The organism is Nocardia sp. NPDC059240, assembly GCF_042753865.1.
Lineage (GTDB): Bacteria > Actinomycetota > Actinomycetes > Mycobacteriales > Mycobacteriaceae > Nocardia.
In genome coordinates this window covers 733,208-789,136 of record NZ_JBHZAC010000002.1, presented here as the reverse complement: position 1 = coordinate 789,136, position 55,929 = coordinate 733,208, and the positions used below count along the sequence as shown (strand labels likewise).

General features: G+C 67.8%; 57 protein-coding genes and 1 pseudogene (2 of these 58 only partly in view). 39 read left to right on the top strand and 19 right to left on the bottom strand.

Annotation, left to right across the window (positions count from 1 at the left end):
• From ACFXHA_RS09305 to ACFXHA_RS09255, 11 genes are all read left to right on the top strand, one after another.
• Window positions 1–522: the 3' portion of a type III pantothenate kinase gene (locus tag ACFXHA_RS09305; protein ID WP_379354644.1), read on the top strand. It extends 312 nt beyond the left edge of the window; the window shows 522 of its 834 coding nt (coding positions 313–834); the start codon falls outside the window, past its left edge; it ends in the stop codon at window positions 520–522.
• Between the two features lie 175 nt (window positions 523–697).
• Entirely contained in the window at window positions 698–1,306 is a 609-nt protein-coding gene (locus tag ACFXHA_RS09300) for a cysteine dioxygenase (protein WP_379354642.1), read from the top strand.
• Window positions 1,303–1,734, top strand: coding sequence for a rhodanese-like domain-containing protein (locus tag ACFXHA_RS09295; RefSeq protein ID WP_379354640.1), 432 nt, complete (start codon window positions 1,303–1,305; stop codon window positions 1,732–1,734). Before ACFXHA_RS09300 ends, ACFXHA_RS09295 begins: the two co-directional genes overlap by 4 nt.
• A gap of 159 nt (window positions 1,735–1,893) precedes the next feature.
• Window positions 1,894–3,360, top strand: coding sequence for a lysine--tRNA ligase (gene lysS / locus ACFXHA_RS09290; protein WP_379355035.1), 1,467 nt, complete (start codon window positions 1,894–1,896; stop codon window positions 3,358–3,360).
• Between the two features lie 116 nt (window positions 3,361–3,476).
• Complete coding sequence (locus ACFXHA_RS09285) at window positions 3,477–3,839, top strand: Lsr2 family protein (RefSeq protein ID WP_379354638.1); 363 nt, start codon at window positions 3,477–3,479, stop codon at window positions 3,837–3,839.
• A gap of 261 nt (window positions 3,840–4,100) precedes the next feature.
• A complete protein-coding gene (locus tag ACFXHA_RS09280; protein WP_379354636.1) occupies window positions 4,101–4,724 on the top strand; it encodes an FHA domain-containing protein in 624 nt (207 codons plus the stop codon).
• A 190-nt stretch (window positions 4,725–4,914) separates the two neighbouring features.
• The gene (locus ACFXHA_RS09275; RefSeq protein WP_379354634.1) at window positions 4,915–5,553 is read left to right on the top strand and encodes a DUF1772 domain-containing protein; all 639 of its coding nucleotides are present in this window, start codon (window positions 4,915–4,917) and stop codon (window positions 5,551–5,553) included.
• 195 nt (window positions 5,554–5,748) lie between these two features.
• Window positions 5,749–6,693 (top strand): esterase/lipase family protein, encoded by a 945-nt coding sequence (locus tag ACFXHA_RS09270; RefSeq protein WP_379354632.1) that lies wholly within the window; start codon window positions 5,749–5,751, stop codon window positions 6,691–6,693.
• A 272-nt stretch (window positions 6,694–6,965) separates the two neighbouring features.
• Window positions 6,966–9,527, top strand: a complete 2,562-nt coding sequence (locus tag ACFXHA_RS09265; RefSeq protein WP_379354631.1) for an ATP-dependent Clp protease ATP-binding subunit — start codon at window positions 6,966–6,968, stop codon at window positions 9,525–9,527.
• Between the two features lie 133 nt (window positions 9,528–9,660).
• The gene (locus ACFXHA_RS09260) at window positions 9,661–10,437 is read left to right on the top strand and encodes a phytanoyl-CoA dioxygenase family protein (protein ID WP_379354629.1); all 777 of its coding nucleotides are present in this window, start codon (window positions 9,661–9,663) and stop codon (window positions 10,435–10,437) included.
• A 76-nt stretch (window positions 10,438–10,513) separates the two neighbouring features.
• Window positions 10,514–11,161: a VWA domain-containing protein gene (locus tag ACFXHA_RS09255; protein ID WP_379354627.1), complete on the top strand. Its 648-nt coding sequence runs from the start codon at window positions 10,514–10,516 to the stop codon at window positions 11,159–11,161.
• A 21-nt stretch (window positions 11,162–11,182) separates the two neighbouring features.
• On the opposite strand, the gene ACFXHA_RS09250 is transcribed toward ACFXHA_RS09255, so the two are convergent.
• Entirely contained in the window at window positions 11,183–11,845 is a 663-nt protein-coding gene (locus tag ACFXHA_RS09250; protein ID WP_379354625.1) for a response regulator, read from the bottom strand.
• A 27-nt stretch (window positions 11,846–11,872) separates the two neighbouring features.
• A complete protein-coding gene (locus tag ACFXHA_RS09245) occupies window positions 11,873–13,099 on the bottom strand; it encodes a sensor histidine kinase (RefSeq protein ID WP_379354623.1) in 1,227 nt (408 codons plus the stop codon).
• A 125-nt stretch (window positions 13,100–13,224) separates the two neighbouring features.
• On the opposite strand from ACFXHA_RS09245, the gene ACFXHA_RS09240 reads away from it, so the two are divergent.
• Window positions 13,225–14,121: an ABC transporter ATP-binding protein gene (locus ACFXHA_RS09240; RefSeq protein ID WP_379354621.1), complete on the top strand. Its 897-nt coding sequence runs from the start codon at window positions 13,225–13,227 to the stop codon at window positions 14,119–14,121.
• The gene (locus ACFXHA_RS09235; protein ID WP_379354619.1) at window positions 14,118–14,966 is read left to right on the top strand and encodes an ABC transporter permease; all 849 of its coding nucleotides are present in this window, start codon (window positions 14,118–14,120) and stop codon (window positions 14,964–14,966) included. The genes ACFXHA_RS09240 and ACFXHA_RS09235 overlap by 4 nt, the downstream gene beginning before the upstream one ends.
• A 1-nt stretch (window position 14,967) precedes the next feature.
• Here the strand turns inward: ACFXHA_RS09235 and ACFXHA_RS09230 are convergent, their stop codons facing one another.
• The gene (locus tag ACFXHA_RS09230; protein WP_379354617.1) at window positions 14,968–15,573 is read right to left on the bottom strand and encodes a TetR/AcrR family transcriptional regulator; all 606 of its coding nucleotides are present in this window, start codon (window positions 15,571–15,573) and stop codon (window positions 14,968–14,970) included.
• A 105-nt stretch (window positions 15,574–15,678) separates the two neighbouring features.
• On the opposite strand from ACFXHA_RS09230, the gene ACFXHA_RS09225 reads away from it, so the two are divergent.
• The 5 genes from ACFXHA_RS09225 (at window position 15,679) to ACFXHA_RS09205 (ending at window position 19,047) form a co-directional block, all read left to right on the top strand.
• Window positions 15,679–16,326: an FMN-dependent NADH-azoreductase gene (locus tag ACFXHA_RS09225; RefSeq protein WP_379354615.1), complete on the top strand. Its 648-nt coding sequence runs from the start codon at window positions 15,679–15,681 to the stop codon at window positions 16,324–16,326.
• A 1-nt stretch (window position 16,327) separates the two neighbouring features.
• Window positions 16,328–16,648 carry a DMT family transporter gene (locus ACFXHA_RS09220; RefSeq protein ID WP_379354613.1) on the top strand — a complete coding sequence of 107 codons (321 nt, stop codon included), beginning with the start codon at window positions 16,328–16,330 and terminating at the stop codon, window positions 16,646–16,648.
• 30 nt (window positions 16,649–16,678) lie between these two features.
• Complete coding sequence (locus tag ACFXHA_RS09215; RefSeq protein WP_379354611.1) at window positions 16,679–17,128, top strand: SRPBCC domain-containing protein; 450 nt, start codon at window positions 16,679–16,681, stop codon at window positions 17,126–17,128.
• 90 nt (window positions 17,129–17,218) lie between these two features.
• Window positions 17,219–17,662, top strand: coding sequence for an OsmC family peroxiredoxin (locus tag ACFXHA_RS09210; RefSeq protein WP_379354609.1), 444 nt, complete (start codon window positions 17,219–17,221; stop codon window positions 17,660–17,662).
• Window positions 17,663–17,781: 119 nt separating this feature from the next.
• Window positions 17,782–19,047 carry a DUF418 domain-containing protein gene (locus ACFXHA_RS09205; RefSeq protein WP_379354607.1) on the top strand — a complete coding sequence of 422 codons (1,266 nt, stop codon included), beginning with the start codon at window positions 17,782–17,784 and terminating at the stop codon, window positions 19,045–19,047.
• Here the strand turns inward: ACFXHA_RS09205 and ACFXHA_RS09200 are convergent, their stop codons facing one another.
• Entirely contained in the window at window positions 19,048–19,359 is a 312-nt protein-coding gene (locus tag ACFXHA_RS09200; protein ID WP_379354605.1) for an antibiotic biosynthesis monooxygenase family protein, read from the bottom strand. It abuts the gene before it with no gap.
• A gap of 76 nt (window positions 19,360–19,435) precedes the next feature.
• Here ACFXHA_RS09200 and ACFXHA_RS09195 point away from each other — a divergent pair, with 76 nt between their 5' ends.
• From ACFXHA_RS09195 to ACFXHA_RS09185, 3 genes are all read left to right on the top strand, one after another.
• A complete protein-coding gene (locus ACFXHA_RS09195; protein WP_379354603.1) occupies window positions 19,436–20,179 on the top strand; it encodes an alpha/beta fold hydrolase in 744 nt (247 codons plus the stop codon).
• Between the two features lie 78 nt (window positions 20,180–20,257).
• Window positions 20,258–21,430, top strand: a complete 1,173-nt coding sequence (locus ACFXHA_RS09190; protein ID WP_379354601.1) for an acyl-CoA dehydrogenase family protein — start codon at window positions 20,258–20,260, stop codon at window positions 21,428–21,430.
• Between the two features lie 59 nt (window positions 21,431–21,489).
• Window positions 21,490–22,302 (top strand): enoyl-CoA hydratase/isomerase family protein, encoded by an 813-nt coding sequence (locus ACFXHA_RS09185; RefSeq protein WP_379354599.1) that lies wholly within the window; start codon window positions 21,490–21,492, stop codon window positions 22,300–22,302.
• A gap of 37 nt (window positions 22,303–22,339) precedes the next feature.
• Here the strand turns inward: ACFXHA_RS09185 and ACFXHA_RS09180 are convergent, their stop codons facing one another.
• The 6 genes from ACFXHA_RS09180 to carD form a co-directional block, all read right to left on the bottom strand.
• Window positions 22,340–22,618 carry a DUF4190 domain-containing protein gene (locus ACFXHA_RS09180; RefSeq protein ID WP_379354597.1) on the bottom strand — a complete coding sequence of 93 codons (279 nt, stop codon included), beginning with the start codon at window positions 22,616–22,618 and terminating at the stop codon, window positions 22,340–22,342.
• A 136-nt stretch (window positions 22,619–22,754) separates the two neighbouring features.
• Window positions 22,755–23,738, bottom strand: a complete 984-nt coding sequence (rlmB, locus tag ACFXHA_RS09175; protein ID WP_379354595.1) for a 23S rRNA (guanosine(2251)-2'-O)-methyltransferase RlmB — start codon at window positions 23,736–23,738, stop codon at window positions 22,755–22,757.
• A 307-nt stretch (window positions 23,739–24,045) separates the two neighbouring features.
• Window positions 24,046–25,446: a cysteine--tRNA ligase gene (gene cysS, locus ACFXHA_RS09170; protein WP_379354593.1), complete on the bottom strand. Its 1,401-nt coding sequence runs from the start codon at window positions 25,444–25,446 to the stop codon at window positions 24,046–24,048.
• 69 nt (window positions 25,447–25,515) lie between these two features.
• A complete protein-coding gene (gene ispF / locus ACFXHA_RS09165; protein WP_379355033.1) occupies window positions 25,516–25,983 on the bottom strand; it encodes a 2-C-methyl-D-erythritol 2,4-cyclodiphosphate synthase in 468 nt (155 codons plus the stop codon).
• Window positions 25,984–25,997: 14 nt separating this feature from the next.
• The gene (gene ispD / locus ACFXHA_RS09160; RefSeq protein WP_379355031.1) at window positions 25,998–26,735 is read right to left on the bottom strand and encodes a 2-C-methyl-D-erythritol 4-phosphate cytidylyltransferase; all 738 of its coding nucleotides are present in this window, start codon (window positions 26,733–26,735) and stop codon (window positions 25,998–26,000) included.
• 26 nt (window positions 26,736–26,761) lie between these two features.
• Entirely contained in the window at window positions 26,762–27,250 is a 489-nt protein-coding gene (gene carD, locus ACFXHA_RS09155) for an RNA polymerase-binding transcription factor CarD (protein ID WP_025346809.1), read from the bottom strand.
• Window positions 27,251–27,700: 450 nt separating this feature from the next.
• Between carD and ACFXHA_RS09150 the strand changes: the two genes are divergently transcribed.
• Complete coding sequence (locus ACFXHA_RS09150; protein WP_379354591.1) at window positions 27,701–28,348, top strand: hypothetical protein; 648 nt, start codon at window positions 27,701–27,703, stop codon at window positions 28,346–28,348.
• Window positions 28,349–28,506: 158 nt separating this feature from the next.
• Window positions 28,507–29,907 (top strand): DNA repair protein RadA, encoded by a 1,401-nt coding sequence (radA, locus tag ACFXHA_RS09145; RefSeq protein WP_379354589.1) that lies wholly within the window; start codon window positions 28,507–28,509, stop codon window positions 29,905–29,907.
• Window positions 29,908–30,045: 138 nt separating this feature from the next.
• On the opposite strand, the gene ACFXHA_RS09140 is transcribed toward radA, so the two are convergent.
• Together ACFXHA_RS09140 and ACFXHA_RS09135 are read right to left on the bottom strand one after the other, a co-directional pair.
• Window positions 30,046–30,705: a hypothetical protein gene (locus ACFXHA_RS09140; protein WP_379354587.1), complete on the bottom strand. Its 660-nt coding sequence runs from the start codon at window positions 30,703–30,705 to the stop codon at window positions 30,046–30,048.
• Window positions 30,706–30,892: 187 nt separating this feature from the next.
• Entirely contained in the window at window positions 30,893–31,516 is a 624-nt protein-coding gene (locus ACFXHA_RS09135) for a carbonic anhydrase (RefSeq protein WP_379354585.1), read from the bottom strand.
• A 121-nt stretch (window positions 31,517–31,637) separates the two neighbouring features.
• On the opposite strand from ACFXHA_RS09135, the gene ACFXHA_RS09130 reads away from it, so the two are divergent.
• Complete coding sequence (locus ACFXHA_RS09130) at window positions 31,638–32,561, top strand: A/G-specific adenine glycosylase (protein ID WP_379355029.1); 924 nt, start codon at window positions 31,638–31,640, stop codon at window positions 32,559–32,561.
• Window positions 32,562–32,670: 109 nt separating this feature from the next.
• Here ACFXHA_RS09130 and ACFXHA_RS09125 read toward each other — a convergent pair whose 3' ends face one another.
• From ACFXHA_RS09125 to kstR, 5 genes are all read right to left on the bottom strand, one after another.
• Entirely contained in the window at window positions 32,671–33,546 is an 876-nt protein-coding gene (locus ACFXHA_RS09125) for a metal ABC transporter permease (protein ID WP_379354583.1), read from the bottom strand.
• Window positions 33,546–34,427, bottom strand: a complete 882-nt coding sequence (locus tag ACFXHA_RS09120) for a metal ABC transporter ATP-binding protein (RefSeq protein WP_379355027.1) — start codon at window positions 34,425–34,427, stop codon at window positions 33,546–33,548. Before ACFXHA_RS09120 ends, ACFXHA_RS09125 begins: the two co-directional genes overlap by 1 nt.
• Before the next feature lie 152 nt (window positions 34,428–34,579).
• The gene (locus ACFXHA_RS09115) at window positions 34,580–35,518 is read right to left on the bottom strand and encodes a metal ABC transporter solute-binding protein, Zn/Mn family (protein WP_379354581.1); all 939 of its coding nucleotides are present in this window, start codon (window positions 35,516–35,518) and stop codon (window positions 34,580–34,582) included.
• Between the two features lie 166 nt (window positions 35,519–35,684).
• A complete protein-coding gene (gene otsB / locus ACFXHA_RS09110; RefSeq protein WP_379354579.1) occupies window positions 35,685–38,255 on the bottom strand; it encodes a trehalose-phosphatase in 2,571 nt (856 codons plus the stop codon).
• Between the two features lie 259 nt (window positions 38,256–38,514).
• Window positions 38,515–39,177: a cholesterol catabolism transcriptional regulator KstR gene (gene kstR, locus ACFXHA_RS09105; protein WP_379354577.1), complete on the bottom strand. Its 663-nt coding sequence runs from the start codon at window positions 39,175–39,177 to the stop codon at window positions 38,515–38,517.
• Between the two features lie 124 nt (window positions 39,178–39,301).
• Between kstR and ACFXHA_RS09100 the strand changes: the two genes are divergently transcribed.
• The 7 genes from ACFXHA_RS09100 to ACFXHA_RS09070 all read left to right on the top strand — a co-directional run bounded on the left by ACFXHA_RS09100 (window position 39,302) and on the right by ACFXHA_RS09070 (window position 47,230).
• Window positions 39,302–41,497 carry an acyl-CoA dehydrogenase family protein gene (locus tag ACFXHA_RS09100; RefSeq protein WP_379354575.1) on the top strand — a complete coding sequence of 732 codons (2,196 nt, stop codon included), beginning with the start codon at window positions 39,302–39,304 and terminating at the stop codon, window positions 41,495–41,497.
• Window positions 41,498–41,523: 26 nt separating this feature from the next.
• Window positions 41,524–42,582 (top strand): acyl-CoA dehydrogenase family protein, encoded by a 1,059-nt coding sequence (locus ACFXHA_RS09095; protein WP_379354573.1) that lies wholly within the window; start codon window positions 41,524–41,526, stop codon window positions 42,580–42,582.
• Window positions 42,567–43,736 carry an acyl-CoA dehydrogenase family protein gene (locus tag ACFXHA_RS09090; protein WP_379354571.1) on the top strand — a complete coding sequence of 390 codons (1,170 nt, stop codon included), beginning with the start codon at window positions 42,567–42,569 and terminating at the stop codon, window positions 43,734–43,736. Before ACFXHA_RS09095 ends, ACFXHA_RS09090 begins: the two co-directional genes overlap by 16 nt.
• Before the next feature lie 12 nt (window positions 43,737–43,748).
• Window positions 43,749–44,714, top strand: coding sequence for a bifunctional MaoC family dehydratase N-terminal/OB-fold nucleic acid binding domain-containing protein (locus ACFXHA_RS09085; protein ID WP_379354569.1), 966 nt, complete (start codon window positions 43,749–43,751; stop codon window positions 44,712–44,714).
• Window positions 44,711–45,121, top strand: coding sequence for a MaoC family dehydratase (locus ACFXHA_RS09080; protein ID WP_379354567.1), 411 nt, complete (start codon window positions 44,711–44,713; stop codon window positions 45,119–45,121). Before ACFXHA_RS09085 ends, ACFXHA_RS09080 begins: the two co-directional genes overlap by 4 nt.
• Window positions 45,121–46,314, top strand: coding sequence for a lipid-transfer protein (locus ACFXHA_RS09075; protein ID WP_379354565.1), 1,194 nt, complete (start codon window positions 45,121–45,123; stop codon window positions 46,312–46,314). Before ACFXHA_RS09080 ends, ACFXHA_RS09075 begins: the two co-directional genes overlap by 1 nt.
• A gap of 64 nt (window positions 46,315–46,378) precedes the next feature.
• Complete coding sequence (locus tag ACFXHA_RS09070; protein WP_379354563.1) at window positions 46,379–47,230, top strand: helix-turn-helix domain-containing protein; 852 nt, start codon at window positions 46,379–46,381, stop codon at window positions 47,228–47,230.
• 53 nt (window positions 47,231–47,283) lie between these two features.
• Here the strand turns inward: ACFXHA_RS09070 and ACFXHA_RS09065 are convergent.
• Window positions 47,284–48,147: pseudogene (locus ACFXHA_RS09065) on the bottom strand (LLM class flavin-dependent oxidoreductase); the annotation flags it as partial.
• 122 nt (window positions 48,148–48,269) lie between these two features.
• Here ACFXHA_RS09065 and ACFXHA_RS09060 point away from each other — a divergent pair.
• Entirely contained in the window at window positions 48,270–48,590 is a 321-nt protein-coding gene (locus ACFXHA_RS09060) for a hypothetical protein (RefSeq protein ID WP_379354561.1), read from the top strand.
• On the opposite strand, the gene ACFXHA_RS09055 is transcribed toward ACFXHA_RS09060, so the two are convergent.
• Window positions 48,580–49,170, bottom strand: coding sequence for a TetR/AcrR family transcriptional regulator (locus ACFXHA_RS09055; RefSeq protein WP_379354559.1), 591 nt, complete (start codon window positions 49,168–49,170; stop codon window positions 48,580–48,582). The two genes, ACFXHA_RS09060 and ACFXHA_RS09055, sit on opposite strands and share 11 nt — an antisense overlap.
• Window positions 49,171–49,248: 78 nt before the next feature.
• On the opposite strand from ACFXHA_RS09055, the gene zapE reads away from it, so the two are divergent.
• The 7 genes from zapE to ACFXHA_RS09020 form a co-directional block, all read left to right on the top strand.
• Complete coding sequence (gene zapE, locus ACFXHA_RS09050) at window positions 49,249–50,217, top strand: cell division protein ZapE (protein WP_379354557.1); 969 nt, start codon at window positions 49,249–49,251, stop codon at window positions 50,215–50,217.
• Between the two features lie 227 nt (window positions 50,218–50,444).
• Window positions 50,445–51,587: a glycosyltransferase family 4 protein gene (locus tag ACFXHA_RS09045; RefSeq protein WP_379354555.1), complete on the top strand. Its 1,143-nt coding sequence runs from the start codon at window positions 50,445–50,447 to the stop codon at window positions 51,585–51,587.
• Complete coding sequence (locus ACFXHA_RS09040; RefSeq protein ID WP_379354553.1) at window positions 51,587–53,062, top strand: UDP-glucose dehydrogenase family protein; 1,476 nt, start codon at window positions 51,587–51,589, stop codon at window positions 53,060–53,062. The genes ACFXHA_RS09045 and ACFXHA_RS09040 overlap by 1 nt, the downstream gene beginning before the upstream one ends.
• Before the next feature lie 341 nt (window positions 53,063–53,403).
• A complete protein-coding gene (locus tag ACFXHA_RS09035; RefSeq protein ID WP_379354551.1) occupies window positions 53,404–54,324 on the top strand; it encodes a DUF4129 domain-containing protein in 921 nt (306 codons plus the stop codon).
• Entirely contained in the window at window positions 54,321–54,824 is a 504-nt protein-coding gene (locus ACFXHA_RS09030) for a hypothetical protein (RefSeq protein ID WP_379354549.1), read from the top strand. The genes ACFXHA_RS09035 and ACFXHA_RS09030 overlap by 4 nt, the downstream gene beginning before the upstream one ends.
• A gap of 20 nt (window positions 54,825–54,844) precedes the next feature.
• The gene (locus ACFXHA_RS09025) at window positions 54,845–55,807 is read left to right on the top strand and encodes an AAA family ATPase (protein WP_379354547.1); all 963 of its coding nucleotides are present in this window, start codon (window positions 54,845–54,847) and stop codon (window positions 55,805–55,807) included.
• A gap of 7 nt (window positions 55,808–55,814) precedes the next feature.
• Window positions 55,815–55,929 carry the 5' end (the start) of a DUF58 domain-containing protein gene (locus ACFXHA_RS09020; protein WP_379354545.1) on the top strand. It continues 1,160 nt past the right edge of the window, so 115 of the gene's 1,275 nt are visible here — the first part of the coding sequence; the start codon lies at window positions 55,815–55,817; its stop codon lies beyond the right edge, outside the window.

The following is a 55,929-nucleotide window of genomic DNA, read 5'->3' as shown; positions in this document are numbered from 1 at the left end:
CCCAAAGAAGTCGGTGCGGATCGCATCGTGAATTGTCTTGCGGCATATCACCGTTTCCAGTCGCCGGCCATCGTGGTGGATTTCGGCACGGCGATCTGTGTGGATCTGGTTTCGGGTAAGGGCGAATTCCTGGGCGGCAGTATCGCGCCCGGTATGGAGATTTCCACCGAGGCGTTGATCGCGCGCAGTGCGCTGCGGCGCGCGGAGTTGACCCGGCCGCGTTCGGTGGTGGGCAAGAACAGCATGGAGTGCCTGCAGTCGGGTGCGATCTTCGGTTTCGCGGGCCTGGTGGACGGGCTGATCGACCGTATTCGCGATATCGAGGCCTTCTCCGGTGACGATGTGGCGGTGGTGGCGACGGGTGCCACCGCGCCGCTGATCGTGCCGGAGTCCGAGACCATCGAGCATTACGAGCCGCATCTGACCCTGGACGGTCTGCGGCTGGTGTACGAGCGCAATCAGCAGCGCCGCGCCGCGCGTCCCGGAACCGACGCCCGACCCGGTACAGACCGGCCGGAATAAAAGTGACGCAGTCGTCGCCGGGACCCCCTGTTGATTCCCGGCGTTCCGCTGTTAGACTCGCCGACGTGTCTTTCCGCGTGACCACCCAGGAGTGTTGTCGAGGCTAATCTGCCTCGACGGTCGTCGAGGCTTCGTATAGCCCCCGACCAAATTCACACTTCTTGGAGTTTCGCTCATGCGGTCCTCTGCATTTTCCCTACCTGTCGATACCCGTGGTGCTTCGCGGCTGCTGCCCGAGGTCACCGAGCGGGCCACCGCCTCCGCCCTGCCCACCCGGCTGCGCCCTGCTGACCTGCTGCGTCTCACCGACGAGGGGGCACAGGACGTGCTCGAGGGCCGCTACGACCACCTGCTGCCCGAGGACGGCCTCTGGCCCACCGAAAACCGCTGGGCGGCAAGGCTTATCGCCGACGACGAGGTGGACCTCTGGCTGATCAGCTGGGCCGAGGGTAAATACACCGAACTGCACGATCACGCCGGCTCGCTGGGCGCGTTGACCGTATTGTCGGGCGCCCTTTCCGAATACCGCTGGAATGGCCGGGATTTGCGCCGCCGCACCCTCACCGCGGGCGATCAGGCCTCTTTCCCGCTCGGCTGGGTGCACGACGTGGTGCGCGCCCCCGCCGAGGAAGCCGGTATCACCGGCCCGCTCAATCCGACCCTGAGCGTGCACGCCTATTCACCGCCGCTGACGGCCATGTCCTATTACGAGGTCACCGGCCACGGCACCCTGCGGCGCACCCGTTCCGTCCTCACCGACCAGCCCGAAGGCGAACTCGAATGACCCACTTGACGATCGACGGCATGCTCGCCCACGCGCGTCAGCAGCTGCGTCGCCTGCTCCCGATCGAAATTCCGGCGGCCATCGCGCGCGGTGCGATTCTGGTGGATATTCGCCCGCAGGCCCAGCGCCTGCGTGAGGGCACGCTGCCGGGCGCGCTGGTCATCGAGCGAAATGTGCTGGAATGGCGTTTGGATCCCTCCAGCACCGCCCGTTTGGCCCTGGCCGACCACCACGACATCGAATGGATCATCGTCTGCTCGGAGGGCTACACCTCCAGCCTGGCCGCCGCCTCCCTGCAACAGCTGGGCCTGCGTCGCGCGACCGATCTCGAAGGCGGATATCAGGCTTTGAAAGCGGCCGGTCTGCTGACCGTCGCCGCCACCGCCCCCCACTTCGAGCGCGAGGTCGCAACCCTGGCTTGGCTCTAGGGATTGTTGCCGGGAGGCGGCGGATAAAAGGAATTCCACCGCAAGCTAGTCTTGAGACTCGTGAGCACCTCCACTCCCTCTTCTCCCGCAAGCAACCCCGTTCCTGCTGCGCAAAAGCGTGCCGCGGCCGCTGTCGTGGAGCATGACGTCCCCGAGCAGATGCGGATTCGCCAGGAGAAGCGTGAGCGGTTGCTGGCGGAGGGCCGCGAGGCTTATCCGGTGGTGGTGAACCGCACCCACACGCTCGCCGAAATTCGCGCGGCGTATCCGGAGCTCGAGGCCGATACCCAGACCGGTCAGCTGGTCGGGATTGCCGCCCGTGTCATTTTCGTCCGTAATACCGGCAAGCTGTGTTTCGCCACTCTCCAGGACGGCGACGGCACCAAGCTGCAGGCGATGATCAGCCTCAACGGTGTCGGCGCGGACGCGCTGGCGGCCTGGAAGGCCGATGTCGACCTCGGTGATTTCGTGTTCGTGCACGGCGAGGTGATCGCTTCGCGCTCCGGCGAATTGAGCGTCATGGCCGACGCGTGGGAGATGGCGGCCAAGTCGCTGCGCCCGCTGCCGGTGGCGCACAAGGAGATGAACGAGGAGTCCCGGGTCCGGCAGCGCTATGTCGACCTGATCGTGCGCCCGGAGGCCCGTGAGATGGCGCGCACCCGCGTCGCCGCCGTGCGCGCGCTGCGAAACGCGTTGGAGCGCAGGGGATTCCTCGAGGTCGAGACCCCGATGCTGCAGACCATTCACGGCGGCGCGGCCGCGCGTCCGTTCGCCACCCACTCCAATGCGCTCGATATGGAGTTGTTCCTGCGTATCGCGCCGGAGCTGTTCCTGAAGCGTTGCGTGGTGGGCGGCATCGAGAAGGTTTTCGAGATCAACCGGAACTTCCGCAACGAGGGCGCCGACTCGACCCATTCGCCCGAGTTCGCAATGCTGGAAACCTACGAGGCGTACGGCACCTACGACGATTCCGCGACCATGATGCGGGAATTGATCCAGGAAGTCGCGCAGGAGGTGTACGGCACGCAGGTGGTGACACTCGCGGACGGCACCGAATACGATCTGTCGGGCGAGTGGACGACCGTCGAGATGTACCCGTCGCTGTCGGAGTCGATCGGTGTGGAGGTCACGCCGGAAACGACGGTCGAGGAATTGCTGGCACTCGCCGATCGGGTCGGTCTGGAAATTCCGCAGGGTAAGGGCTATGGCCACGGCAAACTGGTCGAGGAACTGTGGGAGCACGTCTACGGTGACAAGCTCTACGCCCCGACTTTCGTGCGCGACTTCCCGGTCGAGACTTCGCCGCTGACGCGTCAGCATCGGAGCAAGCCCGGGGTTACCGAGAAGTGGGACCTGTACGTGCGCGGCTTCGAACTGGCCACCGGCTATTCGGAACTCGTGGATCCGGTCATCCAACGTGAACGTTTCGTGGATCAAGCGCGTTTGGCCGCGGCCGGTGACGACGAGGCCATGCGTCTGGACGAGGACTTCCTCGCCGCGATGGAGCACGGTATGCCCCCCACAACCGGAACCGGTATGGGTATCGATCGTTTGCTGATGGCCCTGACTGGCCACGGAATCCGGGAAACGATACTCTTTCCAATTGTGCGTCCAGCCGCCCGATAGTTCTCCGGATTGCATTTCCGGGGCAGTTTCTGGGACTATCGGAATTAGCGGTATTCTGGCGTCGGGTAATCGGCCTGACTATACGGGTCGCACGATTTTGAGAGGACGTTCATCTCATGGCAAAGAAGGTCACCGTTAGCCTGATCGACGATGTCGACGGTGAGTCCATCGCGGAGGAGACCATCGAGTTCGCTATCGATGGCGTCTCCTACGAGATCGACTTGTCGACGGAGAATGCGGCCAAGCTGCGGGAGGGTCTGGACGGTTGGGTTTCTGCCGCTCGGCGCGTCAGCGGCCGCCGTCGCACCAAGGTGGCCGGTGCTCCGGCCGCGGGCCCGAAGAACCGGGTGTCGATCGATCGCGAACAAAGCGCGGCCATTCGTGAATGGGCTCGCCGGAATGGACACAAGGTGTCCGCTCGTGGCCGTATCTCGGCCGACATCACCGAGGCTTACAACAAGGCCGCCTCTAAGAACTAGTTGTCCGACTAGTCGCCGATTCGACTGCCGTCCGGGTGTTCGTGCGAACCCGGGCGGCAGTGGTTTATTCATACGCTTTGCGCATAACCGGTGGCTCGGGCTCGAGAAGTTTCGCGGGCTCCGCTCCGGTGGTATCAATCCTGCTCTACGATCGTGGGCTGGTGGACTCCGCACGATCTTGCTAGTGCACGGGGTGGCCAGGCACCATTGAAACGTGCGGACGACGTCACTGGCTGGATGTAGAGAAGAGGTATCGGCGCAGTGACCGCATTCCACGGTTCTTTCCTCCGAGTCAAGGATCAAGAGGGGCGCCAGCACGAGCTGATGTTGTCCCCTGACCAGCCTCGTATCACCATCGGACGCTCGCCCCAGGCGGATCTGTCGCTGTTCTGGGATGTCGAGGTCTCGCGCCTGCACGCGACCGCCGAGTACCTGGGCGCGCACTGGACCATCGTCGACGACGGCCTTTCTCGCAACGGCACTTTCATCAACGGGGATCGACTGGTCGGCCGGCATCGGCTGCAGCCCGGGGATGTCATCCGGATGGGTACCTCGCGGGTCACCTTCCACGACTTCAGCGGTGCCGCAGGCGATGTCACGCAGACCTCCACGGGTGGACTGCCGACTCTGCGCTCGCTCACCGAAACTCAGCGATCGGTCCTGATCGCCCTGTGCCGGCCGCTGCGCGGCAATGACGGATTCGCCTCGCCCGCCTCGAATCAGCAGATCGCGGCGGAACTGTTCCTCAGCGTGGACGCCATCAAGACCCATCTGCGCGCGCTGTTCGCGAAGTTCGGCGTCGAGGATCTCCCGCAGAACCAGAAGCGGGTCCGACTGGCCAATCTGGCCATGCAGTCGGGCGTCATCTCGGAGCGCGATCTCTGATCCTGGTACGGCCGCGATCTCTGATCCTGGTACGGCCGCGATCTCTGATCCTGGTACGGCCAGTGCCTGTTGGACCCTTGCGCATGCGTGGGAGCTTCTGAGCCATGGGTTTCCGTGCCCGGCGGCAGTTGACTGGATGTAGTTGATCGCCCGGGAGAACGCGGGTGGCAGATCCAGTCAGGAGAGAACGATGTTCGCATTTCGCACCGCCTCACTCGTGGCGGCGACGCTGAGCACCGGGCTGATCGCCGGTGTCTTCTACGCCTACGCGACCTCGGTGATGGGGGCCCTGGGCAAGTCCGACGATCGCACGTTCGTCGACGTCATGCAGAAGATCAACGTGGTCATCATGAACCCGTGGTTCATGATCGGGTTCATGGGCACGGTCGGTTTCACCATCCTGGCCGCCGCGCTGCACCTGGGCAAGGAAAACCGCACCACGCTGATCTGGATCGGCGTCGCGCTGCTGCTCAACATCATCGCCTTCTGCGTCACCTCGGGCCTGAACGTGCCGCTCAACAACCAGCTCGCGAATGCCGGTGACGTGAGCCAGATCGGTGATCTGGCGGCGGTGCGGCACCAGTTCGAAAGCTCGTGGGTGGCTTGGAATGTCGTCCGCGCGGTCATCCACACCCTGGCCTTCCTGGTGCTGATGGGGGCGCTGTTCGTGGCGGGCATGCAGCACGCCAAGGCGAGCCCGGTGGCGTCCGCGGCGGCCGCTGCGGCCCCCGTCTACCCGCAGTACGCGCCGCAGCCGGGATTCCCGGTCGCGCCCCAGCAGGGTTTCCAGGCCGTCGCGCAACCCGGATTCCCTTCCGGTCAGCGGTAATTGGACACCTACCCGGCGGTGGCCGGGACCCGTTGTGCGGCTTCGCAAGCCGCCTGCGGGTCCCGGCCATCACTGTTTTCCTGCACTGGAACTGGTTTCAGAACTTACTCGTCAGTATTCCATCCCTCGTGCTTGTTTCCCGATTAGGTTGCAGGAACGCGTTCTAATTTGGGAGGGAACATGATGAGGATGCCCATGCGCCGAACGCCGGGATCACTGCTGATCATGGCGGTCCTGGCGATACTCGGGATCGCCACCAGCGGCACCGCGCGAGCGGAATACCCGGTCACATACAACTTCTTCGCGGGCATCCCCTACGAGCTCACCAATCCAGGGGGCTCGCTGCCCGGGGCGAATGACTGGTCCTGCAAACCCACTGCCGCACATCCCGATCCGGTGGTGCTGATCCACGGCACCGCGGGCGGCGCGCAGACCAACTGGGGCGCGTATGCCCCCATGCTCGCCAACGCGGGTTACTGCGTCTACTCGCTGACCTACGGCAGCCTCGATGTCCCGTGGCCGCTCTCGGCCATGGGCGGCATGAAGCCCATCCCCGAAAGCGCCGGGCAGCTGGCCGCTTTCGTGAACCGGGTGCTGGGCGCGACCGGCGCGGCCAAGGTGGACTTCGTGGCCCACTCGCAGGGCAATACCGTCGGTGACTACTACATCAAGCGCCTCGGCGGGCACGGCAAGGTCGACAAGTTCGTCGCCATCGCCCCGCCCTGGCTGGGCATCATGGGCGATCAGATGAACGTGATCCGCACCTTCGGCAAGCAGTTGGGCGCGACCGCCGATCAGGTCGACAACCTGGCCGCGGTGGGCGTGATCTGCGCGGCCTGCCCGGAGATGCTGGGCAACTCCTCGTTCATCAACGACCTGAACTCCGACGGCGTCTACGACCCGACCGTCACCTACACCAACCTGGCCTCCAACTTCGACGAGGGCGTCTGGCCGTCCATCGCGCTGGTGTCCGCGCCCAATGCCACCAATGTTCTGATGCAGGACGGTTGCCCCGTCGACTACTCCGACCACCTCGCCATCGCGGGCAGCCACCGCGCGGCCATGGTCGCCCTCAACGCTCTCGACCCCGCGCATCAGAATCCGGTGCCGTGTGAGTTCGTTCCGCCCTTCACCGGGTAGCGGTTCCGCCGTTTTTCCGGACTGACCGGCGTGTTCGCTGTGGGCGTAGCCGAATCGGAAACGGTCTGCGCAACTGCCCCGTTATGAGTGAATGAGTCGTACTGAGGCCGGTTCGCAATAGGGTGGACGGACGACGTGCGTGACCCCCGGCAACTAGAGTGGAGTCGGGGGATGCAACCCCAGGGCTTCATGGCAGGCTGGCGACCAGACGGGCAGCACAGGGTCTGAAGCGCCGGATGCCTTTGATGGCGGAGCAGGAGAGTGAGGGAGCGATGTTCGAGAGGTTCACCGACCGCGCGCGGCGGGTCGTTGTCCTGGCCCAAGAAGAGGCCCGGATGCTCAACCACAACTACATCGGCACCGAGCACATCCTGCTGGGCCTGATCCACGAGGGCGAGGGTGTCGCGGCGAAGTCGCTGGAATCCCTGGGCATCTCGTTGGAGGGTGTGCGGTCGCAGGTCGAGGAGATCATCGGTCAGGGCCAGCAGGCTCCGTCCGGTCACATTCCCTTCACCCCGCGTGCCAAGAAGGTGCTGGAGCTGTCGCTGCGTGAGGCGCTGCAGCTCGGCCACAACTACATCGGCACCGAGCACATTCTGCTCGGCCTGATCCGTGAGGGTGAGGGCGTCGCGGCGCAGGTGCTGGTCAAGCTGGGCGCGGATCTCAATCGCGTGCGGCAGCAGGTCATCCAGCTGCTCTCGGGTTACCAGGGCAAGGAGCCGGTCGAGGGTGCGGGTGCGCGTGGCGAGGGTGCGGGTACCCCGTCCACCTCGCTGGTGCTCGACCAGTTCGGCCGCAACCTGACCCAGGCCGCCCTCGAGGGCAAGCTCGACCCGGTCATCGGCCGCTCGAAGGAAATCGAGCGCGTCATGCAGGTGCTGAGCCGCCGTACCAAGAACAACCCGGTCCTGATCGGTGAGCCCGGCGTCGGTAAGACCGCCGTCGTGGAGGGTCTCGCCCAGGCCATCGTCAACGGCGAAGTGCCGGAGACGTTGAAGGACAAGCAGCTCTACACCCTCGACCTGGGTTCCCTGGTCGCGGGCAGCCGCTACCGCGGTGACTTCGAAGAGCGCCTGAAGAAGGTGCTCAAGGAGATCAACACCCGCGGCGACATCATCCTGTTCATCGACGAGCTGCACACCCTGGTGGGTGCCGGCGCGGCCGAGGGCGCGATCGATGCGGCCTCGATTCTGAAGCCGAAGCTGGCTCGCGGTGAGCTGCAGACCATCGGTGCGACCACCCTCGACGAGTACCGCAAGTACATCGAGAAGGACGCCGCCCTCGAGCGCCGGTTCCAGCCGGTGCAGGTGGGCGAGCCGACGGTCGAGCACACCATCAACATCCTCAAGGGTCTGCGTGACCGTTACGAGGCGCACCACCGGGTTTCGATCACCGATGGCGCTCTCGTCGCGGCGGCTACCCTCGCGGACCGCTACATCAACGACCGGTTCCTGCCGGACAAGGCGATCGACCTCATCGACGAGGCGGGCGCGCGCATGCGCATCCGCCGGATGACCGCACCGCCGGACCTGCGCGAATTCGACGACAAGATCGCCGAGGCGCGCCGGGAGAAGGAATCCGCGATCGACGCGCAGGACTTCGAGAAGGCCGCGCGGCTGCGCGACAAGGAGAAGCAGCTCGTCGCCAAGCGGGCCGAGCGCGAAAAGCAGTGGCGCTCCGGTGATCTGGACGTCGTGGCCGAGGTCGATGACGAGCAGATCGCGGAGGTGCTGGCCAACTGGACCGGTATCCCCGTCTTCAAGCTCACCGAGGAGGAGACCACCCGTCTGCTCCGCATGGAGGACGAGCTGCACAAGCGGATCATCGGCCAGGAGGACGCGGTCAAGGCCGTGTCCAAGGCGATCCGCCGTACTCGCGCCGGTCTGAAGGACCCCAAGCGTCCGTCGGGCTCGTTCATCTTCGCCGGTCCGTCCGGTGTCGGTAAGACCGAGCTGTCGAAGGCGCTGGCGAACTTCCTGTTCGGCGAGGACGACGCGCTCATCCAGATCGACATGGGCGAGTTCCACGACCGCTTCACCGCTTCGCGTCTGTTCGGTGCCCCTCCGGGCTACGTCGGCTACGAAGAGGGCGGCCAGCTCACCGAAAAGGTGCGGCGCAAGCCGTTCTCGGTGGTGCTGTTCGACGAGATCGAGAAGGCGCACCAGGAGATCTACAACACCCTGCTGCAGGTTCTCGAGGACGGCCGCCTGACCGATGGTCAGGGTCGTACGGTCGACTTCAAGAACACCGTCCTGATCTTCACCTCGAACCTCGGTACTTCGGACATCTCGAAGGCGGTGGGCCTGGGCTTCGCCCAGTCCAACGCCGAGGGCTCGAACTACGAGCGGATGAAGCTCAAGGTCAACGACGAGCTGAAGAAGCACTTCCGCCCGGAGTTCCTCAACCGCATCGACGACGTGATCGTGTTCCACCAGCTGACCCAGGATCAGATCATCCAGATGGTCGACCTGATGATCGGCCGTGTCGCCAAGCAGCTGAAGAACAAGGACATGGAGATCGAGCTGGGCGCACAGGCCAAGAGCCTGCTGGCCAAGCGTGGTTTCGACCCGGTCCTGGGCGCCCGCCCGCTGCGTCGCACCATTCAGCGCGAGATCGAGGACCAGCTGTCGGAGAAGATCCTCTTCGGCGAGCTGGGTGCCGGTCAGGTCGTCGTGGTGGACGTCGAGGGCTGGGACGGCGAAGGCCAGGGCGACAAGGCGAAGTTCACCTTCACCGCCAAGGCCAAGCTGACCAAGAAGTCGGACGAGTCCGCCGAGGACAAGCCGGTCGCCGCCCTCGCGGGTGACGCTCCGGCCGCCGCCTCGGGCGAGTAAGGCTCAGCAAGACAACGGAAGCCCCGCTTCTCCTTCGGGAGGGCGGGGCTTCCGCTATGTCCGGGACGGAAATTCGGTGGCGGCGGGATCACGGTTTCGTCGATGCTGCGGGGACCCGACTCGGAAGGATCGCATGCTTACCGATACTCAGATCGCCGCCTTCGTCGACGACGGATTCGTGAAGGTCGAGGGGGCCTTCTCCGCCGAGACCGCCGCCGCGGGCCGCGAGATCCTCTGGCAGGCAACCGGATGCGATCCCGACGACCCGTCCACCTGGACCAGCCCGGTGATCCGGCTCTGGGATCACGCCGAGGAACCGTTCACCCGCGCGGTCACCGCCCCCGCCCTGCTCGAGGCCTACGACCAGCTGGCCGGTCCCGGCCGCTGGCTGCCGCGTAAGTCGCTGGGCAGCTGGCCGATTCGCTTCCCCAGCGAGCAGTCGCCGGGTGACGACGGCTGGCACGTCGATGTCAGTTTTCCGGGCGACGCGGCACGCGACGACTATCTGAGCTGGCGCGTGAACGTCTTCTCGCAAGGCCGTTCGCTGCTGATGCTGTTCCTGTTCTCCGATATCGGCGTCGACGATGCCCCGACCAAGATCCGGGTGGGATCGCATCTGCGCCTGGCCCGGGAGCTGGAGCCGTTCGGTGCGGCGGGCACCACCATGTTCGATCTGGCCGAGTTCTACACCGCCACTGCGGATCTCCCGCAGGCGCTCGCCACCGGCCGGGCCGGCGACGTGTACCTGTGCCATCCCTTCCTGATCCATTCGGCGCAGCGCAACCGGGTCGGGCGTCCGCGGTTCATGGCGCAGCCGCCGCTGTTATCGCGCGAACCGTGCGTGCTGGACCGGCCCGATGGTGCGTATTCGCCTGTGGAGCACGCCATTCGGAGGGGGCTGGGACTGTAAGGAAAACACCCGGTTGGCTATAAGCGGCCGCGCGTACGGTCGATGGCGTCCGTATGTCTCAAGCCTCGGGGGCTCCATGACCAATCCAGATTTGACCTTGATCGCCATGCTGGTGGACCGTTCCGGATCCATGCAATCCATCAAGTCCGATACCGAGGGCGGGTTCGCCGCCTATCTCGACCAGCAGCGTGAGGTGCCCAAACGGATCGAGGTGACGCTCGCGAAGTTCGATACGGAATACGAACTGGTGTACGCGAATCAGCCGCTGGCGCAGGTGCCGCCGATGCAGTTGCAGCCCCGGGGCATGACGGCGCTCTACGACGCGGTCGGCCGCCTGGTCACCGATGTGGGTACCGAGCTCGCGGCCCGTCCGGAGGACGAGCGCCCGGGAACGGTGATCGTCGTGATCCTCACCGACGGGCACGAGAACTCCAGTCGCGAGTGGAGCCACTCGGCCGTGAAGTCCCTCATCACTCAGCAGCAGGATGTCTGGAACTGGCACTTCCTGTTCCTGGGCGCGAATATGGACGCCGTCGAGATCGGTACCAAAATGGGATTCTCGCCGAAGGACTCGCTGACGTATTCGGCTGGTTCGGAAGGGGTTTCGCGGGCCTTCCGGGCGGCCTCCGCGTCGTCGGCCCGCAAGCAGGCCTCAGGATATCGCCGTTACGAGGACCCGGGATTCAGTCCGCAGGAGCGCCGCGACGCCAATCCGGAAGCTTGATCGCCACCGTATGTCCGACCGCTACTGCCAGCCGGGGCGGACGAGCCCCGACTCGTAGGCCATGACAACCAACTGGGTACGGTCGCGCGCACCGAGTTTCACCAGGATCCGGCTGACGTGGGTGCGGGCGGTGGCCGGGCTCATGTAGAGCCGTTCGGCGATCTCGGCATTGGTGAGGCCCTCGGCGACGAGGGTCATGACCTCGCGTTCGCGGTCGGTCAGCTCCGAGAAGGTGGTGGTGGGTGCGGGTTTGGCGTGGGCGGCGAACTCCTCGACCAGGCGTTTGGTGACACTGGGCGAGAGCAGCGCATCACCGCCCGAGACCACCCGGACCGCCTTGATGAGATCGGCGGGTTCGGTGTGTTTGACCAGGAAGCCGGTCGCGCCCGCCCGCATGGCCTCGAAGACGTACTCGTCGAGTTCGAAGGTGGTCAGCACGACCACCTTCACTGCGCCCAGGGCCGGGTCGGCGGCAATGGCGCGGGTGGCGGCGAGACCGTCGAGGACGGGCATGCGAATGTCCATGAGCACCACGTCGGGGACGAGCGTGCGCGCGAGTTCGAGGGCCTGCTCGCCGTTCTCGGCCTCGCCCACCACCTCGATACCGTCCTGCGCGCCGAGCAGCGCGACGAACCCCGCGCGCACCAGCGCCTGATCGTCGGCGATCACGACACGGATGTTCATGGCGTCTCCTGCGCTCGAATCATCTGCTCACGCAGCCGGTTCCGGCTGGGACAGGTGGGTGGGCAGCCGCGCGGTCACCCGGAACCCGCCGTCGGCCTTGGGCTCGACCGAGAGATTTCCGCCCAGCGCGTGCGCGCGTTCGGTCATGCCGGTGATGCCGTGCCCGCCGGTCGGCGACTGCGGGGCGGGCTGGCGGGTGGGCCGGGTGTTGTCGATGGTGAGGTTCAGTCGTTCCGCCGAATAATGCACGGTGACAAGCACACTCGCGCCGGGTGCGTGCCGCACCACATTGGTGAGCGACTCCTGCACGATGCGTGCGGCGGCCACGTCGACCACCGCCGGCAGCCGCCGCGGACCGCCGGTCACCATGGTGTGCACCACCAGTCCGGCCGCCCGGGCCGGGCCGGTCAGCTTGTCGAGATCGGTGATGCCGATGGTGGGCGCGGTGGGCGCGGCCACGGTGGCGGTGCCGCCGCGAATCGAGCGCAGCAGCGCGTTCACCTCGCCGAGGGCGTCCTTGCTGGCGGTCTTGATGGCGGCCAGCGCGGTCGCGGCCTGTTCGGGTTTGCGGTCGAACAGTTCCAGTGCGACCGAGGACTGCACATTGATCAGCGACAGGCTGTGCGCGAGCACATCGTGCAGTTCGCGGGCGATGGCCAGGCGCTCCTCGGTGACCCGCTGCTCGCGTTCGGCGGTTTCGAGTGCGCGCTGGGCGAGTTCGCGTTCCCGCTCGGCCTGTTCATTGCGCCGGGCCGTTTCGGCGCGTTGCCGGTAGGCGGTGATGGCGGCCCGGCGTTGGCGCATGCCTTCGGCGCCGGCGGCGAGCACGAAAAGCCATGCCAGCAAGCCGAATTCCTGCCACGAGCTGGTGTGGTAGCCGCGCCAGCCCGGCACCGGCCACACCATGAACAGGTAGCCCACCGCGACGAACGGGTAGGTGTACCAACGGGATCCGTTGACGGCGGCACACAGGAACGCGACGATGAGCGATAGGAAGATCGGCCCGTAGCCGTAGCCCGCCAGCAGATAGGCGACCGCGGCGGCCAGGGTTCCGTAGAACACCTGCAGCGGGTATCGATGGCGCAGGATCAGCAGGGCCGGACCGGTCACCAGCAGCAGATATCCGAAGACATCCAGCTCACGCACCACGGTCTGGTGGTGGTTGGCCAGCGTTCCGAAGCCGAGTTGGATCGCCCCCACCGCCACTGCCGGGAGCACGTCGCGCCGCCCGAACCTTCCCCCGCGTTCGTCCATAGCTGCACCGTAGCGCCGTACGCGGGCCTCGGCATCGTGTCGCGGCGAAATACGTCGAGATACGTATGACCGATCGCGCGCTGCGACGGATTATTTCCGAAGGCGGACAGCGGATCGTGGAACCCATGAACGAAGCGATCGTGGTCACCGACCGGCTGACCAAACGCTACGGCTCCCACACCGCCGTGGACGCCGTGAGCATGAGCGTCCGCCGCGGCGAGATCTACGGATTCCTGGGCCCGAACGGTGCGGGCAAGACCACGACCCTGCGCATGCTGGTCGGGTTGATCCGCCCGACCGCCGGGACCGCTACCGTAGTCGGCACCCGGCCCGGCGATCCGGATGCCTTGCGCCGCATGGGCGTTCTCATCGAGGGCCCCGGCTTCTATCCGTACCTCTCGGGCCGCGACAACCTGCGCGTGCTGGCCCGCTACCGGGGTGTCGGCGACGACGCGGTCGACGACGCCCTGCACCGGGTCGCGCTCAGCGGCCGCGGCAAGGACAAGTACCGCACCTACTCGCTCGGCATGAAACAGCGTCTCGGTGTCGCGGCCGCCCTGCTGGGCAGCCCGGATCTGCTGATTCTCGATGAACCCACCAATGGCCTGGATCCGGCCGGCATGGCCGAGATGCGGGAACTCATCACCGGACTCGCCGCCGACGGGCACACCGTGGTGCTGTCCAGTCACCTGCTCAGTGAGGTGCAGGAGATCTGTGATCGCGTCGGCGTCATCTCCGGCGGGCGCTTGCTGACCGAGTCCACGGTGCGCGAATTGCGTGGCGCCGCATCGCTACTCGTGCGTGCCGAGCCGCTGAGTGTGGCCTTCCCGGCGGTGCGGGCGGTGGTGGGGGAGCGCGGTGCCTTGTTGACCGCCAATGGAATTCGCATCGACGCGGGCGCGGCGCAGGCCCCGGTGGTGGCGCGGGCCGTCATCGAGTCGGGCGCGGATCTGCTGGAACTGCGCAGTGACGAGAAGTCCTTGGAAGAAGTCTTTTTCGAGATGACGGAGACCGCGAAATGACCGCTCTGCTCGCCAGCACCCGGGCCGAACTGCTGCGCCTGCGCGGCTGGCCCGCCTTCTGGATCGTGCTCGGCACCTGGATCCTGCTGAACCTGACCTTCGCCTACCTGTTCAACTACCTGGCCTACACCACCGGCAGCGCCACCCGCATGTCCAACGGCCTGCCACGCGAGCTGCTCATGCAGCAGATGCTGCCGTCGTCGGTGCCGGAGGTGTTCACCCAGGGCATGGCCATGTTCGGCGGCGCGCTCATGCTGGTGCTGGGCGCGCTCGCGGTCGGGAGCGGCTACGGCTGGGGCAGCTGGAAAACCGCACTCACCCAGGGCCCTTCGCGGGTGCACGTGATCGGCGCGGTGGTGCTGAGCCTGGCGCTGACGGTGGTCGCGCTGGTCGTGGTCGCCTTCGCGGTGGACACCGGCGTGGCGGCGCTCATCGCCGGGACGCAGGGCCAGTCCCTGGCCTTGCCCTCGGTGGGACGGATACTGCTCGGAATCGGCTCGGGCACCGCCATTCTGGGCATGTGGACGCTGGCGGGCGCGCTCATCGGCGCGATCGCCCGGGGACCTGCCCTGGCGGTCGGCCTGGGTCTGGTGTGGGTCCTGGTGGTGGAGAACCTGTTGCGCGGCGTGGCGGGGATCTTCGCGCCCATCCGGGCGATCACCGATCACCTGCCGGGCACGGCCGCCGGGTCCCTGGCGGGTTCGCTGCGCACGGTGACCGGCCCGGCCACCCCCGGCGTGCTGGATATCCTGTCCCGCAATGCATCTGTGCTGGTACTGGCCGCTTACATGGTGGTTTTCACCGGGGGCACGATCTGGTTGATCCGCCGCCGCGACATGGTGTGAATCAGCCTGCGGCAGTGCCCAGCACGCCGGTCGCCAGCCTGGCGAGCGCGGACTCGATCTCGGCGGAGGTCAGTCCGCGCTCGCGCTGGTGCAGGTAGACCTCGGCGGCGAGCGGCGCGAGCAGTGGGTCGACGAGTGGATCGGGTTGCGGCACACCGGCTGCCACCAGCAATGACCGCACATGGAGCGCCCAGAACCGATAGGCCCCGGTGCGGAAGCGCGCACCCCCGGTCTCCGAGCCGAGCACCAGATGGGCATGGGTATCCAGCAATTCGATCATCGCGGCGTAGAACGCGGCCAGCCGTTCGGCGGGCGATGCGCCCGGCCCGAGCGGCGGCTCCCCGCGCAGCAGCTGTTCCTGCAGTGCCCGCTCGTGTTCGTCGAGCAGGGCGACGGCGATCGAGCCGACATCCGGGTAGCGCCGATACAGCGTGCCCCGGCCGACTCCGGCGGCCTTGGCGACGTCGTCCATGGTGACCGTGCGCGGATCGCGGGTCGCGAACAATTCGGCCGCGGCCGCCAGCACCTTGGCCCGATTACGGGCCGCGTCGGCGCGTTCGACGGGTGCGGCCTGGTCGCCGAGCAGCGGTAGGGCCGGGATGTCCATGCAGCTCACTGTAGCCTCCGAGGAATAAGTGGACGTACTGTCCGGTTGGGCTCTAACGTAGCTCAATGAAACGGACGGAATGTCCACTTGATTGGAGACTCGTAAATGACCACCCTGCTGCACCTCGATGCCAGCGCCCGGCGCACCTCGATCAGCCGTGAACTCGGCGCCGTCTTCGCCGACGCCTGGCGTGCCGAACATCCCGAAGGCCGCTACGTCCATCGCGACCTGGCCGCCGACCCGATCCCGTTCATCGGCGAGGGCTGGACCGAACTGTGCGACCGCGTGCTCGCGCACGACCGCACCGACCTCGACCGGCTGGCCGAACTGGTGGATTCGCCTGCGCAGCAACGGGCCTGGGAGATCGTCGAGCCGCTGCTGAACGAGGTCCGCGCCGCCGATGTCGTGCTGATCGGCACCCCGATGTACAACTACTCGATTCCGGCGAGCCTCAAGGCGTGGCTGGATCAGATCACCTTCCCGCGAATGTCGCTGGCCCCCACCCGTTTCGTGGTGGTCACCGCGCGCGGCGGCGCCTATACGCCGGGTGCGCCCAAGGCGATGTACGACTACCAGGAGCGCTACCTGCGCGACTTCTTCGCGGGCCATTTCGCCGTCGAGGACACGGTTTTCGTCAATGCCGAACTGGTCAACTCACGCCAGGATCCCGCGCTGGCGCACCTGCGCGACAAGCACGACGCCTCGTACGCCGCCGCCCTCGCCGCCGTCCGCACCCTGGGTAAGGAGTACTGAAATGAACTGGCTCGTCCTGGGTTTGGCCGGGGTGGTGGAGATCGCCTGGTCGCAATCCATCAAGCCGACACAGAATTTCACCAAACCGCTGCCGACCCTGATCTGCTTCGTGCTCGCGGCGGTCGCGGTGTACCTGCTCTCGTACGCCATGCAGTCGTTGCCGGTGGGCACGGCCTACGCCATCTTCACCGGGATCGGCGCGGTGGGCGCGATCGCGCTGGGCATCGTGGTGCAGCGGGATCCGCTCAGCGCGGGCCGGGTGCTGGCGCTGTCTATGATCATCGGCGGCATCGTGCTGGCTCGGGTCACCAATCCCGAGTGACGGCGGTCGCGGCCGGTATCGTCCTCGCGCATGGACGTCGCCCCGATTCGGCCGCCGGATCTGTCCCAGCGCCCCTTCTTCCTGGGTGTGGAACGGATCATGGCGGCCTCGCCCGACGAGCTCTACCGAATGTGCACCCGGCAACTCGGACTCTGGTTCGCCGATCCCGGATCGGTGCTCATGCACCGGCCCGCGGTGAACGAGACGTTCTTCTTCACCGCCGGTGGTGGGCACCCGCACTACGGGCGGTTCCTGCGCCTGGTGCCCGACCGCCTCATGGAGGCGACCTGGGTGACCGGCGAAGGCGGCACCCAGGGCGCGGAAACCGTGCTCACCATTGAACTTTCACCCCATGGTGCGGGCAGCGCGCTGCTGCTGACGCATGCCGGATTCCCGAACGCCGCCGCCCGCGACCGCCACGAAACGGCCTGGCCGGCCGTGCTCGAACAGCTGGATCAGCGTGCCACCGCACCCGTCTGAGCGGTGAACGCTGAATGATCGTCGACCGCCCGCTGATTCGGCGGAGTAGGTTCGAGCCCGTACCGCACCGAATTCTTCGAAAGGACAGTGATGCCCACACGTAGCGCGCGTACCTCGTGGTCCGGCGGCCTGCAGGACGGTTCCGGTCAGGTCGAGCTGGTCAGCTCGGGCGTCGGCAAGTACGACGTCTCGTTCCCGAAGCGCGCCGCCGACGACGCCGACGGCACCACCAGCCCGGAGGAGCTCATCGCCGCGGCGCACTCCTCCTGCTACTCGATGGCGCTGTCGGGTCAGATCGGCAATGCCGGTGGCACCGTGCAGAACCTGGACGTCACCGCCGATGTGACGCTGGGTCCGGATCCGGCCGGCGGCTTCCGGATCTCCAAGATCAAGCTGACCGTAGTCGGCAAGGCTTCCGGCATCGACGAGGCGGGCTTCCTGGCCGCCGCGCAGGCCGCCAAGGCCGGCTGCCCGGTCTCCAAGGCGCTGACCGGTGTCGACAACATCGAACTGGACGCCACCTTCGAGGCGTAGGTCATGCGGTTCCCGGCTGACTCTTTTGTTAGCCGGGAACTAACTCTTTCGTCTATTTCTTGCCTGTCATCGATAAACCAGCTCGATATTCGCCAGGGTTCCGGATTAGTTTCGAGGCCATGGAGTCATCGCTGTCGATCGACGCATCGCGGGAATTGGATGCCAAAGATTCGCTGCCGCGAGTGCTCGCGCTTGACGCGGCCCGCGGCATCGCGGTGCTCGGCATGTTCGCGGTCCACGTCGGGCCGCACCGGGGCATGGCGGGCGCATCCTGGCTGACGATCTTCGAGGGCCGCTCGGCGGCGCTGTTCGCAGTCCTGGCGGGGGTATCGCTGGCGCTCATGTCCGGCGGCGCGCAATCCGCCACCGGAATCGCCATGCGCCGCAGCCTGATCCGCATCGCGGCGCGGGCCGTGCTGGTCGCGCTGCTGGGTCTGGCATTGGCGCAACTGCATTCCGGCATCGGGATCATGATCATCCTGAGCTACTACGGCCTGTTCTTCCTGCTCGCGCTGCCCGCACTGCGGCTGAGTGCCCGCGCGCTGGCCGTGCTCGCGGCGGTGTGGGCGGTGGCCGGGCCGATCGTGTCGTTCGTGATCCGAAGTCACCTGCACCAGAACGCCTTCGGCGGCAACCCCACCTTCGAGATGTTCACCTCTTGGGAAGGGCTGCGGCAGGCGGGTGTGATGCTGACGCTCACCGGCGCGTACCCGGCGCTCACCTGGATGCCGTTCGTGTTCGCCGGGATGGCCCTGGGCCGCTGGGGGATTCGCACGCTGCGTCCGCTGCCGGTGCTCGGCATCGGCGCGGTGCTGGCACTGCTCGGCTACGGCGGCTCGTGGCTGGCGCAGCATCCGCTGGGCGGCCGCGAACATCTGGTCGACCTGCTCACCCGGGGCATGGCCGAGGCGGGGGTGACGGACTTCGATCCGGGGATGCTCATCGACTTGACCGGATTCGGCTCGGTCGCCACGACGAGTCCGTGGTGGCTCACCGTCGCCACCCCGCACAGCGGCACCCCGTTCGAGGTATTCGGCGCGACCGGCGTGGCCTTCCTGGTGATAGGCGTGCTGATGGCGCTGGTGCCCCGTGCCGGAATCGCCCTGTGGCCCTTGATCGCCGCAGGCTCCTGCGCGTTGAGCCTCTACATCGCGCAGGCGGTGGCGGTCAGCGTGCTGGTGCCGATCCCGGACGAACACGCCACCTCGCTGCCCGGCGGCATCCGCGGTCCGGGCTGGCCACTGTTGCTCCTGCTGGCCGGTGGCTCACTGCTTGCGGCCACCCTGTGGCGCGCGGCATTCCGCCGCGGTCCGGCGGAATGGCTGCTGCACCGGATCACCCTGGGCCTCACGAACCTGCTGGTCCGCGAGACCCCGGGACGCTGATCAGGCCTTCTTACCCGCCACATCCAGGACGACCTCGAACTCCAGCAGCGACGCACCGGTCGCGACCGGCTTGCGGGCCTCGCCCGAATGCGCCTCGCGCGCCGGGCCGTCACGCCACGCGGCGAAGGACTCCTCCGAATCCCACTGCGTGACAACGAAGTAGCGGTTGTCCCCGGAGACCGGGCGCAGCAGCTGGAAGCCCAGGAAACCGGGCGAGTTCTCGACGGCGTGCGCGCGATGCGCGAAACGCTGCTCCAGCTCGGGGCCCGCGCCCTCGGGGACCTCGATTGCGTTGATCTTGACGACTGCCATGGAACGGACCCTACTCCGCGCTCCTCGGTCCTACTCGACGCCCCGGACCGGATTTCCGGGACGTATGGTCGAGTCGATGTTGTATGACGAAGGCGGCACCGGGACCCCGATCCTGCTGCTGCATGGGCTGATGGGCAGTGCCCGCACCTGGCGGGCGCAGCTGCCCTGGCTGCGGAAATTCGGGCACCTGTACACCTTCGACGCGGCCGGGCACGGACGCCCCGCCCCCGCCGAACTCACCACCGAGGCGTTCGTGGCGGATCTGGCCGAGGCCACGGCCGCGATCACCGAACCCCTGGTGGTGATCGGGCATTCGATGGGCGGACTGCACGGCTGGATGTTCACCGCCGCCCACCCGGACCGGGTGCGGGCGCTGGTGGTCGAGGATATGGCCCCGGACTTCCAGGGCCGCACCGCCGAGAACTGGGCGGCCGTGATTTCGGCTTGGCCGCAACCGTTTCCGGACGAGGCGGCGGTGCTGGCGTTCTTCGGCCCGGTGGCCGGACGCTACTTCCTCGACTCGTTCCTGCGCGGTCCGGACGGTTACCGCCTGCACGGCGAGGTGCCCACCTTCAAGGCCATCTCCGAGGAGTGGGGCACCCGCGATTTCTGGTCGCAGTGGAAATCCATCACGGTCCCGGCCCTGCTGCTGGAGGGCGAGCACACGATCACCCCGCCGGGACAGATGGCCGAGATGGCCGCGGTCCACCCCGGCGCGCGCCACGTCGTCATCCTCGACGCCGGTCACCTGGTCCACGACGACCAACCGGCCGCCTACCGGGCCGAAGTCGAGGATTTCCTGCGCCGCACGCTCGTTTGAGGGCGGGTGCCTTCAGTCGGGTGGGGTGGTCGTCGTATGCTCGGCTCGACCGCGACTCCTCACGGATGGTGACCAACGATGATCGACTTCTCGATTCCCGCCGACCTTGCTGCCGAACGTGATCGGGTTCGCCAGTTCGTCATCGACAAGATCGTGCCCTTCGAACGCGATCCACGCCTGACCGCGCACGGCCCGAACGACGAGCTCCGGCAGGAGATGGTCGAGCTGGCTCGCGCCGAGAAGCTGCTCACCATCCAGGCCCCCGTGGAACTGGGCGGCCGCGGATTGACCCACGTCGAGCAGGCCGTGCTGTACGAGGCGGCCGGTTGGTCCACCCTCGGCCCGGTCGCCATGAACTGCGCCGCGCCCGACGAGGGCAATATGTTCCTGCTCTCCAAGATCGCGAATCCGGAACAGACGCAACGCTTCCTGCAGCCGGTCATCGACGGCCACCAGCGCAGCGTCTTCGCCATGACCGAACCCGGCGGCGCGGGCTCCGACCCCAACCAGCTCGCCACCGAGGCCGTCTTCGACGGCGAGAACTTCACCATCAACGGCCGCAAATGGCTGATCACCGGTGCGGACGGGGCCAAGACCTGGATCATCATGGCGCGCCTGGCCGCCAACCCGCACCTGCCCGAAGGCCCCACCCTGTTCCTCTGCGAGGGCGACACCGAGGGCATCGTCATCGAGCGGATCATGAACACCATGGACCGCAACTACGTCGGCGGCCACGCGGTGGTGAACTTCGAAAACCTGGTGCTGCCCAGGGAATCCGTGCTCGGCGAGACCGGCCAGGCGCTGCGCTACGCCCAGCTGCGACTCGCCCCGGCGCGGCTGACCCACTGCATGCGCTGGCTGGGCGCGGCCGAGCGGGCCCAGGCCATCGCCGTCGACTACGCCAAGACCCGCACCGCCTTCGGCAAGCCCATCGGCGAACACCAGGGCGTGTCGTTCATGTTGGCGGACAACGAGATCGCGCTGCACCAGTGCCGGCTCACCATCTGGCACGCCTGCTGGCTGATGGATCAGGGGCACAAGGCCCGCCACGAATCCTCCATCGCCAAGTCGTATGTCTCGGAGGAACTGTTCAAGGTCACCGACCGCTGCGTGCAGGTGCTCGGCGGGATCGGCATCTCCGACGAGACCGTGGTGGAGATGATCTTCCGCGACATGCGCGCCTTCCGCCTCTACGACGGCCCCACCGAGGTCCACAAGTACGCCATCGGACGGCAGATCCTGCGCGGATAGACCGGGGATAACCCGAGCTCCCGGGCGTGCCGCGGCCGTCTTGACTAGGATTCCGATCCATGAGTTCGGAACTGCACGTGGATGTCTCCGGTGGCGTCGCGGTGCTCACGCTCAATCGGCCCGCCCAGCAGAACGCCCTGACTCCGGCGATGGCGTCGGAACTCGGGGCGTCGCTGCGCCGCTGCGACAACGACGACGCCATCGGGGCGGTCGTCATCACCGGCACCCCGCCCGCGTTCTGCGCGGGCGCGGACCTGTCGCTCAAGGTCGGTGAGGTCAACGGCCTCATCGACCCGCCGCCGTTCCGAATCCGAAAACCGGTCATCGCCGCGGTGAACGGGCATGCCGTCGGCATCGGCCTGGAGATCGCGCTGCAGTGCGACCTGCGCTACGTCGCCCGCGACGCGGTCTACGCGCTCAACCAGGTGCGCCGCGGCGCGCTGGCCGACGGCTTCGCGCACTGGACCCTGCCCCGGCTGATCGGCAGCGCCCGCGCCGCCGACCTGCTGCTCACCGGCCGCACCTTCGACGGCGACGAGGCGTACGCGCTGGGCATCGCCAACTCCTGCCTGCACGCCGCCGAAGTCCTCCCCACCGCCCTCGAGGTGGCCCACGACATCGCCCACGGCTCGGCCCCGCTCCCGGTGGCCCTGTCCAAGCGGCTGCTGTGGGAGGCCCCCACCATGACCCCGGAAACCGTGGGCCGCTTGGAAACCGACCTCAACGACTATGTCGCCAAGAGCGCCGACGGCGGCGAAGGCGTGGCCGCCCTCAAGGATCGCCGCCCGCCCAAGTGGACCGGCAGCGTCAGCGGCGAATGGCCGGCCTGGGACGCGGTGACCGGCGGCGAACAGCGACCCGGCCTGGACTGACGATCAGGCCTGGACTGACGAGTGACCGGCGCGTCGATCAGGCGCGCCCGCTCACGGCCATCAGCAGGAACAGCACGCCGAACACCACCATCAGGCAGGTCCCGACAATGCCGAGCAGGTAGCCGACGAGCACCTGCACGCGGCCGCCGAACCGGCCGCCGCCCGCCTCGATGTCATTGAGCGCCCGCCGCCCCATGGCCCACGCGATCGGCCCCAGCGCGCCGCAGCAGAACACGCTGAGCGCCCCCAGCAGCAGAACTGCTGTCGCGTGCTCATGCTCGACGGGGGAGCCGATGGGCGGTTGATCGAAGACCACCGCCCGAGTTTACGGGCGGGAGCACCTTCCCGGGAGGCTGACGCGCGGTCTTCGCTTGCGCCACTTGGTTATCGAGGCCCCTGGGGCCCCGAAACCAAGTGGGCGACCGTCCGATTCGTAGTCGGTGCTGCCGATTTCAGAGCCGGCGCTGCCGAGCCACCTCGGCGAGCACCACGCCCGCCGCCACCGAGGCGTTCAACGATTCCACCGGTCCGGCCATCGGAATGCTCAGAATCGAATCGCAGGTCTCGCGCACCAGCCGCGACAGTCCCTTGCCCTCGGAACCGACCACGATGACCGTCGGTGCGCTGCCGTCGAATTCGTCCAGCGTGGTGTCGCCATCGGCGTCCAGACCGACGATCTGGTAGCCCTTGTTGGCCCAATCCTTCAGCGTGCGAGTCAGATTCGTGGCGCGGGCGACCGGAAGCCGCGCCGCCGCACCGGCACTGGTGCGCCACGCCACGGCCGTGACACTGGCGCTGCGTCGCTGCGGGATCACCACACCCTGCCCGCCGAAGGCCGCCACCGAACGAATGACCGCACCCAGATTGCGCGGATCGGAGATATTGTCCAGCGCCACCAGCAGCGCCGGCTCGCCAGAATTGTGCACCCGATCGACCAGATCGTCCGGATGCGCGTAGCGGTAGGCCGGCACCTGCAGCGCCAGACCCTGGTGCATGGTGTTGCGGCTCATCTTGTCCAGGTCGGTGCGCGGCAGCTCCAGGATCGAGATACCGATATCCGCGGCCGTCTTCACCGCCTCGGAGAGCCGCTCGTCGTTCTCGGTGCCATTGGCGACATACAGCGCCGTGGCGGGCACACCCGCCCGCAGGCACTCCACCACGGGATTACGGCCGAGCACCAGCTCCGGCCCCTCGTTGTCCTTGCGGCCCGCGATCGGCCGGGAGGCATTGCGCGACCGCGTGGTCGCGGCCGACTCCTGGGCCTTGGCCTTCGCCTTCGCGCGCTTGGCGGCCGCGTGATACACGCGGTCCTCGGCCTTGGGGGTTGCCCCCTTGCCCTCCAGGCCGCGTCGCCGCTGCCCGCCGGACCCGACGGTCTGCCCCTTCTTGCTGCCGGTGTTGCGGGTCGCCCCGCGCCGCTGGGAATTGCCTGCCATCACTTCGCCTTCCGTATCACGCGGGAAACCCGCCTCGACCCGGCCGCGGGACGAACCCGCTCACGGTCGATCATGCGGGAAACCTGCCTCCGGTCGGCGCAGCTGATGGCTGCGCCCTATCAAAAACTCCGCGCTGCTACACACAGCAGCGCCCCCGGACCGGTCACGAACCGTGCGACATTGCCGGAGGGACGCTACGAATTGTGCCCCACGCTGGGCCGCCACCTCGAATTCGGTGGGCTCCGCCACACCGCGCGGGCCTGCCCACGCGGTATCCGGGCGAGATGGTTCCGCTCGCGCGGACCGTCTACTTCTTGTCCTTGGACAGCGACCACTCCGCGCCCTGCGGCGTGTCGGTGACCTCGACGCCCGCGGCCTTGAGCCGGTCACGGACGGCGTCGGCGGCCGGCCAGTCCTTGTCGGCACGGGCCTGCTGCCGACGCTGCAACTCCGCGCCGATGAGTACATCGAGCGCGGCCATGGCATCGGAATTATCGGCCGGCGCGGCCCAGTGCTCGTCGAGCGGATCCACGCCGAGAATGCCCAGCATGGCCCGGACCTGCCCGGCGAGCAGCCGCGCGCCCGTGAGGTCACCGGCGTCGAGCACCTTGTTGCCCTCGCTGACCACGCCGTGAATCACGGCCAGCGCCTGCGGCACTCCGAGATCGTCGTTCAACGCGTCCGCGAAGGCCGGAGTCCAGGTCCCGACCGGAACCGACCCGGCCCGCTCCAGTGCCCGCAGCACGAACGCCTCGATGCGCTGGTAGCTCGTCGCGTACTCGGTGAGCGCCTCATCCGAATATTCGAGCTGCGAGCGGTAATTCACGCTGCCCAGGTAGTAGCGCAATTCGACCGGGCGCACGCCGACCCGTTCCAGCACATTCGGAATCGAGAGCACATTGCCCAGCGACTTCGACATCTTCTCGCCGGACATGGTCACCCAGCCGTTGTGCAGCCAGTAGCGGGCGAACCCGTCCCCGGCCGCACGCGACTGCGCGATCTCGTTCTCATGGTGCGGGAAAACCAGATCCATTCCACCGCAATGGATATCGAATTCGGGACCGAGATAGAACTCGGCCATCGCCGAGCATTCCAGATGCCAGCCCGGCCGCCCCGGACCCCACGGCGAGGGCCAGCTGGGCTCGCCCGGCTTGGCGGCCTTCCACAGCGTGAAGTCGCGCGCGTCCTTCTTGCCCAGGCCCGCGCTCTCACCCTGGTGCACGTCATCGAGCTTGTGCCCGGACAGCTGCCCGTAGGCCGGGTAACTCAGCACATCGAAATAGACATTGCCCGCCGACGCGTAGGCGTGCCCGCGCTCGATGAGCCGCTCCATCATCCCGACCATCTGGGTGATGTGCCCGGTTGCGCGCGGCTCGCCCGACGGCGGCAGCACGCCGAGCGTCTCGTAGGCGCGGTCGAAGGCGCGCTCGTGCGTCGCGGCCCACTCCCACCACGGGCGGCCGTGCTCGGCGGCCTTGTTCAGAATCTTGTCGTCGATATCGGTGACATTGCGAATGAAGGCGACATCGAAATCATTGGCGGCCAGCCAGCGTCGCAGCACGTCGAAGGCGACGCCGCTGCGCACATGACCGATGTGCGGGTTTCCCTGAACGGTCGCGCCGCACAGGTACACCGAGGCTTTGCCGGGGACCAGCGGAGTGAATTCACGCAGGGTCCGCGTCTCGGTGTCGAAAAGGCGCAGAGTCACGACGGGCATCCTAGCTGTTGGGAATGGGCGGATTACGGGCGCGTCAGGCCCGGCGACACACAGGTGTCGTCAGGCCCGAAGACACAGCAGCGCGGTGGCGATCGACGCCACGCCCTCGCCGCGACCCGTGAGGCCCAATCCGTCGGTCGTGGTGCCCGACACCGAGACCGGCGCACCCAGAATTTCGCCCAGCACCTGTTGCGCCTCGGCCCTCCGCGGACCGATCTTGGGGCGATTTCCGATTACTTGTACAGCCGCATTGACAATGTCGAATCCGGCCTCGTCCAAAAGCCGCCGGACTTCCTTCAACATGGCCGCGCCCGACACGCCCTGCCACTCGGGACGGCCGGTGCCGAAAACAGCTCCGACATCGCCTAATCCGGCCGCGGACAGCAGCGCGTCGCACAGTGCGTGCGCCGCGACATCGCCGTCGGAGTGTCCTTCGCAGCCGCTGTCACCCTCGAACAGCAGACCCGCCATCCAGCAGGGCCGTCCGGGTTCGATGGGGTGCACATCGCTGCCGATTCCGGTGCGCAGGGCGCTCGCGTCGATCACGGGGCGATCACCGCCGCGCGTGTCGTGTCCAGCCCACCTGCGGTGTCGGCGGTATCACGCTTGGCGGCGAGGGTATCGGCCAAGACCAGATCCAATGGCGTGGTGATTTTGAAGGCGAGCGCATCGCCGAGCACCGTCCGAACGGTCACCCCGAGCATCTCCACCAACCCCGCATCGTCCGTCGCCTGTGTACCTACAGCGTAGGCCGCGCGTAGCAGCTCGGCGTCGAAGCCCTGCGGAGTTTGGATGGCGCGCAACGCGGATCGATCGGGTGTCCCGGTCACCGCGCCCGCGGCGTCGACGGCCTTGATGGTGTCGGTCACCGGCAGCGCGGGCACCACGGCCCGCGCGCCCGCGCGCAGTTCGTCGACCACACGGGTGATGAGCGAAGGGGGAGTGAGGGCGCGTGCCGCATCGTGCACGAGCACCAGGGTGGCCTCGGGCGCGGCGGACAGGCCGGCCCGCACCGAATCCGTGCGTTCGGCCCCACCGGGGACTACGTGCACGGGTACGGCGGCAGCGCCTCTTACAAGAGCGGCCAGCAGGGAGCGGGTCTCGGCGACGAGTTCGGCGGGCACCATAACCACAACATCGTCGACCGAGCCGGAATCTATCAATCCCTGGACCGCCCGAGTGAGCATGGGACTGCCGCCGACATGAACGAAGGCCTTCGGCTTGTTCTCACCGAGACGCACGCCCATACCGGCGGCAGGAACCAAGGCGACGACACGAATGCCGTCGCCGGGTGTTGTTTTCACGGTCAGGAAGCCGCTGCGAGAACCTCGTCGAGCAGGGTCTCGGCCTTGACGTCGTCGGTACCTTCCGCGAGCGCGAGCTCACCGACGAGGATCTGACGGGCCTTGGCCAACATCCGCTTCTCACCGGCGGACAGGCCGCGATCCTGCTCACGACGCCAGAGGTCGCGGACGACCTCGGCCACCTTGTTCACATCGCCGGAGGCGAGCTTCTCGAGGTTGGCCTTGTAGCGGCGAGACCAGTTGGTCGGCTCTTCGGTGTGCGGAGCGCGCAGCACCTGGAAGACCTTGTCGAGACCTTCCTGGCCGACGACGTCGCGGACGCCGACATACTCTGCGTTCTCTGCGGGAACCCGAACGGTCAGGTCGCCTTGAGCGACCTTCAGGACCAGATACTCCTTTTGTACACCCTTGATGGTGCGGGTTTCGATAGCTTCGATCAGCGCCGCTCCGTGGTGGGGGTAAACGACGGTGTCTCCGACCTTAAAAATCATGTGTCCCGTGCCCCTTTCGATGTTCACAGTTTAACATGCGACTCGGTAACGGCGCGATCAACGGCGCAGGTCAGGGCCACAACGAGGCGGCGGCGGGGGTTGACAGAACGCGAATCGTGTGCATCCCGTTGTGGCATAAGGGGATAGCGCATCGCACTTGTCGCGCGCATATGCGAGTGCGTAGTTCGCATACGCGTGTGGGCACCCTCGCATAAACGGCAATGCATCACTCGAGAAGTCGTCTCCAAATCTCTGTCAGGCCCCCTGACGCATCCCGTCCGGTCGCCCTGCCGGTCACACTCGGGTATCCGGGCGAGTCTCGTGCGCCCCTCGATCAACTTCCGCCACGCGCGCGACACCGCCCGCGTGTAGCGCGGGGGGAGCCACGCATTACGCTCTTTGACTACTACTCTCCATAGTGGAGTTAGCCCGGTCGACATGGAGGACCCCGTGACTGCCCTGAAAGCCACCACTGCGTCGAAGCCGCGGCGGCGTGCCGTGACAGTTGCCGCACTCGCCGCGGGCGCGGTCCTCGCGCTGTCGGGTTGCGGCGCCGGTCAGGTCTCGCAGACCGCCACCCAGGTCGCCGCGGTCAACGGCAACACCGCGAACGTCGGTTCCATCGCGCTGCGCGACGTCCGCTTCCTGCTGCCGCAGACCGAGGAGTACAACAACGCCAAGGGCGGCAAGGCCGTGCTCGCGTTCAGTGCCATCAACCTGAGCGACTCCAAGACCGACGAGCTGGTCGCCATCAACACCGACCTGGGCCAGGTCAAGCTGGCCGACAAGGTCGAGCTGAAGCCGTCGAGCACCGTCGTCGCCGACAAGCCGACCGCCAAGGACGCCGCGAGCGCGGCCGCCGTGCACGACCAGAACGAGGGTCAGCCGGCCGCCGACAAGGCCGCCGACCCGGCCCAGAAGCCGATCCTGATCGAGGTCACCGGGCTGACCAAGGACGTCACCCCCGGCCTGACCTACCCGGTCACCTTCATCTTCAAGCAGGCGGCCGAGACGGTCGTCGTGAACGTTCCGGTCGACGCCGGCCCGAACAACCCGCGCCAGGAGCCCGCCAAGCAGGAGCACAAGGGCGGCGAGTAGTCCTCGCACCGAACCTCGAATCGTGCCCGTCCCGGATGTTCCGGGGCGGGCACGGTCGTATCCGGGGGCGGCCGTGGAACTTTCCCACCGCCGTGTTGCCCGGGAGTGTCGGCGGCTGTTGCCGGGGAGTGTCGGAGGCGCTGGTTAGGCTGCCCCGCGTGGCCAAGGTGAAATCGCTGTACCGGTGCGCGCAGTGCTCGCACGAGGTCGCGAAATGGGTTGGGCGCTGCCCGGATTGCGGCGGCTGGGGGACCATCGAGGAGGTGGCGGCCTCCTCGGCGGCGGTATCGGTGGGGCGGCGGGCGATGCTGCCGAGCACGGCGGCGGTGCCGATCTCGGCCATCGATTCGAACAAGACGTTCGCGCGCGGGACGGGGGTCTCGGAGCTGGACCGGGTGCTGGGCGGGGGGATCATTCCCGGGTCGGTGGTGCTGCTGTCGGGCGAGCCGGGGGTCGGGAAGTCGACGCTGCTGCTCGAGGTGGCGCACCGGTGGGCGCGGGCCCGCGACGAGATCGCGCTGTACGTGACCGCCGAGGAGTCGGCGGGGCAGGTGCGGTTGCGGGCGGATCGGACCGGGGCCGTGCACGACAAGGTGTACCTGGCCGCGGAATCGGACCTGGGGACCATTCTCGGGCACGTGGAGCAGGTGAAACCCTCACTGCTGGTGGTGGACTCGGTGCAGACCATGCTGGCCGCGGACGCGGACGGCGTGATCGGCGGTGTCACCCAGGTGCGTTCGGTGACGGCGGCGCTGACCTCGCTGGCCAAGGCGAGCGGGATCGCGGTGCTGCTGGTCGGGCACGTCACCAAGGACGGCGCGGTGGCCGGTCCGCGCACGCTCGAGCATCTGGTGGACGTGGTGCTGCAGTTCGAGGGGGACAAGCATTCCTCGCTGCGCATGGTGCGCGGCATCAAGAACCGCTTCGGCAGCACCGACGAGGTCGGCTGCTTCGAGATGCGGGAGGCCGGAATCCATTGCGTGGACGACCCTTCCGGGCTGTTCCTGCATCACCGGGGCGATGCGGTGCCGGGGACCGCGGTGACGGTGGCGATGGACGGCAAGCGGCCCATGCTGGGCGAGGTGCAGGGGCTCACCGTGGACACCCAGGCGCCCGCGCCGCGGCGTGCGGTGAGCGGGCTGGACTACAACCGCGTTTCCATGGTCCTGGCGGTCCTGCAGAGCCGTGGGGGCGTGTTCGTGGGTAAGCAGGACGTCTACGCGGCCACGGTGGGCGGTATGCGGCTCACCGAGCCCGCCGCCGATCTGGCTGTCGCGCTTGCCATTGCCAGTGCCAGCCAGGATCTGGCGTTGCCCAGCGGGATGGTGGTGCTGGGCGAGGTGGGCCTGGCGGGCGAGGTGCGGCAGGTGACCGGATTGACCCGCAGGCTCTCGGAGGCGGAGCGGCTGGGTTTCACCGAGGCGCTGGTACCGCCGGGTGTGGAACACACCGGGCGCGGGATGAAATTGCACGAAGTGGCCGATATTCGTGCGGCGCTTGCGGTTACCGGATTGCGCCGGCGGCGGCGTGCGGACGCCCCGTCGGAAATGGCGGAGTGACAACCGAAATCCAATAGCGTGGTTCGCCGTATTCGAACCGGAAATGAATTCGGTGGGTGGCGAACGCAATTCTCGAATAACAGTGCGGGCCGGTATCCGATCGATCGGATACCGGCCCGCACTGTCGGGTGCTGGATTTCAGGCGATATTGAACGGTTCCGGGGCGCTGCGCACCGAACCGAGCTGCGCCACAACGGTGTACGGGCCCGCCGGGACGGGCACGCGGTCACCCGCGCAGCTGGGCTGGGAGGTGGAGCCGGACCAGGTGACGGTGAACGCGGCCTGCTGGCCGGGGGCCAGGGTGCGCATGTCGGGGGTGCCGTCCGGGAAGCAGTCGGTGCTGGACCACAGCTTGCGCTGGCCGTCGAGGGACTGCACCTGGACCAGCTGCAGCCCGGAGCCCATATCGCGTTCGCAGGCGGCGCTGGAGATATTGGTGATGACGATGCCGAACTGCGGCTGGTCGCCGGTCTTGTAGGTGGGCTGCCCGACGGTGACCTTCACGGCCAGCGACTGGTCGGGGCACTGGCCCTGCGCGGCGGGGGCCGCGCCCGCCGAGGTGGACCCGGAGGGCTTGGCGGAGCTGGGATCCGGCGCACCCGAGGAGCTGCCGGCGGGCTTGGCCGCGGCGCTCGAGGTGGCGGCGGGTTTGGCGTCCGCCTTGTGGTCGCCACCACCCTTCAACAGTGCGAAGGCAATCCAGATCACCAGGGCGAGCGCGATCACGATCGCACCGATCGCGGCCGCGCGGCGGCGCCAGTAGATCTCCGGTGGCAGTGGTCCGTTCGGTTCCAGCACGGTGACAACGGTAAGGGCACCGTCGGGATCACCCCGAGCAGGGTCTCGGCGTGTCGGACGTGAAAGCGACTACGGGGGCGGTAAATTCCGCCGCTTCGCGGGCAACCCGCGCATCTCCGGCATCACCTGTCAGCTCTCGCTACCCGTGCCCGCTGCGTAGCAGCGGGCACGGGAGATTCAGAGAGTGTCAGACAACCTCGCCGATGTTGCCGATCACCCGGTGCAGGTTGATCTGGCCCTCGCTGAGGTTGTAGGTGACGCAGGCGATGGCACATTCGCCGGTGGCCACGCGTTGGGAGATGATCATCGACCGCTGCATGAGCAGGCGGGCGGTCTCCTCGACGTGGCGGGCCTCGAGCTCGTCGACCTCGGACAGGCCCTCGCGGCGGCCGATCAGGATGGACGGGGTGACCTTCTCGACGACCGAGCGGATGAAGCCGCCGGGCACATTGCCGTGGTCGAGGGCGTCGATGGTGGCGCGGACCGCGCCGCAGCTGTCGTGGCCGAGCACCACGATCAGCGGCACCGACAGCACCTGTACGCCGTACTCGATGGAACCGAGCACCGAGGAGTCGATGACGTGGCCCGCGGTGCGGACCACGAACATATCGCCGAGGCCCTGGTCGAAGATGATTTCGGCGGCGACGCGGGAGTCGCCGCAACCGAACAGGACGGCCGAGGGCTGCTGGCCGCCGGCCAGTCGGGCCCGGTCCACTGCGCCCTGGCTGGGGTGCTGCAAGGTGCCGTTGACGAAGCGTTCGTTGCCTTCGCGGAGGGCTTTCCAGGCACTGATCGGGTTGTTATGCGGCATGTGTCCCATTTTCCATAGCCAAGTGGTTACCGGCGAGTCTGGATCGTTACGGTCCGGCAAAGACCCGCTTACCGCGTGACCGTGCACCCGGTGAGCCGTGTTGATGACCGGCCCCGCCGACATGGATACCATCGCGCGTGGCGGCGCGCGGGAGATTTCCCGCCGGGAGGAGACGGAATTGGACAGCGACGCGCTCATCGACTGGTACGGCGAGACCGCGCGGGACCTGCCGTGGCGGCGGCCCGGAGTCACGGCGTGGCAGATTCTGATGAGCGAGATCATGCTGCAGCAGACGCCGGTGGTCCGGGTCGAACCGATCTGGCGGGAGTGGGTGGCCAGGTGGCCGGTGCCCTCGGCGATGGCCGCGGAAACGCAGGGGGAAGTGCTGCGGGCGTGGGGCAAGCTCGGGTATCCGAGGCGGGCGATGCGGTTGCACGAGTGCGCCCGGGTGCTGGCCGAACAGCATGGTGACGAGGTGCCGACGGAGGTGGATGTGCTGTTGAGCCTGCCCGGCATCGGGGCGTACACCGCGCGGGCCGTGGCGTGTTTCGCCTATGGGCAGCGAGTTCCGGTGGTGGACACCAATGTTCGCCGGGTGGTTGCCCGTGCGGTGCACGGTAAGGCGGACGCCGGGAACCCGGCAAACCGGGATCTGGCCGAGACCGAGGCACTGCTGCCCGCCCGGGTCGATCGGGCGGCGGTGATGTCGGCCGCGCTGATGGAATTGGGCGCGCTGATCTGCACCGCCCGCACCCCGGATTGCGAGCGCTGCCCGTTGCCGAGTTGTGCGTGGGTGGCGGCGGGCCGTCCGGCCTCGGAAGTCGTTCGGAAAGTACAGAAGTACGAGGGCACCGATCGGCAGGCGCGGGGTCGGCTGCTCGATGTGCTGCGGGGTGCGTCGGGTCCGGTGGAGCGGGTGCGCCTGGATCTGGCGTGGACGCGCGATCCGGGTCAGCGTGACCGCGCACTGGATTCGCTGCTGGTCGACGGGCTCATCGAGCAGACCGTGGACGGGTTGTTCGCGTTGGCGGGCGAGGGCAGCTGACCCGCGAACGCCCCTCCCGGCCGAGGGGTTGAAAAGAGCCGGGAGGGGCGCGCGGGGGCGATCTGCCGCCCCTCATGCGGTAGATCGCGGATTCGCGCAAAAGCGAAACTCAGGCGGCTACGAGGACCTTGCGGCGATTGCGGGTGCGCGAGCCCACCACCCGGCAGATCAGGTAGATCGAGAACGAGATGGTGGTGACGAAGGTCGAGATCGGCACGCCGGGGGCCAGCGACAGCAGAATGCCGCCGACGGCGGCGATCTCGGCGAACACGATCGACAGCACTGCGACCCGGACCGGGCTGGCGGTGAGCTGGGCGGCCGCGGCGGCGGGCGTGATGAGCAGCGACAGCACCAGCAGCGCGCCGACGATCTGCACGCCGAAGGCGGCGGTCACGCCGAGCAGCACCGCGAACACGATGGCCAGCGCCCGCACCGGAACCCCGCGTGCCACCGCCACTTCCGGGTCGGAGCTGGCGAACAGCAGTGGGCGGTAGATCGCGGCCAGTACCACCAGCACGGCGGCGGTGCAGGTGGCCAGCAGGCCCAGGCCCGAGTTGCCGACGCTGACCACCTGGCCGGTGAGCAGGGAGAACTTGGAACCCGCGCGTTCGGGGCCGAGCCACAGGAACAGCACCGACAGGCCGAGACCGAAGGACAGCACCACGGCGATGACCGAATCGCGTTCGCGGGCACGGGAACCCAGCACGCCGAACAGGACGGCCGCGACCACGGAACCGAAGATCGCGCCCACGCCGACGCCGACCCCGGCCAGCAGGGCGGCGGCCGCGCCGGTCAGCGAGAGCTCGCTGGTGCCGTGCACGGCGAAGGACATCTGACGGCTGATGATGAGCGGGCCGATGGCACCGGCCAGCAGGCCGAGCAGTGCGGCGGCGATGACGGCCTGCTGCACGAAGTCGTAGGAGAGCAGGTGCGCGGTCGTCGAGACATCGAACAGCTGTGAGAACAGCTTGGAGAGCTTTTCCATTACGCCCGCACCTCTTTCGGGTTCTCGCCGTGGCAGTGGGCCGCCCCGGATTCCCCGAGCGCGTCCATGGCGTCGCCGGTGCCGACCACCACGAGGCGGCCGCGCACGCGCAGCACATCGACCTGGGTGCCGTACAGCTCCGACAGCGTCTCGGAGGTCATCACCTCGTCGGGCGTGCCGATACGGAACTGCCCGTCAACCAGGTACAGCACCCGATCCACCAGCGGCAGAATGGGATTGATCTCGTGTGTCACGAACAGCACGGCGGTGTCGTGGCTGCGCCGCCGCTTGTCGATGAGTTCGGACACCAACCGCTGATTCGCGAGATCCAGTGACAGCAGCGGTTCATCGCACAGCAGCACCTTGGGATCACCCGCGAGCGCCTGGGCTACCCGCAGCCGCTGCTGCTCGCCACCCGAGAGCGCGTCCAACGGCGCGTAAGCGAACTTCTCGGCCCCGACCGCCGAGATCGCCTCGGCCACTTTCCGTTTGCGTTCCTTACGCCCTCGGAAGCCGATGCCCCACCGATGTCCGTCGACGCCCAGGCCGACCAGATCGATTCCGCGCAGCTGTGCCCCGCCCTCGATGGTCTTCTGCTGCGGCACATACCCGATGGCCGGATTCCCCAGCCGCGCAGGCGCTCCCGCCACCTCGGCGGTCCCCGCGCTCAACCCCACCTGCCCCAGCAGCATCCGCAGCATGGAGGTCTTCCCGGACCCGTTGGGCCCCAGCACCGCAATGAATTCCCCGGCACCAACCTCGAGATCCAGTCCCTCCCACAGCGTTCGCTCCCCGAACGACAGCCGCGCCCCCGATAGTCGCACCGCCGGTGCTTCCGGACGGGCGGCCACCGCGGCGGAAGTCGAAGCGGCGACCGCCATTTCGACTTCCATCCGGGAGGCGCGGCCCGATGGGGTGCGGGGGCGCGCACCGGTGAGGGCGCAACCGGGTTTGGGCGTGGTGACGCCGGTGTCGGTTGCCGGTGCGGGGTTCGCGGTCATGGTGGTACTCCCGGAGGCGGTGGTGCAGGTGGTTATGCCAGGGCCTTGGCGAGGGTGTTGGCGTTGTCGGTCATCCAGGTGATGTAGTCCTTGCCCGTGGGGAGGGTTTCGGTGACCTCGACGACGGCTACGCCGGACTTGTCGGCGGTGGATTTCAGGTCCTGGGTGACCTTGTCCTCGGTCTGGATGTTGTAGACGAGGGCGCGAACCTGTTTGCCGGTGAGGAGATCTCGGACGGCGGCGACGTCGGCGGGGGCCGGGTCGGTGCCCTGTTCGATGGCTTCCTGGAAGGCGTGCGGGGTCTTGTCGTCGGCCTTGGCCGCGGTCAGCATGTAGGCGGCCAGCGGCTCGGTCTGCAGGACCGGCTGGTTCGGGTGGTCGGCGGCGATCTTGGCGGTCACGGCCTCGATGGGGGCCAGCTTGGCGGCGAAGGCGGTGGCGCGATCGGTGTAGGCCTGCTTGTTGGCCGGGTCGATCTCGCCGAGGGCGTCGGCGATGTGCGCGGCGATGTGGCCGACCTCGTGCACGTCGTACCAGATGTGCTCGTTGGCGTCGTGCGAGTGGCCCGCGGTCTCGGCCTCGGCGGGAGCCGGTGTGGCCGAAGCGCTTCCGTGGTCGTGGCCGGCGATGTCGAAGGCGTTGACGACATTCTTCGACTTGCCGGCGATGGCCTTCTCGATGAATTCGTCGTAGTGGCCGCCGTTGTAGACGACCAGCTTCGCGTCGGTGATCTTGGCGGCGTCGGAGGGGGAGACCTCGAACGAGTGCGGGTCCACCTTCGGATCGTTGATGATCGATTCGACCTTGACGTCCGGTCCGGCCACGGCCTTGGTGATGTCACCCCAGACATTGGTGGAGGCGACGACGGTCAGTCCATCCGAGCTCTTCGAGCTGCCGCAGGCGGTCAGGGTGGCGACTGTCGCGAGTCCTGCGGCGAACACGGCGAATCCTCGGGCGAAGCTTTTGGTCACGCGGGTCACTCCTGGCAACTACGGCTTACTAGAAACGAAAACGATTGCCATTTGAATGTAGCGCAAACGACCGTTAGGCCCCTAGCTCGAGTTCCCAGATGTGGCCCGCGACACGAAAGGCCCGGAGAGCGAGTCGCTCTCCGGGCCTTTCGGAACTACTGAATCCCTAGGTCAGCGCGGCAACCGGCTGGCTGAGCAGCTGGGCGCAGCGCAGCAGGCCCAGGTGCGAGTACGCCTGCGGGTGGTTGCCGAGCGAGCGTTCGGCGACCGGGTCGTACTCCTCAGAGAGCAGACCGGTCGGTCCTGCCACATCCACCAGCTGCGCGAACAACGCCTCGGCGTCCTCCCGCTTGCCGATCAGCAGATACGCCTCGACCAGCCAGGCCGCGCACAGGTGGAACCCGCCCTCGCCGCCGGGCAGCCCGTCGTCGTGGTGGTACCGGTACACGGTCGACCCGCTGCGCAGCTCGGCCTCGGTCGCGACCACGGTCGCCGCGAATCTCGGATCCGAGGGCTCGATGAGTCCGGACAGTCCGATGTGCAGCGTGGCGGCGTCCAGGTCGGTGCCCTCGTAGGCCGCGGTGTAGGACTGGACCTCGTCGTTCCAGCCCTGCGACTTCACCTCGTCGGAGATGGTGTCGCGCAGCGTCTCCCACTCGGGGTCGATCGGCCGGGCGAACTGCCGGGCCAGGGTGATGGCCCGGTCCACGGTGAGCCAGCCCATCACCTTCGAGTACACGTGGTGACGCGGGTTGCCGCGGATCTCCCAGATGCCGTGGTCGGGTTCGCGCCAGCGGCGCTGCACCGCGGAAACCATGGCGTGCACCAGTTCCCAGTCCATGTCCGGCAGCGCCTTGGCGGGATCGTTGATGCCCTTGCGTTCTCGGGCGTGGGCCAGCTGGGAGATGAGGTCCACGATGGGACCGAACACGTCCAGCTGCACCTGCATGTTCGCCGCGTTGCCGACGCGGACCGGCCGCGAACCGGCATAGCCGGGCAGCTGGTCGATGACGGCCTCGGGCGGCAGGGTTTCGCCGTAGAGGGTGTAGAGCGGGTGCAGCCGTTCGGGTCCGGGCAGGGTCTCGAGCACCCGGTGCACCCAGGCCAGCAGGTCCTCGGCCTCGCCGAGCGAGCCCAGCGAGACCAGTGCGGATGCGGTGAGCGAGGCGTCGCGCAGCCAGCAGTAGCGGTAGTCCCAGTTGCGCACGCCGCCGATGTCCTCGGGCAGCGAGGTGGTGGCGGCGGCCAGGATGGATCCGGACGGTGCGTGCACCAGCCCGCGCAGCGTGAGCGCCGAGCGCTTCATGAGATCGGGCTTGAGCGGCGGCAGTTCGAGGGTGCCGACCCATTGCGCCCAATAGCTTTCGGCGTCCCGGCGGCGGTCCGCCTCGGGCCGCATGGCCGGTGCGAGATCGGAGGTACCGCACCGCATTTCGAGCACGATCGGGCCCTGACGCGGGTCGACGACGGCGCGGGCGGTGTGGTGGTTGCCCTCGTCGATGATCTCCCATTCGACGCCGGGGGAGCGCAGCACGATCGGATCGTTGGTGCCCTCCACCTTGAGGCCGCCGGTGGCGTGCACCAGCCGCACCGGTACCTGCCCGAATTCGGGGCGGGGTGCGAAGGTGATGACCGCCTTGGCGTCACCGGTGATGACCCGGGTCAGGTCGGTGCGTTCGGGCACCACGTCGTGCGGCAGGTAGTCGACGACCTGCAAACTGGTCCAACGGGTTTCGACGGTCATGGTGCCGTCGACGTAGCGTTGTGACAGCGGCAGGCTGGGGCGCTCGGGCTGAATGGTGAAGTGCCCCGCGCCCGGTCCGCCCAGCAGGTGGGCGAAGACGGCGGCGGAGTCGGGTTCGGGGTGGCACAGCCAGGTGAGGGTGCCGTCGGGGGTGACCAGGGCCTTGGATCGCGGGCTGGCCAGCATGGTCAGCCGTTCGATTCGAGGGGCGCTGGCACCTGCCAACCACGTGCGGCGCTCCTCGAGTAGGAACGCCAGCGCCTTCGACACCTCCTCGGTGCTGGCGACGCGGTACTCCGCGAGGGATTCGCCCTCGCCGACCTTGATGCCGACATCCGGTCCCGAAAGACGTTTGAACGCCTTCTCATCGGTGACGTCGTCGCCGATGAACAGTGCGGCCGAGGCGCCCTGTTGATGCCGGACGATATCGAGGGCCGCGCCCTTGTCGGTTTCGACGACGGCGAGCTCGATCACCTCTTTGCCTTCGGTGGTCTGCACGCCGACCCAGGCCGAGGGTCCCTGTCGCACCGCAACCAGTGCGCGACGGCCGATTTCGGGGCTGGCATTGCGGACGTGCAGGGCCACGCTGGCCGGTTTTATTTCGACGGTAGCGCCAGGATTGTCCTGAGCGATCTGGGTCAGGGTCGTAGTGACCTCGGCCAGTAGCTGTTTCGCGTCGTTGTCGATGGCGTGCACGAAGCCGACATCGAATTCCGAACCGTGGCTACCGATCAGCTGCACCTCGACGGGCAACCGGGACAGGGCCGCGAGATCGCGCAGTGCGCGACCGGATATCACGGCGGCGGTGGTTCCGGTGAGTCCGGCGAGAGCGCGCAGGGCGCTCACCGACTCCCGATGGGGATAGGCCTTTGTCGGGTCGGAGACGATGGGCGCGATAGTCCCGTCGTAGTCCGATGCAACCAGCAACCGAGGCACGCGGGCGATGGCCGACAGGGCACGGCGAAGTTCCAGTGACAAATCCTGTGCGCTCACGCATCCAACCTAATGATCGGAGGAGATTTTTCAGGGCGCGAGTGATGCTACTGGGTCTTGGTTGCCCGCTTGTGTGTGCGGTGATACATAGCGTTTACAAGACACTTCCGCGGCGTTCACCGGTTTTGTGAGACTCGCGCGGGCTACTCGTGGTTAACCCCGCTTGACCAGCGGCGTTCCAGCAAACGAAGAAGGGCTGCCCGGTTCTCCGGACCGGGCAGCCCTCTTCACGAACGGCGAACGCACACTGGCGTTTGCCTCACTCCTTGAAGCCGTCGCCGCTTCCGATGAGCAGATCGACGGTCAGCTCGAGGCGCTCGGTGACGTCGGTGGCGGAGGCGCGGCGGGTGAGCCAGGCGACCAGGTTCGAGAGCCAGACGTCGGAAATGACTCGGGCGATGGCCAACTGGCGGTCGGAGGGGACCTCGTCGGACAGGGCACGGGCGAAGAAGCGGTCCATCACCTTGCCGACGCGATCGACCTCGGCGGCCGCGGAGGCGTCGGCGAACATGAAGGCGCGGGTCATGGCCTCGGTGAGCAGCGGGTCGCGCTGCATGGCGCGGGTGACCTGGGTGAGCAGCAGGTGCATGCGCTCCTGCGGGGTGGCGCCGGCCAAAGGTTTGCGCCGGCCCTCGAAAGACTCGAATTCCCGGGCCAGGGCGGACACCAGCAGGTGCACCTTGGAGGGGAAGTACCGGTAGAGCGTGCCGACGGCGACATCCGCGCGTTCGGCGACGGCTCGCATCTGGACCGCGTCGTAGCCGCCCTTGGATGCCAGCGCGAGGGTGGCATCGAGGATGCGCTTGCGCCGGTCGCGCTGCGCGGCCGAGCTCAGGTCCTCCTCGCTGAGGGTGGTGACGGGCGCGGTGGTGCGTCCACCGGGCTGCCCGTCGGCGGCCTGCGATCGGGAGGGACTGGCCATCGGTTGAAAGTCCTTTCCTGCACACGAGTTCGTACCGCGACCGGACGGCGCTTGACTTCGGCCCGGCTCGAACATTAGAACATGTTCTAGGACCTCGAGTCACGCCGGAAAGGCGGTATGGAGTGTGACCATAGCCACCACTGACGAGCATAAAGCCGTCCAGGAGTCGATGCGCGGATGGGCTGCCGCGGTGCGCCCAATTGCAACCCTGCGTTCCAGCGCCACGCCGGAACGGGGTTCCAGCACGCCGGAATTCTGGCGCGAATACTGGCCGCGCCTGGCCGAACTCGGAATTTTCCGGGTCGCGGTGCCGGAGGCGGCCGGGGGCGCGGGCGGGACCGTCGGAGATCTCGCCGTCCTGGTGGAACAGGCGGCGCACGACCTGGTCGGCGGCCCGGTGCTCTCGACGGCTTTGGCGGGTCTGGTGACCGGCGAGGCGCTCGATGAGATTACGCCATGCGGTGTCGCGCTCACGGGCGAAATCGCTTTATCAGTTGAGATCAACACCGTGGTAGGCGAATCCGGGGCCCTGGTGTCCGGTGAGTGGGACTCGGTTCCGGGTGCCGCGCCGAACACGGCCGTGCTGGTTCCGGTGACCGACGGCGACCGTCACCTGTGGGCGCTGATCGACGCGGGCGCCGCCGGCCTCGAGATCGAGCCGCTGGCCGGTCTCGACCCGAGCGTGCCGCTGGCGCGGGTGCGATGCACCGAGGTCGCCGTGACCGCGGATCGTCTTTTCGAGCCGGGCTTTTCGGTCCTCGACGTGGCCGCCGCACTGGTGGCCGCGGAGGCCGCGGGCATTGCGGGCTGGTGCCTCGAGACCGCGACCGAGTACGCCAAGGTGCGCGAGCAGTTCGGGCGCAAGATCGGCGAATTCCAGGCGATCAAGCACCTGTGCGCGTGGATGTTGTGCCGGGCCGAGCAGATTCGGGCCGTGGCGGCCGACGCCGCCGTGGCGGTCGACAGCGGCAGTGCGGAATTGGCGCTGGCCGCGGCCGTCGCCCTGACCATGTCGCTGGACGCCGCGGTGGAGAACGCCAAGGACTGCATCCAGGTGCTGGGCGGCATCGGCTTCACCTGGGAGCACGACGCGCACCTGTACCTGCGCCGGGCGACCGCCCTGCGTCAGCTGATGGGCGGTTCGGCCCACTGGCGGGCTCGGGTCGCCGAGCTGACGCTGGCGGGTGAGCGGCGCACGATCAGCATCGAGCTGGGCGACGGCGAGGCCGGATCGGCCTGGGAGGCAGCCGGTCTCGACGGTGCCGAGGCGGCCGTGCTGGCCGCCGACCTGGCCGCGATCTCGGCGCTGCCGGAGGCCGAGCAGCGCCTGGCGCTGGCCGAGGCCGGACTGCTGGCGTCGCACTGGCCCGCGCCCTACGGTCGCGGTGCCGGTCCGATCCTGCGCACTCAGCTCGAGGATCAGATCCGTCAGGCCGGGATCACGCTGCCGGACATCGTGATTGCCAACTGGGCGATCCCGACACTGTTGCAGTGGGGCACGCCCGAGCAGATCGAGCGCTACGCCATGCCGACGCTGACCGGTGAGGTCATCTGGTGCCAGTTGTTCTCGGAGCCGGGCGCCGGTTCGGATCTGGCGTCGCTGCGCACCACGGCCCAGCGGGTCGAGGGCGGCTGGAAGCTGAACGGCCAGAAGGTGTGGACCTCGTTGGCGGACAAGGCCACCTGGGGCATCTGCCTGGCGCGCACCGACAATGCCGCGCCCAAGCACAAGGGCATCAGCTACTTCCTGGTCGATATGAAGAGCGCCGGGCTGGATATCCGGCCGCTGGTGGAGATCACCGGTGAGGCGCGCTTCAACGAGGTGTTCTTCGATGACGTGTTCGTTCCGGACGAATGCTTGGTCGGCGAACTGGGCAACGGCTGGAAGATCGCCCGTTCCACTCTGACTGCCGAGCGAGTCGCCATGGGCGGCAAGGGAATCGGTGACGAGCTGGAGGCGATGGTGGCTGCCGCGCCGACCTCGGGGCCGGGTGCGGAAGTGGTCGCCGACCGCTTGGGCGCGCTCATTTCAGAATCTGTTGCTGGAACGTTGCTGGAAGCCCGTGCCGCGCAGAAGCTGCTGACCGGCGGGGACCCTGCCGCGCAAAGTAGCGTTCGCAAACTGGTCGGTGTGAGACACCGGCAGGCGGTGGCTGAATTCGCCGTCGAATTGTCCGGTGCGGCGGGCGCTCTCGAAACCGATGTGGTGAAAGAATTCCTGCTCACACGCTGTTTGTCGATTGCGGGCGGGACCGAGCAGATTCTGTTGACCGTCGCCGGTGAACGGATCCTCGGGCTGCCACGCGAGTCGCACGGCTAGCCCACACCTCTACCGGGAGCATTGAATTGGACTTCACCAGGGACGAGAGCCAGGACGCTGTCGCCGAGGTTGTCGTAAGTTTGCTGGAACGCGAGAGCGCGCGCGATATCGCGCTCTGGCCGATCATTTCGGACAGTGGACTGCTGGCCGTGCCGCTACCGGAGAAATTCGGCGGCGACGATATGGGCCTGCTCGAGGTCTCGGCCATGCTCACCGAGCTGGCCACCGACGCCGCACAGGTGCCCGCGCTTACCACGCTGGGCTTCGGCGTGCTGCCGCTCAAGGCCATCGGCCTGCCGGATGCCTTGGCGGAGCAGCTGTTTCCCGCCGTGGCCACCGGTGCGGTGCTGACCGCCGCGCTGCACGAGACCGGCTCGCCGTTCACCGTGAAGCCGGAGACCACCGCGGTCACCGACGGCACCACCGTGCGCGTCAGCGGCCACAAGGTGTCGGTGCCCTATGCGGACACCGCGGCCTGGATTTTGGTGCCCACCGACAACGGCATCGCCGTGGTGGCCGGTGACGCCGCGGGCATCACCCGCACCCAGAACCCGACTTCCGATGGTGTGCCGGAGTTTTCGCTCCAGCTCGATCAGGTCGAGATCCCGGCCGAGCAGCTGCTCCCCGGCGGTCTGGCCGAACTGCACCGCTACGCGCTGGCGAGCATCGGCGCGGTCGCGGACGGTCTGCTCAACGGCGTGGTGAAGCTGACCGCCGAGCATGTCCGCACCCGCGAGCAGTTCGGTCGCCCGCTGGCCGAATTCCAGGCTGTCGCACAGCAGATCGCGGATGTGTACGTGGTCTCGCGGACGCTGCACGTGGCCGCCTGCTCGGTCGCCTGGGCGCTGGCCCAGGAGGAGATCGACGCCGAGCGCGTCGACGACGACCTCGACGTGCTGGCCTTCGCGGTGGCCTCGGAGCTGCCCGCGGCCATGCAGAAGTGCCATCACCTGCACGGCGGTCTCGGCGTGGATATCACCCATCCGCTGCACCGCTACTACTCACAGGCCAAGGACATCGCCCGCTGGCTCGGCGGCGAATCGTTTCGGCTGGACCGATTGGGAGCCAGATGCACATCGAACTGACCGCGGAACAGCGGCAGCTGCGCGACGAATTGCGTTCGTATTTCGCCACTCTCGTGACTCCCGAAGAGGAAGCCGCGATGCTGACGAACCGGCACGGTGACGCCTACCGTGCCGTGGTCAAGCGGATGGGTGCGGACGGCAAGCTCGGTGTCGGCTGGCCCAAGGAGTACGGCGGGCAGGGCTTCGGGCCGCTGGAGCAGCAGATCTTCTACAACGAGGCGGTGCGGGCCGATGTGCCGGTGCCCCTGGTGACGCTGCTGACGGTGGGCCCCGCCCTGCAGTCGTACGGCACCGAGGAGCAGAAGCAGAAGTTCCTGCCCGGAATCCTCACCGGTGACGTACATTTCGCGATCGGCTACTCGGAGCCGGATGCCGGTACCGACCTGGCCGCGCTGCGCACCTCCGCGGTGCGCGACGCCAATGGCGACTGGATCGTCAACGGGCAGAAGATCTTCACCACCGGCGCGCACGAGGCCGACTACGTCTGGCTGGCGGTGCGTACCGGTCCGGTGGAGGCCCGGCACAAGGCCATCACCATCCTGATCGTGGACACCAAGGATCCGGGCTACTCCTGGACGCCGATCATCACCGCGGACGGCGCGCACCACACCAACGCCACCTACTTCGACAATGTTCGCGTGCCCGCGAGCATGCAGGTCGGCGAGGAGAACGGCGGCTGGAAGCTGATCACCACCCAGCTCAATCACGAGCGGGTGAGCCTGGGTCCGTCCGGCAAGATCGAGCAGCTCTACGAGCGGGTGCGCGAATGGGCGCAGCGGCAGGGTGTGCTGGGCGAGGCCGATGTGCGGCGTTCGCTGGGCCGGCTGCACGCCATGACGCGGTTGAACGAACTGCTCAACTGGCAGGTGGCCTCCAATATGGAACGCCCCGACGCCGATCCGCGCGATGTGATCGCCGACGCCTCCGCGACCAAGGTGTACTCCACCGAGGCGCTGCAGCAGGCCGGCCGGCTCGCCGAGGAGATCGTGGGCCGCTTCGGCGATCCCGCCGACCCGGCCACCGCGGACCTGCTGGTCTGGCTGGACAAGCGCACCAAGCAGAACCTGGTGGTGACCTTCGGCGGCGGCGTCAACGAAGTCATGCGCGAGTTGATCGCCCAGATGGGCCTGCGGCTGCCCCGCGTCCCGCGATAGGAAGAGACAAGCGTGACAAAGAGTTTCACGGCCGACGAGATCCGCGAGGGCCTGGAGAAGATCAAGGCCGACGGTGAGTCCGCCGCGCGGGCGGGGCGCGATCCGATCAATCAGCCCATGATCAACAACTGGGTCGAGGCGCTCGGCGACGTCAACCCGATCTACGTGGACGAGGACGCGGCCAAGGCGGCCGGGCATCCCGGCATCGTGGCCCCGCCCGCCATGGCGCAGGTGTGGACCATGCTGGGGCTGGGCGGGATTCGCGCCGAGGACGACCCCATGACGCGGACCAACGAGCTGTTCGACGCGGCCGGGTTCACCTCGGTCGTGGCCACCAACTGCGAGCAGGTCTACCACCGCTACCTGCAGGTCGGCGAGCAGGTGACGGTGCGCACCAGCATCGGTGACATCGTGGGGCCCAAGAAGACCGGGCTCGGCGACGGCTGGTTCACCACCTACCTCACCAACTGGTACGTGGGTGACGAGCTGGTCACCGAGATGAAGTTCCGGATGCTGAAGTTCGTGCCCGGGACCGGAAAGACGGCCGCGCCCAAGGAATCCGGCGAGGTTTCCACCGAGGATCTGGTCAAGCGCGTGCGCCCCACGGTCTCCAAGGACACCGAGTTCTTCTGGGACGGCATCAAGCTCGGTGAGCTACGGATCCAGCAGCGGCCCGACGGCACGCTGCAGCATCCGCCGGTTCCGGCGCTGTGGAAGGACCACTCCGAGCAGAGCGACTACGTCGTGGCCTCGGGCAAGGGCACCGTGTTCAGCTTCGTGGTGCATCACGCGCCGCGCGTGCCGGGACGGCAGCTGCCCTATGTGATCGCCCTGGTCGAGCTCGAAGAGGGTGTGCGCATGCTCGGTGAGCTGACCGGTATCGACCCGTCCGAGGTCGAGGTCGGGCTGCCGGTCGAGGTCGGTTACCTGAAGCTGGACGACGACAACACCGTGCCCTACTGGAAGGCCGTGCGATGACCACCGTCGAACTCTCCGACGTGAAGGTCGGAACCACGCTGCCGGAGTTGGTGATTCACGCCGACACCACGTTCATCGTCTCGACGGCGCTGGCCACCCGCGACTTCCAGGACGTGCACCACGACCGTGACAAGGCGGTCGAGCGCGGGTCCAAGGACATCTTCGTCAATATCCTCACCGACACCGGTCTGGTGCAGCGGTTCGTGACGGATTGGGCGGGGCCGACGGCCCGGGTCAAGTCCATCGCGCTGCGCCTGGGCGTGCCGCTGTACGCGGGTGACACCCTCACCCTGTCGGGCACCGTCTCGGCCGTGGACGGCGCGGACATCACCATCGATGTGGTCGGCAAGGATTCGCTCGGCGACCACATCTCGGCGAAAGCCGTTATCTCCCTGCAGGAGGCATAGTGACCGGCCAACTCAGTCGAGATGTGCTGAGCCGTAAGGCCGCGATCGTCGGCATCGGTGCCACCGACTTCTCCAAGGATTCGGGACGCAGTGAGCTGCGCCTGGCGGCCGAGGCGGTCACCGCCGCGCTGGCCGACGCGGGCCTCACTCCGGCCGACGTGGACGGCCTGACGACCTTCACCATGGACACCAATACCCAGGCCGCCGTGGCGCGCGCCGCGGGTATCCCGTCCCTGAAGTTCTTCAGCAACATCCCCTTCGGCGGTGGCGCGGCCGCCGCGACCGTGCAGCAGGCCGCCATGGCGGTCGCGACCGGCGTCGCGGATGTCGTTGTGGCCTACCGGGCCTTCAACGAGCGTTCCGGAAACCGGTTCGGCCAGTTCGCGACTCACCTCGCGACCGGCAACCCGAGCTCCTCGGGCGTGGACAACGCGTTCTCCTACACCCACGGCCTGGGTACCCCGGCCGCACAGGTGGCCATGGTGGCGCGGCGCTACATGCACGTCTACGGCGCGCGCAGTGAGGATTTCGGCCGGGTGGCGGTCGCCGACCGCAAGCACGCGGCGGTGAATCCGGCGGCGCACTTCTACGGCAAGCCGATCACCCTCGAGGAGCATCAGGCGTCGCGCTGGATCGCGGAGCCGCTGCACCTGCTGGACTGCTGCCAGGAGACCGACGGCGGCGTCGCCATCGTGGTCACCTCGGCCGAGCGGGCCAAGGATCTGCCCAACAAGGCCGCGCTGATCGCCGGTGCCGCACAGGGTTCCGGCGCGGACCAGTACGTCATGACCAGCTACTACCGTGACGCCATGACCGGGCTGCCGGAAATGGGTCTGGTCGGCGACCAGCTGTGGGCGCAGTCCGGGCTGCGGCCGGAGGACATGCAGGCCGGCATCCTCTACGACCACTTCACCCCGTTCGTGCTCATGCAGCTGGAGGAGCTCGGCTTCTGCGGTCGCGGCGAGGCGAAGGACTTCATTGCCGACGGCGCCATCGAGATCGGCGGCCGCCTGCCGCTGAACACGCACGGCGGCCAGCTCGGCGAGGCGTACATCCACGGCATGAACGGCATTGCCGAGGGCGTGCGCCAGATTCGCGGTACCTCCGTGAATCAGGTGCAGGGCCTGGAGAACATCGTGGTCACCGCCGGAACCGGCGTCCCGACCTCGGGTCTGGTGCTCACCACCAACTAGTGCGGGACTGTGCGGGCCCGAATGATCACGTGATCATTCGGGCCTTCCGCATAAGATCGACATGGTGTCCGACAGGTCTGAAATGGGCGAGTTTCTTCGGTCGCGGCGGTCGCGATTGCGGCCCGAGGACATCGGGTTACCGGTGTGGGGGCGGCGACGGGTGCCCGGGTTGCGGCGCGAGGAGGTCGCGCACCTCGCGGGCGTGAGCGTCGAGTACTACGTCCGGCTGGAACAGGGCCGTGCCGAAGCGGTTTCGGCGGGCATCGTCGACGCCATCGCCATCGCATTGCGGCTGACCGACGACGAGAGCAGACATCTGCACAACCTGGCCCGGCCGCCGCGTTCGTTGTCCCGGGCCGGGCAACCGCTGCGCCCCGGCCTGCGTCAGCTCCTCGACTCGATGACCCGTACTCCCGCCTACGTAGTCGGCCACCACACCGAAATCCTCGGCTGGAATGCCGCGGCGGTCGCGATGTTCGGCGTCGACTTCGCGGAACTGCCGGAACGGGAGCGCAATTGGATGCGCCTGGTCTTCTTCGATCCGGGCATTCGGGCGCTCACCGCGGAAAGCTGGCCGACCATCGCCGGGCACATCGCCGCGGACATGCGGCTGCGGGCCGGCCACCGGCCCGATGATCCGGAACTGCGGGCATTGCTGCGCGACATGAACGAACGCAGCCCGGAATTCCGGGAGTTCTGGGAGACGCACGAGGTCAACGACTTCCAGTACGGCCGCTATCGCCTGCGGCACCCGCAAGCCGGTGACCTGCACCTGGACTACGAGTTGCTGGACATCCCGGCCGAACCCGGAGTGCGAGCGCTCATTGCCTTCACCGCCGCGCCGGGGACCGGTACCGCGCGGGCACTGGACGCACTGCTGGAGTCGAGCACCTCCGAGGTCAAACGCACGAGCTGATCCGTCAGCCGCTCGGGCGGGAAGAGCCACAGGCCCAGCGAATTCGCCCCTGCCTCCAGCAATGCCCGCAGGTGAGCGCGGACCTGGCCGGGAGTGCCCGCGACCGCGAACTCGGTGATCCACTCGTCCGCTACCGCGAGTGGTTCCGAGGGGTCGAGTTCGGCCACGGCGGCACGTATCTCCTTGGCATGCGGTGACTTTCCCACCAAGGCCGAATCCGATTCGGCCCGGAGGAACATTCCGACGGCGTTCCGGACCGCGTCGCGCGCGGCCCGCTCGTCATCGTCGATCGCAGTCAGGACGAAGGCGGTGACCGGTGTGTGCCGGGGCAGCAGTCCGCGTACCCAGCGCACGTAGGCGGGTCCGGCGAGTACGGAAAGCAAGACGCCGTCGGCCTTTTCGCCCGCCAGCCGCAGGCCACGCTCGTTGACCGCGCCGACCCACAGTTCCGGCGGCACCTCGGGCGGGAAGCCCAGCTGAATGCCGGAGAAGGTGTGCGTCTCGGTCTTCCGGTCCGCCGGCTCGCCGGAGAGCAGTTCGCGCAGCACATCGGCGGTCTCGCCGAGCGCGGTCAGTGGACGTGGCGGCAGCAGTCCCATCTGCTCGAGCCAGCCTCGGTTACCCAGTCCGATGCCCGCCCGGACCCGGCCCGGATACGTTCTGGCCAGCCCGGCGAGTTCCATGGCGAGCACGGCCGGATGCCGGGTCGCGATGCTGGCCAGCCCGAGCCCGGCGGGAATCTCCCGGGTCGCCGCCAGCAGCTGGGTCAGGCCGGAGAGCCCGCCGGTGAAGAAGCAGTCCTCCGAGAACCAGAGTTCGCCGAGCCCGAGTCGCTCCGCCAGGGCCGCGCCCGCGGTGAGCTGCTCGGGTGGGGTCAGACTGCCGAAGACGATGCCGATCTTGTTGCTAGGTATCATGTTCAAGTAACCGGTCATGGTGTCCACTTATTCCGGATGGGTAGCGGCTGAGCAAGATTCGGCGGGGGTCGAAGGCGGCGGCGTAGATTGGGGCGCATTCGACTGTGGGGAAAGGGGTCGTCATGACCTTGCGGGAACGGCTGAACGAGCTTCCGGGGCTGGGGGGCACGCTGGTTTACGGGGAGCCGCATCTGACGCCCGACGGGGCCACGATCATTACCGTCGCGGCGGTGAGTTCCTGGCGTGGGGCGCGGCCGGTCGGGGTGTTCGTGGTGCACGGAGGCGAGGTCAAGTGGGAGGCGGCGGTGGATGCGTCGCGGATCGTGACCATCGGCGTGATCACCGGGCTGGTCGCGGCAACGCTCGGGACCTACGCCGTGGTCAAGAACCCGCCGTGGCCGAACATGCGGTTCTGGGACATTCGAATCAGCACTAACGACTAGCCGCGCGGAGCTGGACGGCCAGGACGGTCGCCAGCTGCGCCACGCTCTTCGCGGTGCCCGGCGCGAGTTCGGTTCGGGCACCGGCGAAGCGGTCGAAGATCAGGCCCTCGATGACCGCGATGAAGTCGGCGGCGGCCGTGGCCGGGTGGGCCGCGCCGAGGGTTTCGAACAGTGTCGTGGCGTGCCGGTGGGAGAAGAGGCAGCCTACGAGTTGGGCGTGCAGGTCGCCGTCGCCGAGCAGTTCGATGATGAGGGCGTGCCGGGCGATCAGGTGGTTGCGGCGTTGCGCCAGTAGGCGATCCAGCCAGCCTGCGATGCCTTCCGCGAGCTGATCCGGGTCGCGCCGGTCCATGGCGGGCGGTCGCCCCTCGAAGTCGTCGCGGGAGCGGGTCGCGATGCGGTCCACGATGGCCTCGATCAGCGCTCGTTTGGTTCGGAAGTAATAGGACGTCGACCCGGCGGGCAACTCGAGCGCGGTATCCAGCGCGCGGTGGGTGAGGGCCCGGAGTCCTTGGGCGGCAATGAGATCGATGGCGCTGTCCACGATCAGGGTGCGCCGATCGATTGTGGGTGTGGTCACCTTTGCTCCTCCGCGTTCGCCGAATCCTCTACAACTATAGAGGAAGCTCTACAGCGGTAGAGGATGGAGGAGGGCGTCATGGAAACTCCGCAGATCGTGCTCGATCCGGATCAGCAGCTCGCCGCGGACCGGTTGGCCGCCATCGCGGGACGAATCGGCAAGCGCCGGCCCTTCCGGTTCGGGCAGAGCGGGCCGCGCGGGCTGTACCTCTACGGCGGCCCCGGGCGCGGCAAGACCATGCTGATGAACCGCTTCCTCGACGCGGTGCCCTCGGAGCGCAAGCGGCGCTACCACTTCCACGAGTTCTTCGCGCGCCTGAACGCGGGCATCAACGAGTACGGCAATATCGACGCCTCGGCGGACGCGCTGCTGAACGGCATCGACCTGCTCTGCTTCGACGAATTCCACGTGCACGACTCGGGTGACGCGCGATTGGTGGCCCGGCTGCTGGACAACCTGTTCGCCCGCCGCATCACCCTGGTGGTGACCTCGAACTACCCGCCGCAGGGATTGCTGCCGAACCCGCTGATGCACGCCATGTTCGAACCGACCATCGAGAAGATCCTCGAGCACCTGGACGTGGTGTCGGTGAACGGCCCGACCGACTACCGCTCGCTGGGTGGACGGCACACCGGATTCGCGGCCGGGCACTACGTGGTCGGCTCGTGCGAGGTGATCGGCGCGGCCGAGGTGCCGATCGCGCACCGGCAGTTGCGGGCGCGGGCGCTCGAGAACGGCGAATTGACCGTCGATTTCGCGGAACTGTGCGGTATCCCGGTTTCGGCGGCCGACTACCTGGCCCTCGCGCGGGGGATCGAAAGGTGGGTGGTGTGCGGTGTGCCCGCCATGCACTCCGTCCCACCGGATTGGGTGATGCGGTTCGTGAATCTGGTCGACGTGCTCTACGACGCGGACCTCGAACTGTCCCTGTTCGCCGAGGTCCCACTCGGCGAATTGGGCGCTGAGATCAAGCGGGTTCCGGATCTCTACCGCACCCTCAGCAGGCTCGGTGAGCTGCGTCAACCGGTAAACCTCGAGTCTCGTTAACCGTTCGGCGAAGCCCCGGTGAACTGGCCGACTTGATCGACAGGCACGGTTCACGTCCCGTCAACGCGGAGGGGGTCTTGCGTTGCGGGCCGCTTCCTACCGTGGCGTCAGGAGCAGCACCGAACCGGAGGGGAACGATGCGAATCCGCGAGCAGGCAAGGGATTCCGCGCCGCGGAACCCGAGCTTACCGAAGAGCCCCCACATCCGGAACAGTGCCCGCCTGCGGGTGTTGGTTGTCGCCGAGTCCTTTCTTCCCCAGGTCAACGGCGTCACCAACTCCGTCAGGCGGGTGCTGGATCACCTGGCCGCCAAGGGGCACGAGGCCACCCTGGTCGCGCCGACCGGGCCCGAGAAGTACGCGGGCTTCCGCGTCCACGTCGTGCGCGGAGCGCGACTGCCGTTCTACCGCGACTTTCGAATCGGCCTCGAGACCCGGCGGCGACTGCGCAAGATCATCCGCGAATTCAAACCCGATGTCGTGCACATCGCCTCCCCGGCGACGCTCGGCTATCAGGCGGCCAAGGTCGCGAACGAACTCGGGATTCCGACGGTCGCCATCTATCAGACCGATCTGGTGGGTTTCGCGCTGCGCTACGACCTCCCCGGCGGAGTCCGCGCCATGACCGCGCTGACCCGCCGCATCCACCTCCGCGTGGACCGCACCCTCGCACCCTCCACCGCCAGCCTGCGTCAGCTGGAACTGATGGGCATCCCGGGGCTGGGCCGCTGGCCGCGCGGCGTCGACCTGCAGCAGTTCGGCCCCTTCCGCCGTTCCGAGGAGTTGCGAAAGCGGCTGGCCCCCAAGGGCGAGAAGCTGGTCGGCTACATCGGGCGGCTCGCGCCGGAGAAGGAGCTCGAGCTGCTCGAGCACCTGCGCTCGGTGCCGAACGTGAAGCTGATCATCGTGGGCGGCGGCCCCGAGGAGAAGCGGCTGCGAAAGCTGTTGCCGGACGCGGAGTTCCTCGGCGTGCTGCACGGTGAGGAGCTCGGGGCCGTCTATGCCTCGCTGGATGTCTTCGTGCACACCGGCCGTCACGAAACCTACTGCCAGGCCGCGCAGGAGGCGCTCGCCTCCGGGGTGCCCGTAGTGGCGCCCAAGTCGGGCGGTCCCATCGATGTGGTCTCTCCCGGTGCGGGTTTCCTCTACCCGCCCGGCGATGCCGAGGCCATGACCGAGTTCGTGCGCCGGCTCGTCGAGGATCCGGCGCTGTGCGAGCAGACCGCGGCCATCGCGGTGCGCAGCGTGCGCGACCGGTCCTGGTCCGCGGTCAACGACCTGCTCATCCGTCACTACCGCGAGGTGATCGCGGAACGCCTGCAGCCCGACACGGTGCACGGCGAGGTCCCGGCCACCAAGGAGGCATCCTGATGCTCCGCATCTCCGTCATCGGCACCGGTTATCTGGGCGCCACCCACGCCGCGGGCATGGCCGAACTCGGCTTCGAGGTCCTCGGTGTGGACAACAACGAGGCCAAGGCGGCGGCGCTGTCCGTCGGCAAGGTGCCCTTCCACGAGCCCGGGCTGCCGGAACTGCTGGCCGGGCACGTCGCGGGTGGGCGGCTGCGCTTCGGCACCTCGCTGGTCGAGGCCGCCGAATTCGCCGATGTGCACTTCCTTTGTGTCGGAACGCCGCCCGGGGTGAACGGCGCGGCGGATCTGTCGCAGCTGTACTCCGCGCTGGACGGCCTGGTGCCGCACCTGACCCGCAACTGTCTGATCGTCGGCAAGTCCACGGTGCCGGTCGGTACCGCGGAGGCGCTGACGGCCCGCATCGCCGAGCTGGCGCCGGAAGGGATTTCGGTCGATCTGGCCTGGAACCCGGAATTCCTGCGCGAGGGACATGCGGTGTTCGACACCCTGCACCCGAACCGGCTGGTGTTCGGCGTGACCACGCCGGACGCGGAATGGGCGCTGCGGCAGGTCTATTCGACGCCGATCGCGGCGGGCTCGCCGGTGGTGATCACCAATCTGCCGACCGCCGAGCTGATCAAGGTGTCGGCGAATGCCTTTCTGGCGACCAAGATCTCGTTCATCAATGCCATGGCCGAGCTGTGCGAGATCACCGGCGCGGACGTGACGCTGCTGGCCGAGGCGCTCGGGCACGACGACCGCATCGGGCACAAGTTCCTGGGTGCCGGTCTCGGTTACGGCGGTGGCTGTCTGCCCAAGGATGTGCGGGCGTTGATCGCTCGCGCCACCGAACTCGGTGCGGGTGAATCCGTCGACTTCCTGCGTGATATCGACGCCGTGAACCTGCGCCGCCGGGAGCGGGTGGTCCGGGAGACGCTGGCTCTGCTCGGCGGTCCGCATCGGAGCACCGGTCGAGTCGGCATCCTGGGCGCGGCCTTCAAGCCGCTCTCCGACGATGTGCGCGATTCACCGGCCCTCGATGTGGCGCGGCGGCTGCACGCGGCGGGCGTCGAGGTGACCGTGTTCGACCCGGCCGCCACGAACACCGCGCGTGCCGTGGCGCCGCAACTGGTCTTCGCCGCCACCCCCGCCGCCGCCCTGCACGAGGCGGACGTCGTGCTGCACCTCACCGAGTGGCGCGAATTCCGTGAACTGGACCCGGTCTTCCTGCGCACGGTCGCCCGCGGCCGCGTCCTCATCGACGCCCGCAACACTCTCGACCCGGAGCCCTGGCTGGCCGCGGGCTGGGACTTCCGCGCCCTGGGCCGCCTGGTCGAGCCCCGCACCGCCGCGGGCCGCGTCGGCGCGCCCGCCGGGGCCACCTACTCCACTCCCGCTGTCGCCGTGCGCGATACGGTCGCCGACCAGGCCCGCGCCCTGCCCCAGCCCTCCCCACTGACACGCCTCCGCGCGCGGGTTCGCCGCACTGCCTGATCGACCATCACACCGCCCGATGACGGACGCCGTGCTGCCGAATGCCGGTGGCGCGGCGTTCTCGTCGACGGTGCCGCCCCGACATGTCGGGCGTTCGTCCGGGGATGGTGATGAACGTTGATAAGTGGGGTTGCGCGGCGTCGCCTTTGATGGGATGACTCGGGTCGGGTGACCTGGGTTTTCCGGCTCGCGGTGATCGTTGTGCTGGTGGGGGATTTATGTGGTTCGGGTATGTGATTCCAGCTTCCCGATTCTGGTCCTGAGGGACCGCTTGGCATGTAACTATGTGCCTGTTTTCTGCTGGACTCTGGTTAGGAGTGTTCGTGACTGGGGTGGGGACGGTGGCAACGCGCACGATCGCATTGATCGGGCTCGTGATGCTGGCTGTCGTCGCACTGCGCGGATACCTTCCGGGGACCGGCGGACCCTCCGCACCGCACCCGTCCTCGGCGGTATCGCTGGCTCTCATGCCGGTACTGCTGCTGGTGTCGATGGTGATCCTGGTGGCCGGGGTGATCAACAGTCAGCACCGGCTGCCGCTGGCCATGCCCGAACCCGACCGCGAGAATGCCGTGCGCGGCACGGGATTGCGGCGGATCGGGCTGCTGGTACTGGCCGGGATCGCGGCCGTCGCCTTGATCGCCACCGCCGTGTTCTCGGTGTACCTGGTGACACCGGCACGGCAGAGCGAGGTCGGCACGCTACCCACCGCCGAGCCGACCGGGACCGGTCAACCGGTGGAAACCGTTGCCAATCAACCGGATACGCTGCCCAATCCGTCGCTGCAGGGCCTGAACCTGCTGCTGGTCGGGATTGCGGCGGGCGTGCTGGTCTTCATCGCGCTGGCCGGATTGGTTGTGGTGGCGGTGGGTTCGGGGCGCAAGCCCGACCTGGGCCGCACCCTGCTGACGCAGCCCGCGTCCACCGAGGCGGTATCGCTGGCCAAGGTGGCGGAGATGGGCCTGGCGGCCATGATCGCGCCGGGTCAGGATCCGCGCACCGCCATCATCGCCTGCTATGTCGCCATGGAACGTGGTCTGGCAACGGCACGGGAGGTCGCGCCGCTGGCCTCGGACACCCCGTCGGAGGTGCTGGCGCGCGCCTTCGATCGTGGCTTCCTGCACGACGCCTCGGCGCGGGAGCTGGTCTCGCTGTTCGAGGAGGCCCGCTTCAGTCCGCACTCCATGCTGGAGTGGCAGCGGATGCGGGCCGAGCAGTTGCTGCGCATCGTCTTGGCTGATCTGCAAGGGCAGGCGGTATGAACCGGATCGCGATCGTGGTCGGCGCGCTGATACTGAGCGTCGTCATCGAGATGTCCGCCCTCGGCGATCAGCGTGAGGCGCTGCTGGCCCTGTCGGCCATTCCGGTGGCGGGCGGGCTCGGACTGCTGCTGTGGTCGCTGGTGGAGCGCGCGCGCCGGGCGGCCCCGCCCGAACCGGCCGACAACGACATCGACAACGGCCCGGCCGACATGCTGCGCCGCTGGCAGGCCCGCGCGCAGATGCTGGTCGAGCGGTCCGAGGGTTCGCGGGCCGACTGGGATCGGCACCTACGTCCCTTGCTGGCCAAGGAATTCGAGCTGACCAGCGGGCACCGGATGGCCAAGAACCGGCGCGCGCTGGAGGTGGCGGGACAGCTGCAGTTCGGCCCCGAACTGTGGCGCTGGGTGGACCCGGCCAATTCGGCGCTGCGCGATCAAGCCAATCGCGCACCCGGACGCGAGGCCCTCGACGAAATCCTCCGTCGGCTACAGAACATGTGAGATGAGATGCGAGACATGCGATGACAACACCGATGGACGTGACCATCAAGCGCACCGACGCGGTGCTGCGTGAGGTAGCCCGGGTCGTGGTCGGCAAGCGCGACGAAATGCAGCTGATCATGATCGCGGTGCTGGCCGGCGGCCACATCCTGATCGAGGATCTGCCCGGCCTCGGCAAGACCCTCATCGCGCGGTCCTTCGCCTCGGCGCTCGGGCTGAACTTCACCCGGGTGCAGTTCACCCCCGACCTGCTGCCCGCCGACCTCATCGGCTCCACCATCTACGACATGCATTCGGGCCGTTTCAGTTTCCGGCGCGGCCCGGTGTTCACCAATATGCTGCTGGCCGACGAGGTCAACCGCACCCCGCCCAAGACCCAGGCCGCGTTGCTCGAGGCCATGGCCGAGGGGCAGGTGTCGATCGACGGCGAAACCTTCCCGCTGCCGAACCCTTTCATCGTCTTCGCCACCGACAACCCGATCGAGTACGAAGGCACCTACCCGCTGCCCGAAGCCCAGCTCGACCGCTTCGCCATGCAGCTGCGGCTGGGCTATCTGTCGGAGAGCGACGAGATGAACATGATCCGCCGCCGCCTCGAACGCGGGTCGCAACAGGCCCAGATATCCCAGGTGGTGGATGCCGAAGGGCTGCTGGAGATGCGGCAGGCGGTGGAATACGTGACCGTCCACCCCGACGTGGTCGGCTATGTCGTCTCCCTCGCCGCCGCCACCCGCGGCCACCCCCAGGTGGAGGTCGGGGCCAGCCCGCGCGCCGAACTCGATCTGGTCCAGATGGCCCGCGCCCGTGCACTGCTCAACAATCGCGACTTCGTGGTTCCCGAGGACGTCAAGGCCCTGGCCGTCCCCGCCATGGCCCACCGCATCACGCTGCGCCCCGAGATGTGGGTGCGCCGCATCCGCGGCGAGGACGTCATCGCCGAACTGCTGCGCCGCCTGCCGGTGCCGCGCGCCACCCAGTCCTGAGGTCCGGATGAAGCATCGCGACACGAGTACCACGGTCGAGGCCGAATTGCGCTGGCGGCCCGCGCCATTGGTGTTCATGCTGGCCGCGGTGTCCGCGTCCGCCCTGGTGCTGGCGCTGGTGC

Bases quoted from the DNA above. Each gene is read 5' to 3' on its own strand.
- ACFXHA_RS09210 (WP_379354609.1), top strand. From the start codon at position 17,219: ATGCCCACACGTAGCGCGCGTACCTCGTGGTCCGGCGGCCTGCAGGAC.
- ACFXHA_RS09190 (WP_379354601.1), top strand. From the start codon at position 20,258: ATGATCGACTTCTCGATTCCCGCCGACCTTGCTGCCGAACGTGATCGG.
- zapE (WP_379354557.1), top strand. From the start codon at position 49,249: ATGGAAACTCCGCAGATCGTGCTCGATCCGGATCAGCAGCTCGCCGCG.
- ACFXHA_RS09285 (WP_379354638.1), top strand. From the start codon at position 3,477: ATGGCAAAGAAGGTCACCGTTAGCCTGATCGACGATGTCGACGGTGAG.
- ACFXHA_RS09240 (WP_379354621.1), top strand. From the start codon at position 13,225: ATGAACGAAGCGATCGTGGTCACCGACCGGCTGACCAAACGCTACGGC.
- rlmB (WP_379354595.1), bottom strand. From the start codon at position 23,738: ATGGCAGGCAATTCCCAGCGGCGCGGGGCGACCCGCAACACCGGCAGC.
- ACFXHA_RS09040 (WP_379354553.1), top strand. From the start codon at position 51,587: ATGCTCCGCATCTCCGTCATCGGCACCGGTTATCTGGGCGCCACCCAC.
- carD (WP_025346809.1), bottom strand. From the start codon at position 27,250: ATGATTTTTAAGGTCGGAGACACCGTCGTTTACCCCCACCACGGAGCG.
- ACFXHA_RS09250 (WP_379354625.1), bottom strand. From the start codon at position 11,845: ATGAACATCCGTGTCGTGATCGCCGACGATCAGGCGCTGGTGCGCGCG.
- ACFXHA_RS09295 (WP_379354640.1), top strand. From the start codon at position 1,303: ATGACCCACTTGACGATCGACGGCATGCTCGCCCACGCGCGTCAGCAG.
- ACFXHA_RS09205 (WP_379354607.1), top strand. From the start codon at position 17,782: ATGGAGTCATCGCTGTCGATCGACGCATCGCGGGAATTGGATGCCAAA.
- ACFXHA_RS09080 (WP_379354567.1), top strand. From the start codon at position 44,711: ATGACCACCGTCGAACTCTCCGACGTGAAGGTCGGAACCACGCTGCCG.
- ACFXHA_RS09270 (WP_379354632.1), top strand. From the start codon at position 5,749: ATGCGCCGAACGCCGGGATCACTGCTGATCATGGCGGTCCTGGCGATA.
- ACFXHA_RS09195 (WP_379354603.1), top strand. From the start codon at position 19,436: ATGTTGTATGACGAAGGCGGCACCGGGACCCCGATCCTGCTGCTGCAT.
- ACFXHA_RS09245 (WP_379354623.1), bottom strand. From the start codon at position 13,099: ATGGACGAACGCGGGGGAAGGTTCGGGCGGCGCGACGTGCTCCCGGCA.
- ACFXHA_RS09225 (WP_379354615.1), top strand. From the start codon at position 15,679: ATGACCACCCTGCTGCACCTCGATGCCAGCGCCCGGCGCACCTCGATC.
- ACFXHA_RS09275 (WP_379354634.1), top strand. From the start codon at position 4,915: ATGTTCGCATTTCGCACCGCCTCACTCGTGGCGGCGACGCTGAGCACC.
- ACFXHA_RS09130 (WP_379355029.1), top strand. From the start codon at position 31,638: ATGGATACCATCGCGCGTGGCGGCGCGCGGGAGATTTCCCGCCGGGAG.
- ACFXHA_RS09125 (WP_379354583.1), bottom strand. From the start codon at position 33,546: ATGGAAAAGCTCTCCAAGCTGTTCTCACAGCTGTTCGATGTCTCGACG.
- kstR (WP_379354577.1), bottom strand. From the start codon at position 39,177: ATGGCCAGTCCCTCCCGATCGCAGGCCGCCGACGGGCAGCCCGGTGGA.
- ACFXHA_RS09215 (WP_379354611.1), top strand. From the start codon at position 16,679: ATGGACGTCGCCCCGATTCGGCCGCCGGATCTGTCCCAGCGCCCCTTC.
- ACFXHA_RS09220 (WP_379354613.1), top strand. From the start codon at position 16,328: ATGAACTGGCTCGTCCTGGGTTTGGCCGGGGTGGTGGAGATCGCCTGG.
- ACFXHA_RS09185 (WP_379354599.1), top strand. From the start codon at position 21,490: ATGAGTTCGGAACTGCACGTGGATGTCTCCGGTGGCGTCGCGGTGCTC.
- lysS (WP_379355035.1), top strand. From the start codon at position 1,894: ATGCGGATTCGCCAGGAGAAGCGTGAGCGGTTGCTGGCGGAGGGCCGC.
- ACFXHA_RS09300 (WP_379354642.1), top strand. From the start codon at position 698: ATGCGGTCCTCTGCATTTTCCCTACCTGTCGATACCCGTGGTGCTTCG.
- ACFXHA_RS09235 (WP_379354619.1), top strand. From the start codon at position 14,118: ATGACCGCTCTGCTCGCCAGCACCCGGGCCGAACTGCTGCGCCTGCGC.
- ACFXHA_RS09230 (WP_379354617.1), bottom strand. From the start codon at position 15,573: ATGGACATCCCGGCCCTACCGCTGCTCGGCGACCAGGCCGCACCCGTC.
- ACFXHA_RS09025 (WP_379354547.1), top strand. From the start codon at position 54,845: ATGACAACACCGATGGACGTGACCATCAAGCGCACCGACGCGGTGCTG.
- ACFXHA_RS09030 (WP_379354549.1), top strand. From the start codon at position 54,321: ATGAACCGGATCGCGATCGTGGTCGGCGCGCTGATACTGAGCGTCGTC.
- ACFXHA_RS09200 (WP_379354605.1), bottom strand. From the start codon at position 19,359: ATGGCAGTCGTCAAGATCAACGCAATCGAGGTCCCCGAGGGCGCGGGC.
- ACFXHA_RS09120 (WP_379355027.1), bottom strand. From the start codon at position 34,427: ATGGCGGTCGCCGCTTCGACTTCCGCCGCGGTGGCCGCCCGTCCGGAA.
- ACFXHA_RS09060 (WP_379354561.1), top strand. From the start codon at position 48,270: ATGACCTTGCGGGAACGGCTGAACGAGCTTCCGGGGCTGGGGGGCACG.
- ACFXHA_RS09255 (WP_379354627.1), top strand. From the start codon at position 10,514: ATGACCAATCCAGATTTGACCTTGATCGCCATGCTGGTGGACCGTTCC.
- ACFXHA_RS09090 (WP_379354571.1), top strand. From the start codon at position 42,567: ATGCACATCGAACTGACCGCGGAACAGCGGCAGCTGCGCGACGAATTG.
- ACFXHA_RS09265 (WP_379354631.1), top strand. From the start codon at position 6,966: ATGTTCGAGAGGTTCACCGACCGCGCGCGGCGGGTCGTTGTCCTGGCC.
- ACFXHA_RS09135 (WP_379354585.1), bottom strand. From the start codon at position 31,516: ATGCCGCATAACAACCCGATCAGTGCCTGGAAAGCCCTCCGCGAAGGC.
- ACFXHA_RS09260 (WP_379354629.1), top strand. From the start codon at position 9,661: ATGCTTACCGATACTCAGATCGCCGCCTTCGTCGACGACGGATTCGTG.